At 32.1% G+C, this 57,671-nt stretch carries 53 protein-coding genes and 2 tRNA genes (2 of these 55 only partly in view); 35 read left to right on the top strand and 20 right to left on the bottom strand.

Annotation, left to right across the window (positions count from 1 at the left end; translation table 11 throughout):
- Positions 1-47, top strand: the final stretch of a protein-coding gene (rplU, locus tag WDZ41_05350) for a 50S ribosomal protein L21 (GenBank protein ID MEX0940760.1). 304 nt of this gene lie to the left of the window's left edge; the window shows 47 of its 351 coding nt (coding positions 305-351); its start codon lies off the left edge, out of view; it ends in the stop codon at positions 45-47.
- Between the two features lie 64 nt (positions 48-111).
- A complete protein-coding gene (locus tag WDZ41_05345; protein MEX0940759.1) occupies positions 112-510 on the top strand; it encodes a hypothetical protein in 399 nt (132 codons plus the stop codon).
- Between the two features lie 54 nt (positions 511-564).
- On the opposite strand, the gene WDZ41_05340 is transcribed toward WDZ41_05345, so the two are convergent.
- Positions 565-1,539: a hypothetical protein gene (locus WDZ41_05340; GenBank protein MEX0940758.1), complete on the bottom strand. Its 975-nt coding sequence runs from the start codon at positions 1,537-1,539 to the stop codon at positions 565-567.
- Between the two features lie 84 nt (positions 1,540-1,623).
- Between WDZ41_05340 and WDZ41_05335 the strand changes: the two genes are divergently transcribed.
- From WDZ41_05335 to WDZ41_05325, 3 genes are all read left to right on the top strand, one after another.
- Positions 1,624-2,871 (top strand): FAD-binding protein, encoded by a 1,248-nt coding sequence (locus WDZ41_05335; GenBank protein ID MEX0940757.1) that lies wholly within the window; start codon positions 1,624-1,626, stop codon positions 2,869-2,871.
- A gap of 135 nt (positions 2,872-3,006) precedes the next feature.
- Positions 3,007-3,321 (top strand): hypothetical protein, encoded by a 315-nt coding sequence (locus WDZ41_05330; protein ID MEX0940756.1) that lies wholly within the window; start codon positions 3,007-3,009, stop codon positions 3,319-3,321.
- 23 nt (positions 3,322-3,344) lie between these two features.
- The gene (locus WDZ41_05325) at positions 3,345-3,623 is read left to right on the top strand and encodes a hypothetical protein (protein MEX0940755.1); all 279 of its coding nucleotides are present in this window, start codon (positions 3,345-3,347) and stop codon (positions 3,621-3,623) included.
- A gap of 33 nt (positions 3,624-3,656) precedes the next feature.
- On the opposite strand, the gene WDZ41_05320 is transcribed toward WDZ41_05325, so the two are convergent.
- From WDZ41_05320 to WDZ41_05295, 6 genes are all read right to left on the bottom strand, one after another.
- The gene (locus WDZ41_05320) at positions 3,657-4,556 is read right to left on the bottom strand and encodes a M48 family metalloprotease (GenBank protein MEX0940754.1); all 900 of its coding nucleotides are present in this window, start codon (positions 4,554-4,556) and stop codon (positions 3,657-3,659) included.
- A 77-nt stretch (positions 4,557-4,633) separates the two neighbouring features.
- The gene (locus WDZ41_05315; GenBank protein ID MEX0940753.1) at positions 4,634-5,260 is read right to left on the bottom strand and encodes an ABC transporter ATP-binding protein; all 627 of its coding nucleotides are present in this window, start codon (positions 5,258-5,260) and stop codon (positions 4,634-4,636) included.
- Positions 5,247-5,888 carry a TrkA family potassium uptake protein gene (locus WDZ41_05310; protein MEX0940752.1) on the bottom strand — a complete coding sequence of 214 codons (642 nt, stop codon included), beginning with the start codon at positions 5,886-5,888 and terminating at the stop codon, positions 5,247-5,249. The genes WDZ41_05315 and WDZ41_05310 overlap by 14 nt, the downstream gene beginning before the upstream one ends.
- A 20-nt stretch (positions 5,889-5,908) precedes the next feature.
- Positions 5,909-7,246, bottom strand: a complete 1,338-nt coding sequence (locus WDZ41_05305; GenBank protein ID MEX0940751.1) for a potassium transporter TrkG — start codon at positions 7,244-7,246, stop codon at positions 5,909-5,911.
- A gap of 36 nt (positions 7,247-7,282) precedes the next feature.
- Positions 7,283-7,861 carry a YqaA family protein gene (locus WDZ41_05300; GenBank protein MEX0940750.1) on the bottom strand — a complete coding sequence of 193 codons (579 nt, stop codon included), beginning with the start codon at positions 7,859-7,861 and terminating at the stop codon, positions 7,283-7,285.
- The gene (locus WDZ41_05295) at positions 7,861-9,189 is read right to left on the bottom strand and encodes a glycine--tRNA ligase (protein MEX0940749.1); all 1,329 of its coding nucleotides are present in this window, start codon (positions 9,187-9,189) and stop codon (positions 7,861-7,863) included. Before WDZ41_05295 ends, WDZ41_05300 begins: the two co-directional genes overlap by 1 nt.
- A gap of 165 nt (positions 9,190-9,354) precedes the next feature.
- Between WDZ41_05295 and WDZ41_05290 the strand changes: the two genes are divergently transcribed.
- The 5 genes from WDZ41_05290 to WDZ41_05270 all read left to right on the top strand — a co-directional run bounded on the left by WDZ41_05290 (position 9,355) and on the right by WDZ41_05270 (position 12,701).
- Complete coding sequence (locus tag WDZ41_05290) at positions 9,355-11,028, top strand: trypsin-like peptidase domain-containing protein (protein ID MEX0940748.1); 1,674 nt, start codon at positions 9,355-9,357, stop codon at positions 11,026-11,028.
- Positions 11,029-11,035: 7 nt separating this feature from the next.
- A complete protein-coding gene (locus WDZ41_05285) occupies positions 11,036-11,773 on the top strand; it encodes a TlyA family RNA methyltransferase (protein MEX0940747.1) in 738 nt (245 codons plus the stop codon).
- An 84-nt stretch (positions 11,774-11,857) separates the two neighbouring features.
- Positions 11,858-11,934, top strand: a tRNA-Arg gene (locus WDZ41_05280).
- Positions 11,935-12,242: 308 nt separating this feature from the next.
- Positions 12,243-12,319: transfer RNA gene (locus WDZ41_05275), tRNA-Arg, on the top strand.
- A gap of 139 nt (positions 12,320-12,458) precedes the next feature.
- On the top strand, positions 12,459-12,701 hold the full coding sequence (locus WDZ41_05270) for a GIY-YIG nuclease family protein (protein MEX0940746.1): 243 nt from the start codon (positions 12,459-12,461) through the stop codon (positions 12,699-12,701).
- Between the two features lie 250 nt (positions 12,702-12,951).
- Here WDZ41_05270 and WDZ41_05265 read toward each other — a convergent pair whose 3' ends face one another.
- On the bottom strand, positions 12,952-13,788 hold the full coding sequence (locus WDZ41_05265) for an FkbM family methyltransferase (protein MEX0940745.1): 837 nt from the start codon (positions 13,786-13,788) through the stop codon (positions 12,952-12,954).
- A gap of 1,034 nt (positions 13,789-14,822) precedes the next feature.
- Here WDZ41_05265 and WDZ41_05260 point away from each other — a divergent pair.
- The 6 genes from WDZ41_05260 to WDZ41_05235 all read left to right on the top strand — a co-directional run bounded on the left by WDZ41_05260 (position 14,823) and on the right by WDZ41_05235 (position 18,728).
- The gene (locus tag WDZ41_05260) at positions 14,823-15,191 is read left to right on the top strand and encodes a hypothetical protein (protein ID MEX0940744.1); all 369 of its coding nucleotides are present in this window, start codon (positions 14,823-14,825) and stop codon (positions 15,189-15,191) included.
- A gap of 33 nt (positions 15,192-15,224) precedes the next feature.
- Complete coding sequence (locus tag WDZ41_05255; GenBank protein ID MEX0940743.1) at positions 15,225-15,494, top strand: hypothetical protein; 270 nt, start codon at positions 15,225-15,227, stop codon at positions 15,492-15,494.
- Between the two features lie 33 nt (positions 15,495-15,527).
- Positions 15,528-16,376: a ParB-like protein gene (locus tag WDZ41_05250; protein ID MEX0940742.1), complete on the top strand. Its 849-nt coding sequence runs from the start codon at positions 15,528-15,530 to the stop codon at positions 16,374-16,376.
- An 85-nt stretch (positions 16,377-16,461) separates the two neighbouring features.
- Positions 16,462-17,052 (top strand): hypothetical protein, encoded by a 591-nt coding sequence (locus tag WDZ41_05245; protein ID MEX0940741.1) that lies wholly within the window; start codon positions 16,462-16,464, stop codon positions 17,050-17,052.
- Between the two features lie 135 nt (positions 17,053-17,187).
- Entirely contained in the window at positions 17,188-18,096 is a 909-nt protein-coding gene (locus tag WDZ41_05240) for a hypothetical protein (protein MEX0940740.1), read from the top strand.
- Between the two features lie 152 nt (positions 18,097-18,248).
- On the top strand, positions 18,249-18,728 hold the full coding sequence (locus WDZ41_05235) for an isoprenylcysteine carboxylmethyltransferase family protein (GenBank protein MEX0940739.1): 480 nt from the start codon (positions 18,249-18,251) through the stop codon (positions 18,726-18,728).
- A 21-nt stretch (positions 18,729-18,749) separates the two neighbouring features.
- On the opposite strand, the gene WDZ41_05230 is transcribed toward WDZ41_05235, so the two are convergent.
- Positions 18,750-19,451, bottom strand: a complete 702-nt coding sequence (locus WDZ41_05230) for an ankyrin repeat domain-containing protein (protein MEX0940738.1) — start codon at positions 19,449-19,451, stop codon at positions 18,750-18,752.
- 85 nt (positions 19,452-19,536) lie between these two features.
- Between WDZ41_05230 and WDZ41_05225 the strand changes: the two genes are divergently transcribed.
- A complete protein-coding gene (locus WDZ41_05225) occupies positions 19,537-21,258 on the top strand; it encodes a hypothetical protein (protein ID MEX0940737.1) in 1,722 nt (573 codons plus the stop codon).
- 77 nt (positions 21,259-21,335) lie between these two features.
- Positions 21,336-21,812, top strand: coding sequence for an FKBP-type peptidyl-prolyl cis-trans isomerase (locus WDZ41_05220; protein ID MEX0940736.1), 477 nt, complete (start codon positions 21,336-21,338; stop codon positions 21,810-21,812).
- Between the two features lie 57 nt (positions 21,813-21,869).
- On the opposite strand, the gene WDZ41_05215 is transcribed toward WDZ41_05220, so the two are convergent.
- Both WDZ41_05215 and WDZ41_05210 read right to left on the bottom strand, forming a co-directional pair.
- Positions 21,870-22,772: a hypothetical protein gene (locus tag WDZ41_05215; GenBank protein ID MEX0940735.1), complete on the bottom strand. Its 903-nt coding sequence runs from the start codon at positions 22,770-22,772 to the stop codon at positions 21,870-21,872.
- Between the two features lie 183 nt (positions 22,773-22,955).
- A complete protein-coding gene (locus tag WDZ41_05210) occupies positions 22,956-23,444 on the bottom strand; it encodes a MauE/DoxX family redox-associated membrane protein (protein ID MEX0940734.1) in 489 nt (162 codons plus the stop codon).
- A gap of 76 nt (positions 23,445-23,520) precedes the next feature.
- Between WDZ41_05210 and WDZ41_05205 the strand changes: the two genes are divergently transcribed.
- Positions 23,521-24,312, top strand: a complete 792-nt coding sequence (locus tag WDZ41_05205; GenBank protein MEX0940733.1) for a hypothetical protein — start codon at positions 23,521-23,523, stop codon at positions 24,310-24,312.
- A 151-nt stretch (positions 24,313-24,463) separates the two neighbouring features.
- Positions 24,464-25,612: a hypothetical protein gene (locus WDZ41_05200; protein MEX0940732.1), complete on the top strand. Its 1,149-nt coding sequence runs from the start codon at positions 24,464-24,466 to the stop codon at positions 25,610-25,612.
- Between the two features lie 34 nt (positions 25,613-25,646).
- On the opposite strand, the gene WDZ41_05195 is transcribed toward WDZ41_05200, so the two are convergent.
- Positions 25,647-26,864, bottom strand: coding sequence for a hypothetical protein (locus WDZ41_05195; protein MEX0940731.1), 1,218 nt, complete (start codon positions 26,862-26,864; stop codon positions 25,647-25,649).
- Between the two features lie 165 nt (positions 26,865-27,029).
- On the opposite strand from WDZ41_05195, the gene WDZ41_05190 reads away from it, so the two are divergent.
- The 4 genes from WDZ41_05190 to WDZ41_05175 all read left to right on the top strand — a co-directional run bounded on the left by WDZ41_05190 (position 27,030) and on the right by WDZ41_05175 (position 31,337).
- Positions 27,030-28,058, top strand: coding sequence for a C39 family peptidase (locus tag WDZ41_05190; GenBank protein MEX0940730.1), 1,029 nt, complete (start codon positions 27,030-27,032; stop codon positions 28,056-28,058).
- A gap of 131 nt (positions 28,059-28,189) precedes the next feature.
- Entirely contained in the window at positions 28,190-29,329 is a 1,140-nt protein-coding gene (locus WDZ41_05185) for an N-acetylmuramoyl-L-alanine amidase (protein ID MEX0940729.1), read from the top strand.
- Positions 29,330-29,436: 107 nt separating this feature from the next.
- Entirely contained in the window at positions 29,437-30,819 is a 1,383-nt protein-coding gene (gene dnaA, locus WDZ41_05180) for a chromosomal replication initiator protein DnaA (protein MEX0940728.1), read from the top strand.
- 23 nt (positions 30,820-30,842) lie between these two features.
- Entirely contained in the window at positions 30,843-31,337 is a 495-nt protein-coding gene (locus WDZ41_05175) for a hypothetical protein (GenBank protein MEX0940727.1), read from the top strand.
- Between the two features lie 64 nt (positions 31,338-31,401).
- Here the strand turns inward: WDZ41_05175 and WDZ41_05170 are convergent, their stop codons facing one another.
- The 3 genes from WDZ41_05170 to WDZ41_05160 form a co-directional block, all read right to left on the bottom strand.
- A complete protein-coding gene (locus tag WDZ41_05170; GenBank protein ID MEX0940726.1) occupies positions 31,402-33,096 on the bottom strand; it encodes a hypothetical protein in 1,695 nt (564 codons plus the stop codon).
- 366 nt (positions 33,097-33,462) lie between these two features.
- Positions 33,463-34,500 carry a hypothetical protein gene (locus WDZ41_05165; GenBank protein ID MEX0940725.1) on the bottom strand — a complete coding sequence of 346 codons (1,038 nt, stop codon included), beginning with the start codon at positions 34,498-34,500 and terminating at the stop codon, positions 33,463-33,465.
- 370 nt (positions 34,501-34,870) lie between these two features.
- The gene (locus WDZ41_05160) at positions 34,871-35,035 is read right to left on the bottom strand and encodes a hypothetical protein (protein ID MEX0940724.1); all 165 of its coding nucleotides are present in this window, start codon (positions 35,033-35,035) and stop codon (positions 34,871-34,873) included.
- Positions 35,036-35,433: 398 nt separating this feature from the next.
- Between WDZ41_05160 and WDZ41_05155 the strand changes: the two genes are divergently transcribed.
- Positions 35,434-35,982, top strand: a complete 549-nt coding sequence (locus tag WDZ41_05155; protein MEX0940723.1) for a hypothetical protein — start codon at positions 35,434-35,436, stop codon at positions 35,980-35,982.
- Here the strand turns inward: WDZ41_05155 and pgk are convergent.
- From pgk to WDZ41_05140, 3 genes are all read right to left on the bottom strand, one after another.
- The gene (gene pgk, locus WDZ41_05150) at positions 35,976-37,190 is read right to left on the bottom strand and encodes a phosphoglycerate kinase (protein MEX0940722.1); all 1,215 of its coding nucleotides are present in this window, start codon (positions 37,188-37,190) and stop codon (positions 35,976-35,978) included. The genes WDZ41_05155 and pgk overlap by 7 nt on opposite strands.
- A gap of 27 nt (positions 37,191-37,217) precedes the next feature.
- On the bottom strand, positions 37,218-38,333 hold the full coding sequence (locus WDZ41_05145) for a PDDEXK nuclease domain-containing protein (protein MEX0940721.1): 1,116 nt from the start codon (positions 38,331-38,333) through the stop codon (positions 37,218-37,220).
- 99 nt (positions 38,334-38,432) lie between these two features.
- Entirely contained in the window at positions 38,433-39,659 is a 1,227-nt protein-coding gene (locus WDZ41_05140; protein MEX0940720.1) for an FtsX-like permease family protein, read from the bottom strand.
- A gap of 79 nt (positions 39,660-39,738) precedes the next feature.
- Between WDZ41_05140 and WDZ41_05135 the strand changes: the two genes are divergently transcribed.
- Together WDZ41_05135 and WDZ41_05130 are read left to right on the top strand one after the other, a co-directional pair.
- Positions 39,739-40,440 carry a hypothetical protein gene (locus WDZ41_05135; GenBank protein ID MEX0940719.1) on the top strand — a complete coding sequence of 234 codons (702 nt, stop codon included), beginning with the start codon at positions 39,739-39,741 and terminating at the stop codon, positions 40,438-40,440.
- A gap of 10 nt (positions 40,441-40,450) precedes the next feature.
- Positions 40,451-40,912 (top strand): RpiB/LacA/LacB family sugar-phosphate isomerase, encoded by a 462-nt coding sequence (locus WDZ41_05130; protein ID MEX0940718.1) that lies wholly within the window; start codon positions 40,451-40,453, stop codon positions 40,910-40,912.
- A gap of 72 nt (positions 40,913-40,984) precedes the next feature.
- Here the strand turns inward: WDZ41_05130 and WDZ41_05125 are convergent, their stop codons facing one another.
- Both WDZ41_05125 and WDZ41_05120 read right to left on the bottom strand, forming a co-directional pair.
- Entirely contained in the window at positions 40,985-43,480 is a 2,496-nt protein-coding gene (locus WDZ41_05125; GenBank protein ID MEX0940717.1) for an AAA family ATPase, read from the bottom strand.
- Positions 43,481-43,698: 218 nt separating this feature from the next.
- Complete coding sequence (locus WDZ41_05120) at positions 43,699-44,097, bottom strand: hypothetical protein (GenBank protein MEX0940716.1); 399 nt, start codon at positions 44,095-44,097, stop codon at positions 43,699-43,701.
- A gap of 205 nt (positions 44,098-44,302) precedes the next feature.
- Here WDZ41_05120 and WDZ41_05115 point away from each other — a divergent pair, with 205 nt between their 5' ends.
- From WDZ41_05115 to ligD, 8 genes are all read left to right on the top strand, one after another.
- Positions 44,303-45,775, top strand: a complete 1,473-nt coding sequence (locus tag WDZ41_05115) for an FAD-dependent oxidoreductase (GenBank protein ID MEX0940715.1) — start codon at positions 44,303-44,305, stop codon at positions 45,773-45,775.
- Between the two features lie 139 nt (positions 45,776-45,914).
- The gene (locus tag WDZ41_05110; GenBank protein ID MEX0940714.1) at positions 45,915-46,988 is read left to right on the top strand and encodes an alpha/beta hydrolase; all 1,074 of its coding nucleotides are present in this window, start codon (positions 45,915-45,917) and stop codon (positions 46,986-46,988) included.
- Positions 46,989-47,147: 159 nt separating this feature from the next.
- Positions 47,148-47,858, top strand: a complete 711-nt coding sequence (locus WDZ41_05105) for a hypothetical protein (GenBank protein ID MEX0940713.1) — start codon at positions 47,148-47,150, stop codon at positions 47,856-47,858.
- 141 nt (positions 47,859-47,999) lie between these two features.
- Entirely contained in the window at positions 48,000-53,747 is a 5,748-nt protein-coding gene (locus WDZ41_05100; GenBank protein MEX0940712.1) for a hypothetical protein, read from the top strand.
- Positions 53,748-53,838: 91 nt separating this feature from the next.
- The gene (locus WDZ41_05095; GenBank protein ID MEX0940711.1) at positions 53,839-55,353 is read left to right on the top strand and encodes a leucyl aminopeptidase; all 1,515 of its coding nucleotides are present in this window, start codon (positions 53,839-53,841) and stop codon (positions 55,351-55,353) included.
- A gap of 156 nt (positions 55,354-55,509) precedes the next feature.
- Positions 55,510-56,175: a DNA polymerase ligase N-terminal domain-containing protein gene (locus tag WDZ41_05090; GenBank protein ID MEX0940710.1), complete on the top strand. Its 666-nt coding sequence runs from the start codon at positions 55,510-55,512 to the stop codon at positions 56,173-56,175.
- Positions 56,172-56,894, top strand: coding sequence for an MBL fold metallo-hydrolase (locus WDZ41_05085; GenBank protein MEX0940709.1), 723 nt, complete (start codon positions 56,172-56,174; stop codon positions 56,892-56,894). The genes WDZ41_05090 and WDZ41_05085 overlap by 4 nt, the downstream gene beginning before the upstream one ends.
- Before the next feature lie 10 nt (positions 56,895-56,904).
- A protein-coding gene (gene ligD, locus WDZ41_05080) for a non-homologous end-joining DNA ligase (protein MEX0940708.1) crosses the window boundary here: on the top strand, positions 56,905-57,671 show its 5' portion. It continues 133 nt past the right edge of the window; only the first 767 of its 900 coding nucleotides appear in the window; its start codon is at positions 56,905-56,907; the stop codon falls past the right edge of the window.

Here is a 57,671-nt window from a genome sequence, read left to right as displayed (position 1 = left end):
AGGGACATCGTCAATCGCTGACTGTCATACGTATTGAGCAAATTTAAGCATAGATAAATGGAGGTTTGTCTCATAGATGGGGACTTATTTTTCTGTGCCAAGGAGGATGATATGTTGAAAAAACTACCAATTTTAGTTTTACCTTTTCTTTTTTGTATTCAATTTTTTAGAGCAGATGATAATAAGTCAATTTGCCCTTATGAGTTAAAAGTTGGGCAAAATTATTTTCCAACAGCAGGATCAAAATCCTGGGAAATTAAAGAAATTATAGGATTAAAAGAAAATTATCCACAAATCACTTTTTCTTGTTCTCAAACTATAATTCCATTATTTTTAAAAAAAGAGAAAAATTTTATTCTAAAGCATAACCATATTGACCAATCTTGTAATTCAGAACTTACCTCAGAATCACCTTCCATTAAACGCTTAACGTCTTTAGGGAAACTCAGCGTTTTTGGTTTAATAGCCGTTTCATTTTATGGTTTGTTCAAATGGTTTGGTAGAGCTTAAGTAATTACTTTTTTTGGTCTACTGTCTTATCCACGATTTTATTCTGTTTCAGTTTTAAAATAAGAATGAAATAACCCCGCCTGCTACAATTAATGCCGATCCAATAATTTGTGGCGCATCGATTTTTTCATTTAACGTATATGAACTTAAAAAGATCACCAATGGAATGCTGAGTTTGCTTAAAGCAGCCAGAACATCTTTATCTTTAGTTAATAAATAGGCATCTTGATAAGCATAAGCTGACGCTAAATATAAAATGCCAAGCAAGAAAATATAGTTTCCTTGTTCAGAAAGTACTTTAAAGAAATGTTCTCTATATTCCTTAATAACATAAATATAAAAGAAAAAAGTAATCATAATAAAAAATCGCGCGCCCAAATTAAAATAAAAGGGATTATGAAAAGAAAACGGAAAAACATGCTTTAAACTTTCCATAATTGTTTCATCGATAGTGGTTTTTTGTGTTAAAAAAAATGTAATGAGAGCATTGAGGGTAAGAAGTAATGATTCACAAAGTATACCAATCCATAATTTCTTTGGCACATCTAAAAAAGGTTTTATAGGATTTGGCCAGGGCATTTCATCGAGCGCGGCGAGCAATGCGCCAACTGCTACAATACTTGCGGCGAGCATTGATTTCCACGTAAAAGGATCTCCAAGTATCGCATAACCAATTAGAATGAAAAACATGCTTATTTTTGCAAAAGGTAAAACTCTTGAAATTGGATAATTAATGATGAGAATATTGAAAATCAAAAATGAACCCAGAAAACTTAAACCCATGAGAAGATATAATGGTGCATTAATAAACGTGAATTCATGAATAAGTTCTTCAACTGCAAACAAATCATGCTCTAATATAAATTTACGAAATAAATATATACAAAAAAATCCTACATAAGTAACCGTATGAATCCAAAATAACGAGACTAAGATATTTTTTCTTGAAACTCCTTTTATGAGAATTATATATGCCGAATAGCAAACTATTGAAATAAAAATATAGATAATATCAAGATAAGGAAGCATAGGTCTCCTTGCTAGTTTTGATTTAAGTTAATAATTTTCTAAAACGTATTTCAATAGTCACTTGAAGATAAAAATAGGAGAAGGATGATTATTTATATGTTATTTTTTTTTCTTTTTCCCATGTTAGCCGCGGATGAATGGACAAATTGGGCAGGTAATTTAACGTGTAATCCGCAACAAATTATAAAACCACGAAATCTTGAACATTTAAAAGAAATTATAAAGAAAGCAGCGGTTGAGAAGAAAACAATACGGGCAATTGGCACCGGGCATTCATGGACCGATATTTTGTGCACTGATGGTTATTTGCTTAATACAGACCATTTAAATCGTGTGCTTGTAATTGATAAAGAAAAAAAACAGATCCGTGTGCAAGCAGGAATAAAATTAAAAGATCTCATAAAAGTATTAGCCAATAATGGATTGGCATTGCCCAATCAACCAGCAATTACTGAACAAAGTATCGCGGGCGTTGTCTCAACGGCAACACACGGATCCGGTAATACTGGTACTATGGCCGATTTTGTAATAAAAATAGAATTACTTGCGGCAGATGGCTCTATATACGAAGTTTCAAAAACTTCTCATGCTGAATGGTTTTCCGCTTGCCGTATGACTATCGGTTCTTTAGGGATAATTTATGCCGTAACCTTGCAATGCGTGCCATTATTTTGGGTAAGCCATATTCATTATACAACTGATTGGAAAATCATAAGTCATGAGTATCCAAATTTACACAAGAATAATGATTTCTTTTCTTTTTTTCTCTATGCAGATTCTAATGAAGTTGCAGTCGATATATTTAATAAAACTGAGAAATCGCGTACAACTTGGTTTTCAAAAATATTGAATACCGATACGCAATCAAAAAATATTGAATATGGGTATAAAGTTCTTTCAGGGCAGCCATCACCATTATATTTAGAAGAAGAAATAGCAGTAAAACAAGAAATATTAGTGCCGGCAGTTGAGGCAGTACAAAAATTAATTAAGGAATATAAGAAAAAAGGAGTAAGTATTGATGGCATATTATGCCGTTTTGTTAATGCAGAAAAGGATATGTATTTGAGCCCAGCTGCAGGCCGGGATGTGGTATTTATAAGTGTAACTACTCCAGTTCAAGAAAAATTCATGCCTTTTTATAAAGAGTTCTATAAAACATTGTTACCATTTAATGGGCGGCCTCATTGGGGAAAATTAAATTATTTAACGTATGAAGATGCCTTTAAGTTATATGGAGAGAATTTAACTAAATTTATTGATGTGAGAAAAAAATTAGATCTGAATGGGATGTTTTCGAATAACTTTACCAAAAGGGTTTTTGGATGGTAGATATATTTAAGTTTTTTAAAGATTCTGAAAAAAAAACAACCGAATACTGATTATATTATGCTCTTACATATTATATTTTTTTGATATGATTGATTTTTAACTAAAAAATTTTACTTTTTTTAAAGGAAAGAAAATATGAAATTCAAAATTAATAAAAAAATAAGTAAGAACGTTTTGATTTTATTAATTCTAGGCATGACGAGCAGATTTGCGTTTACAATGGAAAATTCTGAGAATGCGCTTTGGAAACTACAAGAGCAATTAAAAGAATGCCAAATACATGAAGAAAACAACTCGCAATCAAAAGTGCAAGATGAAGCTACAGCCAAGATATGTTCTAAATGTAAAAGAGAAATGAATTTATTAAGCAAAGACAAAGATTCTAATTTAAGCGGCTTTGAAGATTATTTTCATAATATTTTATTTCATAATCATTCAGGTAATAATTAACAATTTAAAATAAAGAGATTGTAATGTATAAAATAATTAATAAAGCCTTTTTTCTTTTGTTTTTTAATATGAACTTTATTGTTACATTAGCAATGGAAAAAAAATCGAATAATATACCAAAAATTATTGGATTTGCAATAGAATCAAAAGATAACGGCGTTAAAGAACCAAAACTATCAGCAATTCAAAGAGTACAACAAATGAAGGCATCACAAGACCATAACAGTGATAATTTATATAAAAAGAAAAGATATTCTGATTTAAGACAAAGAAGAAACACAAAAAAAGATAGTGATGCCTGATTTTAATTTATAAATAAGAATTATTTAAATTGATTAATCTAATTTTTTCAATTGTTTTTCAAGTTGTGTTTTACGATTTTCATTTGTTGGATGATCATAGCTGAACCACTTTACGAATTTTATTGCAAACGCAGCTATTTTTTGACGATTTTCAGGTATAGTTGTTTTTATCTCATTTTCGAAAAATTTTATTAGCTTAGGCTCTTTTTGTATTTCAAGATCCATGAATCTAATACCACCATTTAAGAGTTCTTTATCATTTGGCACTCGATCTGCTTGATATTCTATATAACGACTATAGGCATTAAGTAATTCTCTATTTAATATTGCTAAACCTATTGCAAAAGGAATTGCAGTCAAAGGGTTAAAATAAGGTATATGATTCATCCTATTTTTTAATTTTTTAAATCCAAGCCAGGTAATAGTAGGAATTATAAAGTTAGCCATTGTCTTTGTATATTTATCTTTGTTAATAATATGGTTAGCTTCATGATGTAAAACCCAATTAATCATGGAAAAATTTTTATGATCTTCATCGGTCAATTCATTGCTTTCTCTTTTTTCAAGAAGTTCTTCCAGCATTGTTTTTTTTGTTGTTGGATTTATGCCGATATAGATGCTATTCAGATCAGCTGCATAATCTCGAATTCCTTTATCAGGCCAGATAAATACCTTAAGTTCTTGAGCATTTTTTAAAACAGGAGTTAATGACTCATGAACATAATCTTGTACATTTTCGGGAGCTTCTTTTTCCCTGCTAATATCTAGTTTTTTAAGATGATAATCTAATATTTGTTCAGCTCCAACGAGTCCTCTAAATGTTGGCCATCCGCAGGCTATTGTCCATTGAATTACATCGATAATTCCTGCATTAATGCATAAGGAAGAGAGTAGAAAATTTATACACAAAAAAATATAAACAATTTTTTTCATTTTGATTTTTCTTTAAGAATTTATATTAGTCTCTATAAGTTTAATTATAATTAATTTGAAAATTAGCACAAGTGCGACTATTGTTTCAGCTTGTCATTTTTATTTAAGTCGATGAGGTAATGGAAATTATTTGTAGCAATTTCATGGGCTGATATAAGAAAAGAACATCCCCTATTATTTTGTTCAATAATTAAGTTATTGATAATTTCTTTTGATGTTTTATCTAATCCAGAATAAGGCTCATCGAGTAAAATAAGTTCCGGATCATGGGCAATTGCTTGTGCAAAAGCAACGCGTTGTCGCATGCCTTTAGAAAAAGTTGCTATTTTTTGGTGTTTATAATTTGTTAAATTAAACTGTTCTAAAAGTGCATCAATTCGATTTTCAATATTATGCTCAATCTGAGCGAGCTTCAGGTTATAATATAAAATATCATAGGCGGTAGCATAGGGGCATAACATACAATTTTCAGGCACATAGCCAATTTTATTCGTGTGATAAATAATTTTTCCGTTGTAAATAGGAATTAAGCGCGCAATAGTTTTAAGCAAAGTTGTTTTGCCTGAGCCGTTATCACCAATAATGCCAATAATATTTGCACGATTAATTTTCAAAGAAAATGAATTGATAATGGGTTGCTTGGTATGTGGATAAGTAATACTTAATTCAATTAATTCAAGTAAAGGAGATTTACAGTTTACCAAGAGCTTCAAGATCCTTATTATTGCCTGCAAGAATAAGATTATCATCTTCTTCGATAGTATAATGTGGATCGACTGGCATGATCTCATCTTCTTTTTTTATTCCTACGCAGTTGATACGATATTGTTTATATAAATTAAGATCATCTAAATGTTTACCAACAAAACTACCAGGTGTAGTAATTTGAGCTATCGAAAAGCGTTTAGTGACTCGTGATAAAACGGAAAAAGGCAAGCTTAAATTGTCAGCTAATTTAGCACCAATTTCTTGCTCTGGCAATATAACCCGATCAGCACCAATAAGCATTAAAATTTCTTTATGAATTTCATTGACCGCACGAGTAATGACGAGGGGAATGTGAAGTTTCTTTTTAAGTAAGGCAGTGATTAATATGGATCCGGCAAAATTTTCACCCATTGCTACAATAACGGTATCCATTTCATCAACACCTATGGAACGTAACGAAACTTCATCGTTCACTTGTAGTGTGACTGCATGGGTAATATAATCACGAATAGAGGATACTATAGATTCATGTGAATCTACTCCTAAAACTTCCATGCCATTTTCTGCGAGAGTAGTTGCTACTTGATACCCAAATCGTCCAAGACCAATTACACAAAATTTCATTTAATTCCTTATTTACTTTTTTATCCTAACATTACGCGTTCTTCGGGATATTGATATTCTTGTTTTTCAGCACGTTTTTTGCGTAGGGCAAGAATGATAGTTAATGAACCAATACGGCCGATAATCATAGTAGTCATAATAAATAATTTCCCTATAACTGATAAATATGGAGTAATACCGGTTGATAAACCGAGAGTAGCAAATGCTGAAATTACTTCAAATACAATATCAAAAAACTCCCAACTACGTTCAGTAATAAGTAAGCAAAAAATAGTTAAAATAATCCATGCCAGGCTTAAAGATATAACTGCTAATGCTTTATATACTTGATCACGTGCGATGCGTCGTCCTTTAATTTGAACTGTTGTTCTGCCAGAAATTGCGGCATGAACGGTTGCCAAAAAAATAGCAAAAGTAGTTGTTTTTATACCACTTCCAGTGGAGCCGGGTGATGAACCAATAAAGGCAATAATCATAACCACAAATAAAGTAGCGACTTGAAGTTCCGTTGGATGTACTGTAATAAAGCCGGTACTTCTACTTGCAATTGCATTGAATACAGTATTACAAAAAGCAATAAATGGATTCATTGCATGGAATGCATTATTTCTTTCTAAAATCCAATAAAGAACTGAAGTACTAAAAATCAAAGAGAATGAAGTAGAAAGCACAATTTTTGTGTACAAAGAAAAAAATCTTCTTTTTTTAAATATCATTGCTTTTATATAATCCATAATTTCATGCCAAGTGATAAATCCAAGACCACCAGAAAACATTAAAATTGCCGTAATAGTAAGTAATAAAATATTTCGATTGTACGGAATAAGACCGTTTGGAAATAAAGTAAATCCTGCATCACAAAAAGAAGAAATTGCATGAAAAAAAGAATAAAAAAACCCATACTCCAATGGGAAATCGTGCCATATTGAAAAGAAAATACCAATTGCGCCTAATAATTCTAAAGCGAAGGTAAATTGAATAATAAACAGTAGTAAGCTGCGAATATTTTTCCAAGATTCTAATTCTAACATTTGACCGGCTAATAGCTGTGTAGTAAGGCCAAGTTGTACAAAAACCGATAATATAAAAATAGTCATAGTAATCAGGCCAAGACCACCAATTTGCATCAGACACATAATAACTACTTGTCCAAATGGCGTAAAACTACTTAATGGCACCGTAAGCAAACCGGTCACACAAGTAACAGAGGTGGCAGTAAAAAATATATCAATAATTGATATATTTTCCCGCCGAGAAATTGGAAGCAATAATAGAATAGTTCCAATACAGATAGCCGCCAATACTGATAAAAGGATAATGCGACCGGGAGAAAAATGTGCAATTTTTTTGGGGGGCATTTAATTCTTCCTTTGAATTTTTTTTTGCCTTTTCCATTATTTAATAAGCCAGATTCCACCAAGTATTAATATCATAAATAAAATTACAAGTATATTAAAATAGCGGTCAATATATTCTTTAATAGATACGCCCCAAGTGCGAATTATAAGTGCTAACAGAAAAAATCGTGCGCCGCGCGCAATGAGTGAATATACAATAAAAGGTAAAAGGGGCAATTTGCAAAACCCTGCTCCAATTGTTACTGCTTTATATGGCACTGGCGTGAATCCTGCAATTAATACTGCTGGTGTTTCGTATTCAGCAAACCAGTGAACTGCTTTTGCAAAAGTAACGGGTGAAATAATATAGGTTACAATAAAATTTCCTATAGTTTGCCATAATGTAAAACCAATCGCATAGCCAAAAATACCACCGATTACTGAAGCTAAAGTGGCAATTAATGCATAAAACCATGATCGATCACGATGTTCAACGCAGTAAAGAATTAGTAAAGGATCTACCGGAATAAAAAAAATAGTTGCTTCAATAAAAAAAAGCAATGCTAAAATATGCGTAGCATACGGAGTATGAACTTGTCTACCCATCCAATCATAGCTTTGCCGAATTAACTTCATTACCCATTTTCCTTTTTTTGTAGCATGGTTTTTATATAATTTTTTATTTGATCAATAGACATGCGCTCTTGCTTCATTGAATCTCGATCGCGCATTGTTACGGTATTATCTGCTTCACTTTCAAAATCATAAGTAAAACACACTGGCGTACCAATTTCATCTTGCCGCCGATAGCGTTTTCCTATTGAACCGGTTTCATCAAATGTAATATGAGGATATTCTTTTTTTATTTCCTTATAAATGGCATGCATAGGCTCAGTTTGTTTTTTAGTCAAAGGCAAAAAAGCAGCTTTTATTGGAGCCATTTGTGGTGTTAGCTTAAGCACAATGCGAATTTCATTCTCGATTTTTTCTTCATGGTAAGCGTCAAATAATAAAGTCAAAAAGAGGCGATCGACACCAACTGATGATTCAATCACGTGAGGAATATATGATTCTTTGGTTTCTTCATCATAAATCGATAATTCTTTACCTGATAAATTACTATGTTGGGTTAAATCAAATGAGCCTCTATGGGCTATGCCTTCAAGTTCTTTCCAACCAAAAGGAAATTCATATTCAATATCTGAAGTTGCCATTGAATAATGAGAAAGTTCATCTTTTTCATATGAGCGTAATCGTAATTTATCTTTACTTAATCCAATTGTGTAATGAAATTGAAGACGATGTTTACACCAAAAATCAAAATAGTATTGGGCATTTTCTTCTTTGCAAAACCATTCAAGTTCCATTTGCTCAAACTCGCGCATGCGAAACAAAAAATGTTTTGGATTAATTTCATTACGAAATGCTTTGCCAATTTGTGCCGCACCAAATGGTAGTTTTGTACGGTTTGTAGAAATAATATTTTTAAAATTTATAAAGATCGATTGGGCGGTTTCTGGTCGTAAATATGCGGTAGTTGCATGTTCTATTGAAGCACCTACTTGTGTTTTAAACATCATATTGAAACTACGTATATCAGTCCATTCTTTTTTTCCACAATGAGGACATGCTTTGCTAAGATCGATATCATCTGCGCGATAACGACGTTTACAACTAAGGCAATCAACCATTGGATCGTGAAAGTGTTCTAAATGACCGGACGCTTGCCAAACTGCTTCAGGACTAAGAAGAGAGCCTTCAAAAAGAAAAATATTATCTTGTGCAGCATAAATTGATTGGAGCCATGCGGTACGTATATTTTTTTTGAGTAATGTGCCAAGATGACCAAAATCATATAGCCCATTTAATCCACCGTAAATTTCAGCAGATTGATAAACAAACCCTCTACGTTTACAAAATGAAATTAATTTTTCAAGTGTTACGGTTGATGTTATTGAACTCATAAAGACTCCTTGTACGAGGTTTGAGATTATTAGTCTAAACCGATGCTTTCTCTTTGGCAACTAATACGATAAATACGGTACTAGTTTTAATTAAGGAGTATGCTAAACTGAGGAAAATTGGCTATTTGAGTGCATTAATTTTACTATTGTTTTGATAGGGTTAATATGAAATTATGGCATATTGTCGGTATAATAACCGTAACTTTTATGTCTTTTGGAGCGGTTTTATTTGTAGTTAAATTACAACGTGATCAACAAGAACTTCGTCAATTATTGAAATCAAGTACTATTGACGTACAGCAATCACCAAGAACAGAAATTGTTGAGCGTATTGTAAGCCCAAGTGCAACATGGAGTGATTTACAAGCAAAAGTAAAAGATACGGTTGCACAAATTTTTTCACAAGTTGCGGCAGTAGATTTATTACAACCATATAGAACACCGCATCAATACCAAACCACCGGAAGTGGTTTTTTTATTAATAAAGATGGTGAAATTATTACGAATGCGCATGTTATTGATCAAGCAAAATCGGTATGGATACAAATTCCTTCATTAGGTAAGCATCAAATTGATGTTGATGTTGTAGGTGTCAGCCCAGAACGTGATCTTGCTTTATTAAAAATACGTCCAGAAGGTTTAGATAAAATTAAATCCATTCTTGGTGATGTTCCTTATCTTAATTTGGGTGATTCTGATTTTATACATCGAGCCGATGAAATTATGACATTAGGATATCCGTTAGGCCAGCAAGGTTTAAAAAGTACGGTAGGGGTAGTGAGTGGACGAGAATCACATTTAATTCAAATTGATGCACCAATAAATCCTGGTAATTCAGGTGGTCCTTCAATTGATAGAAGAGGAAGTGTGGTCGGTATTAATACTATGTATGCACCTGATGCGCAAAATATTGGTTATGTTATTCCTATCAATGAACTTAAAGTAATATTAGATGATTTACGGACGGTACGATTATTACGTAAACCATTTTTAGGAATTTTATTCAATAATGCGAGTGAAAGTTTAACAAATTATTTAGGAAATCCTGGTCCTGGTGGGCTTTATGTAGTTAATGTTTACAAGGGAAGTCCGTTATCTCGAGCTGGCATCAAGCGTGGCGATATGATTTACGAAATTAATGGTCATAAAATTGATATTTATGGTGAACTTGCGTGGAATGAAGATAAAATTTCTATCATCGATTATGTTTCGCAATTAAAGTTAGGGCAAGAAGTTCATCTGGTAATTTATCGTAATGGTAAACGACAAGATATTTCATTATTGTTTGATCAATCAGAATTATTACCGATTCGTAAAATTTATCCCGGTTTTGAAGCAATTGATTATGAAATAGTTGCCGGCATGGTTATTCAGCCATTAACCATTAATCATTTGCCAGCGCTGATTAATATGGCACCAAGTTTAGCGAAATACACAGAAATGAAACATCAAATGGAATCAGCACTTATTATTACGCATATATTTCCTGATTCACAAGCGCATCGATCTCGTGCATTAATGCCTGGAGCAGTACTCAAAAAAGTCAATGATGAACGCGTAAAAACCATGGATGATATGCGGCAAGCATTATTCAAAGGCCTAACATCTGAAAACTTAACGATCGAAACAACCGATGGTGTGTTTGTGGTATGCCCGTTTAAAAAAGTATTACATGATGATATCCGTCTTGCTAAAGATTATTTTTTTCCATTATCGCCAACTATGCAAACACTAGTTGCCAAAGCGGGTATTACTAACGAACCGGCACATAATATGATGCTTGCCGATAATCAAGTGCCAATGGTGCCCATCAACTCAGACGTTGCAATGCCTGCGTAATGTAATTATGAAAAAAGAAAAAAAAAGATTAGATCAAGCAATACAGGAGTTACATCCTGCATTGAGCCGTACTCACATTCAAAGTTTAATCATGCAAGGCAAAGTTACTATTGATGGTAAAATGATCTCTAAGCCAGGAACGCAAATAACTGATGATGCCAAAATAAAAATAGATTTAGAAGAACCAAAATACGTTTCGCGTGCAGGCTTTAAATTAGAAAAAGCTCTTGATCATTTTAATATTGATGTGACTAATTTAACTGTTTTAGATGCAGGCCTTTCGACCGGTGGCTTTACTGATTGTTTGCTTCAGCGCGGCGCAAAAAAAATATATGGTGTTGACGTTGGTTATGGTCAAGTGCATGAAAAAATCAGTACTAATTCTCGTGTAATTGTGATGGAGCGTACGAATTTACGGCATTTAGGGCCACTTCCTGAAAAAATTGATTTAATAACGTTAGATTTATCTTTTATTTCAGTATTAAAAGTAATGGATGTCATTCATAATATACTTAAAGAAAATGGACAGCTTATTGTGCTCATTAAACCACAGTTCGAAGCTGAAAAAGGACAAGTAGGCCGTGGGGGTATCATTAAAAATCCAAAATTGCATCAAGAAATAATCGATAAGGTGGTAAAAGGTATAGAACAGCATGATTTTATTTGCCAGGGAGTGATTGAATCACCTATCGAAGGCGCGACCGGAAATAAAGAATTCTTAGCCTATTTTATTCGTACAAAATAATAAGTTTATGATATATTTACGTATATATGAGTCTTACAAATTAGCCATTTTTTATTTTTTTTGATACAACTTTAACTAGATTTTGCGCCTGTAGCTCAATAGGATAGAGCGTCAGACTTCGAATCTGAAGGTTGCAGGTTCGATTCCTGCCGGGCGCACCAGCTTTCGCCAAGGCTTCAGCTGGCACGGCCAACTTATTAATGGAATAATTATAAATAAATAAAAAACTACTTTGATATAAAAAAGCGAAGTATGCCCTTCGAAGCTCGTAGAGCGTAGTAAGGCTAGTTAAATGAATTTCTATTCGCTAACTTGTTCTTCGAAGTTCGAAGAACGTAGTAGAAAGCTTCAGCTGGCACGGCCAGTTTTTTTAAATGAGTCAATAGAAGAAAAAGCTAAACAGAAAATCAACTATTTGGCCAAACCATAAGTTCAAGCAACAACTATTTTTTATCTTTTAAAAATTTTCGTGCCCGTAGCTCAGTAGGATAGAGCGACAGATTCCTAATCTGTAGGTCACCGGTTCGATTCCGGTCGGGCACACCAGGCTTCGCCCATAAAGGGCTACGCCTAGCAGGCATTAGCTAAGGTAGAAAAAAATAATTTTTATAGAAAAGTGCGAAGCCTGTCCGGTATAGCCGTAAGGCGACGACGGATTTGCACGCCAGTTTTTAAGAGAATTTAAATGTATTATGTATACATTATTCAATCTATAAGTCATGCTGACCAAATATATATAGGTCACACACAAGATTTAAAAAAACGTCTATCTAATCATAATAATGGTACTACTACTCACACAGAGAAATATAAACCTTGGCAATTGGTTATGTACTTAGCATTTAGCAATAAAGAAAAAGCGATTGAATTTGAGAAATATTTAAAATCGCATTCTGGCCGAGCATTTAGAGATAAGAGATTGCTGTAGCTTCAGCTGGCGGGAGCAATTTTTTAAAGGTTAAATTTTAAGAAAGCAGTGAAATTTACAAAATAAAGACGAAAGCTGTCCGCCGGCGTAAGCGAAACGCGAAGAAGGCTGGACTTAATTTAAAACTTTATGCATTTTGGGCTTTCGCCAAGACTACGCCGGACAAGGCGGCTGGCACGAAAAATTGTTCTCTAGGCATTGGGGTTAATAGGGTATGCATCAAAAAAATAATTTAACTATAGGGTTACTATCAGGCAATATTTTTCAATGCTAGGTAATTTGAATATTGGAAATTTTCTAATGATTCAACCCATTCAGCAATATGAATTAAGCCATTAGAAACAATTCTAAAAAGTGTATAATTATGTGATAATAAGTAATTATACACTTCTTTCAGTGTAATATTTGCATCAGGATAAGTTCCTCCATATTCAAATTGAATGATATCAATTTTATTATTTTCAAGAAGCTTTCGAGCCCCATGAATAACATTCAGCTCAGCGCCTTCGGTGTCTATTTTCAAGAAATTAATATGTTGAATGTTATTCTCTTCAGAAAACTTATCTAAGTAAGTTACGTCTACTATAATTTTACATACTGGAACATCAGATAAGATTGGTCTTTCAAATAAAGTACTACAATCAGATCCTCGAACAAAAAAATAATTCATTGTCGTTTGTTTTTCTTCTTTGCCAAGTGCGCAACAAAAAGTAAAAACTCGATTCACCAATGGTGATTCTAGTTTTTTAAGAACATCGTATGAATCAGGTACAGGCTCAAAGGAATAAATAGAGCAACTATTGTTGGTAGCTTTTAATACAGCTTTTGACCATAAACCAATATGTGCTCCTACATCTAAAACAATATCATTTTTTCGAATAAACGTTTCAATAACCAAGTTCTCACCATTTTGTGAAGAATCACAATTTCCAAAACCCAGATTAGAAACTGTGGAAGAATTCATAAAAACTTTGATAGGATTTTTTGCATAGTGTTTTATGAGCTTTTCTACATTGTTATATGTAGTGTTGGTAAAGGTTGTACATACGACAATACTTAATAACCAGCAATTATAATTATGTTGCATTTTTTCCTTTTTTTTTAATCTATTTTTTTAAATATATATCATCTTCACTGTGTGAAAGTCAACTTTTTTAAATATATATCATCTTTACTGTGTGAAAGTCAACATATTTTTCACTAAAAACTGATATTTCGCATCCTGCTCGGCCAGATTCAATTTCCAATGAAAGGAGCTGGCCCAAAATTTAGGGAGATATTGATATGTTATGATTATGAATAAGCTTTTGTGCATAGGCTCTCTGAATAATGTAAACAGTATAAAGATTAACTTAAACGCACAGCATTGTTTGTATTTTAACGTGAATTCGATCTAAGCGCATATTAAATTTTTTGTTAATTCAGTAGAGATTGAGGGTTTTTTTTCTCATTTGATAAGCAGTGAAAGAAGTAAAAATATGAAAAAAAACCCCCAAGCGCTTCTATGTCTCGAATGCTCCGTTCTTTGAGAATATCTCTGACTGATTCAATCATACCTCGCTTGGAAAGTAATAGTTTATCTATCATATTCATAAATTGATTTTTCATATTTGATCTCACTTTTGTTATAAATTGAATTTCTTTTTGATAAAAGCTTTTTATTATATTTTCATTTAAAAGATATCCTTTATCGCCAAAAATTTTTCCCGAAATATTTCTAGTAAGCCGAACAAGCAGCTTATGATTGTTGTCAGCCAAGTGACCAGCAAAAAAATCTAACTAGAATAGCCTCTTTCCATATGATGTTTGGTATTAACGAATTAATACAACTTTAACAAAATAATTTTTGTATTTTAAATGATCAAGCTTAAGCAACCAGCATTTGTTTGACTGTAAGCAGCATGTTATTATCTGGAATTAAAGTTCTAAAATAATCCGATAGGGTGCACCATATTTCGCTAATCTATCCTTCGAAGTTCGTAGAGCGTAGTAGAAAGCTTCGTATGGCAGCATTTCTTTTAAGAAAAGATTAAATTTATTATATAGAAATTCTAGTTTAGAGAATATTTATTATCATATATACTAATGCTTGGAGATTTTAATATTTGTAGCGTTTTGAAATTGAAAAATAATTTAAATGCTAAAAAAATTGATCGTTATCTAATGATATTTTTAAATATAAAAGAAGGTTTTTTGATGATAAAGTTTGTGGAAGTTTTTTTATTGGTTTCTTTTATCAATATTATGGCCGTTGAAACCAATGAGGAAAAAGAAATTTTAGCTCAAGAAATATTAAAGAATCAAAATCTAAAAGTTGAAAGAGTTATTGTTCCATCGCAACAAAATTCAGGAGAAGATACGAATAGATTTAAGGAAGAATTAGAATCTTTTTCCCTAAAAGAAAAAATATATTCACGAAGTCGAAATTTTTGTCTAATTTTATTTTGTTTGCCATATTATTGTTGTTCAGAAAAAATATGTTGCAAATAATAACAATTATGAGTAAAAAAAGAGAGGTTATTGATGAAGAAAAATATCAAGATTTTTATGTTGTGTTTATCATTTCAAACAATGCTTTTTTCTATGCAAGAAAATAATGAAAAAGCGAGTCTAAATAAATTAAAAAAATCTAGTTTGCGGTTTGAGATATTCTTAAAGTCTAAAGAATTAATAGAATTTGAATTGAAAAAGGAAAAAGAGATTCTTGAAATTATGAAACAGGAACAGCAAAGAAGATTAGAAGAACATGCCAGATTAAAGCAAGCGCTTGAGGACATACTTAAAAATTTTTAAAATTAACTTACATAATTGATAAAGGAAAAAGATATGAATCACAAATATTTGTTGCTTTTAATCTTTTTTTCTTGCTTTGATTGGATACTTTCAGAAGAAACGATATTAAAAAAAGACATGAAAAAATATATATCAATTACCGAACTTTCTCCTGGCCAACTGAGATTTACCCGAAAAAATGTTGCTACAAAAGCAAAAAAATTAATGCAAACGAAAGGCCAGTTTGATAATGCCAAAAGTTCTTTAAGTATACAGGATGCAATACCTATAATTTTAGGGCCGAATGGGCTAAAAATATTAGTCGACAGTCATCACGAATGTTTAGCTGCTCAGCAAAATAAAGATATAACGGTTCCAGTACGTGTCATCGATGACTTAAGTAATTTGGATACTCAAGAATTTTTTAAGACAGCCCTTGAAAGAAATTATATATATCCGTTTGATCGAATGAAAAGGTTAGTACTCATGCCAATGGAAGGGTGGTATACATGGGATCAGATGCAAGATGATCCTAATCGTCTTTTTGCATCGATTACTGCTTGGAAATATAAAAATCCAGAAGAAGGGACTAAAGATCCTAATGCTTCAGAAGATCCAGAATATCCACTTTGGGTAAAGAAACTTTGGAAAAAAGTTGAACTTGCTTTCATTGAATTTAAAATAGCAAGCGTACTTTATGAAGCTGGATTAGAGTATGACTATAAATGGGGTGTTAATCCTAATAGTGAAAAGCTTCTAGAATTTACAGAGAAAGCACGAGCAGTGCTCGCAGATGCTTTAAATAAAGAACAGATTTCATCATTTGATTTAATACCTACCAAAAGAAAACGTAAAGAAATCAATCAGAATTACGGCAATATTGGTAGATATTCATATCAATAATCATATAAAAAACTTCGCCATTGTTAGATTGTTACTTATATAATAATATAATGCGAAATTAAACATGTTAAAAATAGGAGTTAAAATGAAGAAGCTTATTTTGCTATTTGCTACAATGCCACTTTTTGCAATGAAAAAAATGGTAAATCCGGATATTAATCAAAAGACTGTAGATCGCCGGGTATTAGCTGCAATCCCTAAAAAATATGAACATTTAAATGTAAAAATAGCAAATAAAGAGCTAAAAAAAGGAAATGTATGGTCTGTATTTAGCAAAGTAATTAAAAATTACGAGGAGAAGAATGCTGAAAAATCAATGAAATGGCATGCGCGTTTTCAAGAAAGAATTGCGCTGGATTATAATTTTTTGAGCTCTGTACAAAAAGAGAATTTTAATGAAATATTTTTTGATTTGTCTAAAAAAGTAATTAGTATCCAACCTGAAAATATAAGAAATGTTCCTATGTGTTATTCTAGCTTGATTTTTAAAACATATGCGGTGATATGGTTACGAAAGATAATTGAGAATGATAATTGCAGTGGATTGGAGTGGCGAGAACTTTTAGTACCATCAGATAGTCAAAATACTCTTACAGCAGAAGAATTGAAAGCAAAAAGACTTAAAATATTAGATTCCTATGGTACTTTGCAAACAATGAAAATTAATAAATTATGATAAATAGGAAAGGGAAGGAATAATATGCGCCGCAAAAATCGAAAAATGTGTTGTTTGGCTGCTGCTTGCTTACCCTGTCTATGTATTCACGCGTGTAATAAAGACTGTTGTAATGATTAGAATTGAAAAGCTTATATGAAAAAAATATTTCTTCATTTTTTGTTACTTACCTTCAATCTTTATCCAAATATACTCTTGCAACGACCGTATAAAATTTCAGATCAGGAAGTTAAGCAACTTGCAAAAGAATGGGAAACAAGTTTTTCTTGGATTTTTAAACAATTTAGTTTTACTTGTTTATATGAAAATAAAGAAGCAAGTTTTATGGTAAGTCTTCTTGGAATTCCATTGCGTTCTTATAATTTTCAATATTTAGAAAATATCAAAAAATATTTTAAAAATCGTAATGAAAGCCTTCCTGATTATTATTTTGCCGAACCCCTAAAATTGGTTGATCCCAATCCACAGCAAATTAATTTTGACCAATTATGCGATTTATTACAAAACAAAACATTTATTTTTTATACGGGTGCTGGGATTTCTGCAAGCCAAGTGCCGACTCTTTATGAATTGAATCAATTGTTTAATTTTAATAATATAAAAAAGCTTGTTACTGATATTTTATTTAATCCAAAAAAAATAACTGGTCAATTTTCTCAATTTTGTAAAAAAGCCTTGTATGGCAATCCAACCGAAGCGCACTATGCTTTAAAATTTATTGCAGAGTACAAAAATATTAATATTTTGACGGAAAATATTGATTTATTGCAGCAACGTACTGGAATTGTACCAATATTTACTCATTCAGATGAGGCAAACTCGATCACAATTAATAATTTACAAGAAATTGATATTATTGTTTGCCTTGGCTTGAGTCATGATGATTGTGGATTTTTGGCTAATTATAAAAAAAATAATCCGAATGCGATTGTTATTGCGATCGATTTAGGCATGCCGAATTATTTATCTGATAATGATTTTATTTTACAGGAAGATTTGCAAGAAATATTGCCAAAACTGGCAAATTATATTGCTATACTCTAATATTTAAATTACTGAAATTTATTTGGCTATCACTAAAAATTTATCAGCCTAAATAATTATGAAACTATCTATTTAGACTGAAGAAAGATTTGTATATATTAAAATTAATAGAAAAATACTTATTTAAAAAATAGTACTTAAAGGGAGAATGAGTGAATCGATTTGTTTCATTTCTAATTAATTTTGGAATTGCTTTTTTTGGATTAATTCTTGGTCCTTATTTTATTGTTCTACTGAATAAGAAATTACATTTAAATACCGTAAACAATATATTACTTACTGATTTAGGGATAAGTTTTATTTTATTAGGAGCAATTCTTTTTGTTTATTGTTTCGGACTTTTTTTATTGGGAGGACTAGGCAATCCTTTGATGACTGAGCCACCAAAAGATTTTATTGAAAAAAATATATATTCTTATTCACGAAATCCCATGTATTTCGGTTATATGGTCATTCTTTTAGGAGAATCATTATATGTAGGTTCTTTTCTTTTGTATTGTTATTTTTTTTTAATAGTATTGTTATTACATTACTACGTTATTTATATAGAAGAGCCATTATTAATCAGAAAATTTGGATTTCGCTATAAGCAATATATGGAGCGTGTTCCAAGGTGGGTACTAAAAATATAATATTTTATTCATAAAAAACTCTTACTTTTTAACATTACTGAAATTTTTTAAATCCTTAATTTCTGTATTCAATTTTTTTAGAGTAATTTTTCTTTTTTCTTTTTTGTGCTCTAGTTTTTTTATATATTTTTTTTCTGCTTTTTTTAAGATTTTAATCATTTTTGTATGATTATTTTTTTGGGCTATTTCAAGCGGTGTATAATAGTCTTCTTTGTCCATTGTATCCAAAAAAGGATTAGCTTGTGGATGTTTTAAAATTATTTTAACCATTTTAATAAAGTTATTTTGTATTGCATAAAGAAAGCATTCTTGGTCACAGGGATATTTTATGTATTGAGGATAATGTTCTACAATTGTTTCAATAATAGGCACATAGTCATTTATACAATCTTCTACAAAAACTACGATAGTGCTAATTTTTTTTATTCGATCGGGAGTATCTGACTTTAGAAGGAGATGGATAGCTTCGGCGTCATTTTTTTCGGCAGCAGTATGCATAGCAGAGAAGAAAACTTCCGTTAAGCAAGCTGTTTGAGAATGTAATTTCTCTATTAAAATATTTAAAATTTTTTTGACCTGCTCAATATTATTTGCCTTTGCTGCATTAATTAAATTTTCATTATTTTTTTGATATTGATTTAAAAAATTTTCTTGATCCATAGAATAAACAATGTTAGTTGATATGCTTGTGATGATTAATCCTGAAAAAATTATTTTATTCATAATGAATTCTTAAAATTTTATGTTTTCAAGGACTAAATTGATACATTATAACTAATTTTTGTATTGATAATATGAGGGTTTTTTTATGAAATTTAGAAAATGGTATTTATTTTTGGTTGTTCTTTTTTTTCCGATTTCTCTTTTTTCCATGGAGATTATCGACAATAAAACTGTTAATTCATTAGGTGATTTGTGTATTAAGTCAATTATAAATTATGGTAAGAGCCCAGAAAATTACAATAGATTATTTTCAGGTAATTTAAGTATTAATGCTGATACTGCTCAAAAAATTGATACAAATATTAATTTTAATCACGCCTATAGAAAAGCAATTGAAAGTTTTGAATATAAAACGATTACAGAATTTGAACCCAACTTGAAGTTTCCTTGGATTGTATCTATATATGGGATGTTTAAGCGCTTTGGAACAAAAACTACCGATGCTCACCTATGCAATAATGGAAAGCATGCATTTGTTGTAAAAAATGGTATTGGTTCTATGTTTGATATTAAATCTGGGAAAGCTTTATTTACTTTGCCGACGCGAGGGATATACCGGGTAGTGGTTAATGATAACTTTATTTGTGTACCCGCCGCTGGTAATGTTCTTGCAATTTGGGATATTAATACAGGCAATTTCATTAAGAATATAACTCTTTTTCCTGATAATATAGAAAATATTGATGGAAAATATTACCAATATATACTTGATAATCAAACCAATCAAGTTACCAAAGTTAATAAAGAAAACGGAAATCAAGAAAGTACAATATATTATAGAACCGATTTAGACGAGGTCTCTTTAAGTAACGATGGTAAATTATGTGTAGTTTCTTTTAGTAAAGGTAATGAAGAAATGGAAATGAGAGATTATTTTCATTATCTGAAAATTTTTAATGTAGAAGCCAATAAAATTCTTAAAATTTTTGATAAACCTTGGGGCTTAGTTACTAAAAATAGTAATTTTATCTTTGTTCATGACTACGAAGCTGGTTTGCTAGGATTTGAAAGAAACAATTTGGATGATTCCTTTTATAAAGATGAAGAACTTAAAAAATATTACCACCCTATTTTTAGTGATAATGGTAGTTTATTAGCTGCTTGTAACGCAAGAGGAGGATTGAGTTGGAATTTCAAAAACCTTGCTACGGGTGAATCTAAAAAAGAGTATTTGAGCACTATCGGACCATCTGTTATAAATTCGCAGGAAGAATTTTTTTTATATGAACAAGAAGATGCAATTTTAATTTATGATCTTAAAAACTCAGCTAATTTAGTTTCTTCGTCTAATGTATTTCGTATTAGAAAAAATGACAATAATATTAGTAAAGTAAACTTGAATACTTCTGGAAGAAAAGCGCTCAAGCTTTTTAATGGTAAAATCAAAATATATTCTTTAAATAATCTTTTGTATTTATGGAAAGATTTAAATTGGCAGCAAAAATTAGCAATAATAATATTTAGTCAGAATAAAAATTTATGTGGGTTGTTAAAAGCAACCTTTGATTTTCTTGATCCAGAAGTGAAGAAATTATTAAATGATAGCTATCATATAGAAGATGATGAATCACAAAATTTATGGCGCAAAAAATTCCCTTCTGTATCTCGATGGATAAAACAGTTTTCATTCTTACCAAAAGAATTTTTCGTTTATAGTTTTATAGGTGTTTGTCTTCCGTTCGGGATACTTGGTGCAGTCGATTTTTGCTTAAAGCTAGCGAAAAGAAAATCAAATTTTTTACGAAATTATATATTAATGCATTATTTTTGTCTTTTTTATATAAAAAGACAATGCCAGTTGTCATGAGTTAACTATTGTTGAATTACATAAGCTTTGATATCTTAGGAATACATTTAAAAATCTTATATTAAAAAGGAATAATAATGAAGAAATTAATGATTGGTTCTTTAATAGTCTTGCCAGTTTTTTTAGTAGCAGGTTTGATAGAATCAAAAAATAAAAGAAAAAACAACAAAATAGATGAACCAAAAAGGATTTCAAAAATGACACATAAAAAAACTGATTCTGGTTTGCAATACGAAGTTATTAAAGAAGGAACTGGTGCTTCGCCAAAAAAGGGGCAGCAAGTGACAGTTCATTATACTGGTTGGTTGAATGAACAAGGCGAGCCTGGCAAAAAATTTGATAGCAGTGTAGATCGCGGGCAACCGTTTACCTTTACTCTTGGTGTTTGTCAAGTAATTGAAGGATGGGATGAGGGAGTTATGCCTATGAAAGTTGGTGAAAAACGTCGCTTATTTATTCCATCAGAGCTAGCTTACGGCACGCGTGGTGCAGGGCAGGTTATTCGACCAAATGCAGATCTTATTTTTGATGTGGAATTATTAAAAGTTGGTTAATTTACAAAATTATTTTTTTTGAATTTTGAAAGCCCTGCGTTAAGTGCAGGGCTTTTTTTATTTATATTCTCTGATTTTTTCTGAATGTTTTTCAAAATATTCAACGATCATATCTCTACGGTTTAATGTTTTTTGTATAAATTGCTCAATTAAATCTTGATATTCCTGTTGGCCTTCTTTTGTCATTGTAAATGGTATTTCTGGCCAAAACGAAGTCAAATCTTTTGCAGTAAGCGCTTTTAATTTTTTAAATAATGCGGAGCTTATAATTTCTGAAAATGGGGCGGCGATGCCTTCTTGCGAAGCATAAAATTGGCGCCACAAAAGATTACGCCATATGCGGCAATATCCGTTATCTATATCTAGTTTGGTCCAAGTATCAACATCAGGAAAGGAAGCATGAATTTTTTCGGGGCCTTGTTTGACCGCAATGACTGAAAGAAAATCTGTTGGTTCTTCATGTGGGAAAATTGTTTCTTTAGCTATAAAATCACCCACACCACCTACCCAAGGACAACTTAATTCTTTATTCGAGCTATAAGCGAGTACAAATTGTTTTACATTTGCTATGGCTTCATTATCAATTAAGTAGAGTTTTTTGCTATCTTTTTCGATTATTAAATTGCCAAAGTGCCGATCATATTGGCCAAAAAGAAAGCAAATAATATTCATTTGTGCCCATTCTTGTTGTGTAATAAGCTTTTGTAAACTTTCTGCATTGCCGATAATTATTTCTTCTGGCTCTATCCATTGGGAACCACATATTATTTCTTGATTCTCGTTATTTTTTCTCTTAATTATTATTGTTTTTGGTACCATTTGAAATTGAAAAAATTGATCAATATTGTACATTGCAATTTCGCCTAATAGATAGCGTAAATTTTTGGTAAGATGTGATTGCGAATCTTCATTAATTATGACGGTTCTTTTGGTGAAATATTTAATATTATCAAGGATCATACATTTTTCGGATGAATATGTGTCTAAATTTATAGCAAGAAACAACAACATTAACATATGAGTGAAAAGATAATATAATCGGTACATAATATTCACTTTATGAGGTGATTTTAAATTAATTTGACCTCTTTTATTGTAGCAAATTGCACAAAATAAGGACAATAGATGTTTTTTTGAAGTTTTTTACCTCATTAATAACATTGCAAATGCCATACCTGCCATTAATAAATCTTCAGTGAGCGTTACCCATGTCATAGGAATTTTAAATACAGCACCTAAGCATGCGCAGACAATTTGCTCTCTTTCCAGTAATTTTTGAAATACGCCAATACTGCTTACCAGCATAACGATTAATGTAATAACGTTAGTTGCTATTGGATATAATCTATACAAGTAAGCAAGGCCGAGACCAAGTTCAATAAATGGATAAAGATAGGCATATAAAATACTTTGCTTAGCAACAATATCATAGGTTTGATATGCTTCCACAAAACCAGGCAAATTGATTACTTTGAAGCTTCCAAAAACTATAAAGAAAAAGCCCATAAAATCGTTCATTGTGCTCATCCAGCTAAAATCGCCGCGCCAACTTTGCGCAATAATTGTCAATGCAATAACTACGGAGAAAATGATAATAAGGGGTAAAAAATCTTTAAATGTATAATTATTCATACGGGTTCTCCTTTGGGAAATAATTAATTTCTGCTATTATGTAATAACAAAAAATATAATAGGAAGGAAATATTTTATGAAAAAGAAACAATTGTTCTTTTTATTGTTATGTCTTGTTTTCAAAGCCAGTGTTTGTTTTGATCTCGATACAGCCTTAGCAGATGTACAGCAATCAATGTATGATACAAAAGATCGGGTTCTGTATTATAAAACGTATCTTTTTGCAGGATTGATTGGTTCAAGCGGCTTTTTAATAAACAAAAAAGTGGGGATGAGCACTTTATGCGCGATGCCAGTTTATGGTTTGTATGAATGGTTTTCTGGTTATAAAGAAATACAAAAAATAAAAAAGCATTATCAAGTACGTACCACTGTCGAGGATTATTGGAAAGAAGCCAATGCAAAAAAAGACGAATTATTTTTGTTTTGTCGTTGGCGGCAACAAGATGACCGATTTGGTGATGGCTATTATTGGCCTACGGCATGGCTTATGAATGAAGAAAAATATTTAGTACGTACTGCGTTTATTAAAGATATATATGCACAACGGATTCGTGTGCAAATAAATGGCAAAAAAATTGATAATCCATCTCCGATTCAAGTAATGGTTGCCTTAAATAAAGAAATTGAGCAATTACAAGAAGATAAACAGCTATTAAAAAAATATACTGATGTATATCGCAATGTAGAACAACCGGAAGCATTTCATCCAGATAATTCAGGGGTGCGTATTTTTTGGCCTAATTACAATTTAGCCTCTCAAATATATATTGAGCTTGTTGTAATGCTTAAACGGCTTGAAACATTGCGCGATATTATTTCTTCTATCAGGACTGAAGTTGGTGGTAATGGGTGGCCACGCTTATAGGGGCGCCTTGAGCATTCCATCAATTTCTGCTATGATGAAAATATCATAAATTGAATAAATGGAGCCATATGGAGGTTTTATTATGAAATTGTTTTCAAAGAGAATATTTTTCGTCACACTTATTTTTTTTTCAGCACAATCTGTGCTGCCAATGAGTTATTTTCATTCACTTAAAGATTCTGCTAAACAATCAATGATTAATTGTGCTTCTGGTTTAAACCAGTGGATTAAAAATCATAAAGCTGAATTAGGTTTAACTACGCTTGCTAGTACCGGTTTATCCTGCAAATATGGTATTAATAAAACATTGTTTGGTGCGACTGTGCTTGGTGGTGTTTATTTATATAAATATGTTCAGCACAGACAATTTTTAAATAATGCTGAAAAAATGCTAGGTAATTCAATTCCAAGTAATTTTAAATCGATTGATGAGAACAATTTTTTGTTTGCAACTTGGCAAATTGATGAATGGCCATTGGCTAAAGATATCTCAGATAATAAGCAAGCAGTTATAAATAATTTAGTAAATGATTTAAAGCTTGAAGATAAAATTTTTGTTAAATATGAATCTGAAGCACGAGTTAAGCCAGAAAATATTAATGGTGCCCATTTGAAGGGTCATATAAATAGAGAAATAAAATGTTTTAAAAACTTATTGAATAAGATAAATGATTTAACTAATATTGAATCTGTATTGCATAAAGTAGCTAAAAATCAACAAAAAAACGGTCAACATATTTTGATAGATAGTAAATATTGCAAAACGCTTGATGCAAATAATTTTAATAATTTTGAAAATACAGTGCTAACAAATTGTAAATTTCATAAGAATGCATCAATATTATTGATCAAATCTAAAAACCCTTTAAATTGGGTTATTGCACCACATTATGAAAAAGCAATAAGAATTTACATGAAATTGTATAAAGCTTATATCAGGTTGTCATCTATAAAAGATATAGCTGATACATTAGATATCAAAGCAATTGAGGAAAATAAAAATAATAAAAAATTATTGAATGAATTTAATCAAATTGTGCGAGATATGAATCTTAATCAATCAAATATTGGTATTAATATCCAAGCAAAGCATGCGCAAATTCAACGACTTGGAAAACTACAAAGCAAATTAAAAAATATAAAAAAGGACCATAGGTCTGAAGCGGTAATTATTCAAGACAAATTAAAATTAATAGGTGATCTTCTTAATGAAACCAAATTGAATAATAATCTAATAATTGATTCTTTGCTTGATATTGAAACAACAATAAATAATATCTTATCCAAGAAATTAAACTAATCTAAAGAGAGCGCATGCCGCTCTCTTTTTTTTCTTATTTTTCCCATACACTGGCCAACCGTAATAACTTAAATTCATTAATCGTTTGCACTACTTTTTGGTTAATTGCTAAACGCTTGAGCGGTTTTTTTTCAAAAAAAGCTTGTTGCAGTTGTGCTAGATTGTTAATACCTTTAAATATGCTATTTACGGGTATTTCATGCAACTTGCCATAGCCATGGCTATAATGCCGTGCTTCAATAATTGTATTTTTTTTCAAATCGCCAACAACCATCACATGGCCTGGGAGCCAAACAAGATCGCCAGCAGAAAGTTTTTGGTTTGGTGATAGTGGAGTTAAATTTTTACCGAGAGTTGTGGTATTTTTATAAAAATATGGAATACCGCATAACTGCGTAGCGCGTGAAATAAGACCGGCACAATCAAAACCGGCATATGGATTAGGGATATCAGTTCGTTTAAAAAAGGTGCTTACTTCATTTTTGTATAATTTGCTTTCTTGCAAGCTAAACGAATCAGTGTTGCAAAGATTCATAAAGCTGCAACCGCCCCAAACATATGGTATAAAGCCAGTAGATTTATTAGCCCATTGCTTTAATAATTGTACAAATAAAGATTGCTTTTGTTGATTACTCAAAGAATTGGGTTCAATGCATATTTTTTGTGGAATTGTGATAGTAATTATCTTCATTATTTTGGGATTTAATGCGTAAACATCAATACTTTCTTGATTTTGTTTTGCTTTTATAAATCGTGTGCCAGCAGAGAATGATAAACCAGTTTTTTGCTCTTTATATGGATCAATAAGCGTGACAATTTTTTGTGGTTCATTTTTTTGCGTATCATACATAATTGGCATAGGAATATGCGCTAGATTAATGTCTTTTTTTTTCAGCGCCTCAAAGCTAATTAGATTTTTTTTAAGTGTCCAATAGGTATTGTATAGCGTATTATCCTTATTTGTTTGAAAAAATAAATTTGGTAATTGTATACGGACTTCATTATTTTTTTCTTCTAATATTGTAACAACTTCATTAAATAATAATTGGTGAATGCGCGGACATGCATAAGTACCTTTTTTTCCACAAATCGGTATGCTCTGATAGGCTTTCGAAATATTTTTTGCATCAAGTTGCTTCATGGGTTGTCCAAGTAAATCAGCAACTGGTGTAATAGTAACTGCTTTTTGCCCATAAACAGGTATTAATATAAAAAATGAACTTAATAAAAGGAGCAAGGTTTTTTTTAACAAGACAACTCCTAATAAGATTTACAATAAACTTTACATATATATTATTTTCAATTTGAATAAATAATATCAAGGGATAAGATAGAATCGTAGTAAATTGGTGAGAATTGCAAGTTTTATTGATTTGGTTGTATTTTTTTCAGTATGGTAATGACAGGAGAGTTAGTAATGAAGCAATATTATATGGTACTACCGATCTTATTTTTTTCAGCGATTGTACTTGCCGATTCAGTAGTACCATGGACATGGACTTACACCAAACGATTTACTTCTGAACAAGCGCTACAAAATAAAGAAAAATCCAAAATTCTTTTTTCTAAACTGAGCACTCCTCAGTTTACTCAATTAATTTTTTCTTGGAATGCATTTAGGCCTCAGAATGGATATTTTTCTTTTCATGCTCAAGTTCGTGATGTAGTGACAAAAAAGTGGTACGATTGGCATACTATGATGCATTGGGGGAAAGAAGAGCAGCGTTCATTTAAAGAAGAACGCACACAAAGCACTAATTATCATCATGTAAGGCTTGAATTGCCCAAATCAAAAAAAGCTGATGCATTACGCATTATGGTAAAAGCACAAAATAATGCTAATTTATCTAATATCCGTGGTTTGCATGTATGTGTTTCAAATTTACTCAATTTTAAAAATGAGTTATTTAATAAAAAAATAAACATGCCTTCTGCAGTTATTGAGAATGTACCTACAATTTCACAAATGGTATTGGACCATCCGAAAAAAGAAGTATTGTGCTCACCAACTTCAAGTTGCATGCTCGTAAGTAATCTTATAAAAAAGAATATAGACCCGGTACAATTTGCGCAAAAAGCATATGATAATGGTTTAAATGCCTACGGCAGTTGGCCATTTAATACGGCACATGCCTTTGAATGTGCTAATGGTTCCTTTTATTTTTGCGTGCAACGTTTATCTGCCTTTATTGATTTATATCGTATGCTTGCAAAAAAAATTCCTGTGGTAGTAAGCGTTCGTGGTGTATTGCTTGGTGCACCCAAAGAATATGATAAAGGACATTTGCTTATTGTGATTGGTTGGGATAACCAAAATAAAAAAGTTATTTGTCATGATCCTGCCTTTGAAGATATCCAAAAAACACGGGTATCTTATGATATTAACTCATTTTTGTCTGCCTGGGAGCGTTCTCGTCGTTTGGCGTATTGTGGATTTCCTGCATAAATTAAATTTAAATTTTTATCTATATCAATAATGTTTTAATTTAAGCTAAAAATAAAATTTATTGACTGATAGAAATAATCACTGCTACAATATGTTTAGAATATTGATACATAAAATGATGAGGGGGCGTGATGAGGAAGATTGTATGGTTAATATATAATTTATTTTTTCTTATAGGTGGAAACGTAGCTGCTACTTTTGATAATAACACCATACCTAATAAACTAAATAAATTATTTTATCATCAGAGTTCATTGAGCGATCGTATTGTATGTTGTTTTGAAAAAAGTCCTTTATGTAAGCAAATCGCAAAAAATGAAAAAAAAGATATGAATGAATGCGGCATAGAATTTTTTTTGCCACAAACTTATTTGGCAAGTTCTGAAGCTCGTCAAATGATGCAGACCGTTAATCAAATAAAACGCAATCACTATTCTATTCAGTTTTCAGAAGAAACAAAGCCAGCACAAGGTATAAAAGTTTCTATCAAATATAATCCTCAAAAAGTTGCTTGTGATTATGCTTTGTGTGACACCATAAGTATGCAAAAAGGATTAGTATTTAATTTTCATAATAAAGATGTACTAAATTTATTAAATCAAAATACGAGTAGTATTTTGCATCAAGCATCGAATATACAAAAATCAAAACCAAGAGTAATGCTTGATTTTGGCCATGGTGGTAGTGATGCGGGCAAAATTGGATTTTTTAATTTGAAGGAAAAAGATATTAATTGGCATGTTGGTGAAAAGCTTGCTCATTTATTGCGTGAAAAAGGATATCAGGTATTATGTACTCGAAATTCGGATATTCATGTGCCATTAGATGTACGTACTACTACTGCGAACAACTTAAATGCGGATATTTTTGTTTCTATTCATTCAAATTCAGGGCCTGAACGCGCGAGCGGTATTGAAACTTTTTGGACCGAGCGCAATGCGTTAAAACGAAATATATTAAAAGCAGAGAATACCATATCGCTTACTCATTTTTTACAACCACTTGATAATGCCAGCAAGCTTCTTGCATCGCAGATTCAAAAACATGTGGTTGAGCGGGTAGCAGGGTATAACGTAAAAGATCGGACAACAAAACAATCGTTAGCTCAAGTTCTTTTTGGTACCGACATGCCTTCAGCGTTAATTGAACTTGGATTTTTATCAAATAGACTTGAGGCAAAAAGATTAGCAAATGCTGGATATCAGCTATTGCTCGCGCAAGGAATTTGTAATGGTATCGAGGCATACTGCAAAACATCTCAACTTATTTAATTTTTCCTGATAACTTGTTGATAAACTATAAGGTATCATGATACACTTGCAACAGTAAAAAATATTAAAAACATCGTAACTACAACCTAAATTTCAATTAAATTATTGTGTTAAAAACTATTTGGGACCAATTTTTAACAATCGTTCGTGAAGAGGCTGGAAGCCGTGTAGTAGAAACATGGCTTAAAGCGGTGACACTGCATAAATGGAATGCCTTGGATAAGGTAGTATATATGCTTGCGCCCAATTCTTTTGTTAAAAATTGGATTCAGTCAAACTACTTAAATTTATTTACGGTCCATTTAAGTCGATTATTACATGTTAATGATTTAAAAATCGTTTTTATTGATGCTACAGCACAAAGACAAATAGAAGATGGTGCAATAAAAATTATTCCTGCTCAACGCATAAATGTTCCGACCAAGGTAACAGAAAAAAGTACGGCATTAACTAAGAGTAAAGATTTAAGAAGTCGACATTTTTTAAATAAAAATTATTTATTTAAAACATTTGTAACTGGACCTAATAATCACATGGCATATGCCGCTGCTGTTGCAATTACACAAAAATTAGGAAAATTATATAATCCACTTTTTATTTATGGTGGTTCTGGGCTTGGTAAAACACATTTATTGCATGCAATAGCAAATGAAATAAAAGAAAAACATGAAAAAGTTGAAATTTTATATCAACCAGCAGATCGATTTGTTAGTGAATTTATCAATGCAATACGGTTTGATAAAATTCATCGCTTTCAAGCAAAATACAAAAATATTGATGTGTTTTTAGTTGATGATATTCAAAGTATTTCCAATAAAGAGCAAACGCAAGAAGCATTTTTTCATATTTTTAATGCAATGTATGATGCGCATAAACAAATTGTTTTTTCAAGCGATTCGTATCCTACTAATATTGATGGATTAGCAGAACGATTACGCTCTCGATTAGAATGGGGGCTTGTTACTGATGTTCAAATACCTACATTCGAAACTAAAATTGCCATAGTAAAAAGAAAAGCTGATTTAAATAATTATGAAATACCTGATGATGTAGCAACTTATATTGCATCACGCTCTGCTTCTAATGTGCGGGAGCTTGAAGGTGCGCTTATTCGCGTAGTTGCTTATGCTTCAATTATAAAACAGCAAATTTCATTAGAAATTGCAAAAAAAGCACTTTATATAGAAAAAGAATCGCGTGGTGAAATTAATTTTGATTGTATTGTAAAAAAGGTTACGACCCAATATTCTTATACTATTTCAGAATTGCGTTCAAAAAATAGAAGTAAACAGTTGTCTTGGGCGCGCCAAGTTGCTATGTATTTAATGAAGAAGCATACAAGTAAATCATTAAATGAAATTGCATTGCATTTAAATAGACAAGATCATTCAACCGTTATTCATGCTTTCAAACAAGTAGAGCATCGAATTAAAGAAGAACAATTATTGAGTGATCAGATACAAAAAATAGAACAGGAGCTTCAATTATAAAATAAAAAAGGGGGCAAAGTAGTATGAAGATTCAATTTTTGTTAATTTTACTTATCTTTTTTTCAACAAAAATATATACCCATTCATTACTGGATGGCAAATTTGATCAATTTTTAGCAGAGCTCGTTCCTGCTGAGGATCAAAAACAATTTCGTCTTTTTTATAATGAGTTAAAATATCAACAACGAAAACGAGAAAATAGCGTAAATAGTAAAGTTCGTAATAAACAGCAAAAATATGTACAAAAATTACAAGAACGTGGACGCAATGGTTTAGAAGTTAAAGAACCTGATCTTACTAAAAATTTGAGACCATATTTAAATAATTTCATTTTAGATGAAAAGACTAATAAAAAAGTATCAACATTCCTTTTTAGATATGGCGCCTATGAAGAATTTTTAACCCAAAAAGCAAATAAACAAAATAGTATGTTTGTTAAAGCAAAATCCTATGTTCGTGATGCATCGAGCAAAGTGGTATCTTGGCTTGGTGGCTTCAGACGTTCTAAGACGATTTAGCAAATTGAAGAGCGCGAAACCATTGCGCTCTTCATGATTTAACTCATTTGTTGTGATTAACTTATCAAATTTTTTTACTTGGAAATTTTAAAAACATTTCTCGAAGCGCTGGCGAAATGGCCTTTTTATCTTTAGTTGTTTCTAATTTCTTTAAATAATGAAGCAACATAATTTCTGGAATTGAAAGTTTAGTTTCATCTAAATCAGGTTTATGGATATCGATAGATTGTTTCGAAACATTCATGAAATCTAAATTAGATTCATTTAAAAAAATTATACTTTCAATTGTATTGAGATTGTCGTCTTTGTTTAATTTAAAATTTTTTATTACTTGTGGATTCATTTTATCGGTTATATCTATTAAAGCTACTTTATTATTATTGTTAATAGCACATACTATAGGTAAATTGGGATGAATAAATAGTTTATCAAGAAACCTCAAATTGGTATTTATAGTACTTATTGATTGAAAATCAGTATTTAATAATTCTAAATTTCCATCACTAGCCCCCAATAATAATAGATCTTGTTTCTCATCATAAAGGATTGATTTAAGCTGACTTGAAGGAATCGGCTCTTTAAATCGGTTTAAACTGAAATATATAGAAAAAGGATTTATTTCAACTTTAAATTTAAAACATGTTTTGTGGTCTATAATTAACTTTGGGTTCTCAACAGAAGTTAAATCCCATATACTATAACCTTCATAAGAGCAATCAATTAACATGTTTGATTTAAGAATAAACAACTTCTGTCCCTGTATACCATTAATATTACCACAGTTGGCTATATTTAATAAGTTGGAAATATTATACAGTGTAATATGTCCTCCTTGTGCAACGGCTAAAATATTTTCATTGGAAGCTAGTGCTGATATATTTAGGACATCGAAGATAGCTTCCTCGATAACTTTGTTAGAAGAAAGATCAAAGAACATCAAATTTTCGCTTGTTGCTATAGCAAGACGATGATTGGATTTATTTAGAGCAATATCCGAGATCTTCTTATCTATTGAAAATAGACAAACGATTTCAAAATTAGTTAAATCAAATTGGATAAGGTGAGATGAATCGTTATTCCATCTTACACAACTTATGATCAATTGATTACTGTTTTTTTGAATGATTTTTTTGAAAACTGCATTACTAATTCCAATTTTTTTTAATAAGATAGTTGGGTTATAGTTAGTTATATGAGAATTCAATTTTTGAGTAATTTCTTCTTTAAAAAAATCTATGACATTAAACGGTTTAAAATCTTGAGGTTGTTCATCTTGAGCAAATTTATTTAAAATTTCATCAGATAACAATTTCTGAGTAATTATTTCTGGCAGCTCTTTATTTACAATATTGCAGCATTCTTCAATTTTATAATAATCAGTTAAATTTTGTAATGACTTAAATTCTTTGTTATTTAGCTTTAATAAATTTTTTATAAAAGATTCTTTTTTTTTGGAAGATTCTTTTAATTTTTGTTCCCAGTTTAGTAACTCAAATAGCCTTGAAAATTGTTTTGATGAGGTTTGTGGTAAATCAATCTGATTATTATTGTTGTTTGCGCCAAATTCTTTATTTGCGTTGATAAAATTATGTAGTGTTTTACTTTGTAATGCTAGATCTTTTTTTAATTGATATTGATGATTGTCAGAGGTAATAAGCGTAATGAGTGGATTATTTACATTTGCTTGATCGGTTGATGTTGTTTCCATGCCAAAAAGATTTGAGGAAATGATAAAAAGCAATAAGGATAATTTTTTCATTTTTTCCCTGAAATTGCAGAATCTATTATTAAGATCTGATTTTTTTATTTTTTAATCAATTACATTGCGCAATGCAAGCAAATCCCATAATAATACAAAAAAAGGATAATAAATAGTACAGGCTAACTATAGTTAATCTTGTCTAATAACTTGATGATTATGTTGTAGCTAGAAAAAACCTAAAAACTAAACCAGAATGCCATGCTTAATTAATTGATCAACTAAATCGATTTTATTAAAAACTTATCATTGTGGCTCGATTTTATTTTTTTGTTCATAAAGGTATTTGATTCAGTGAAAAAGAGAAGCGGTTAAGAGGGGAAACTCATATCAAAAATATAAAATTTTTCGAAATTATAATACAAATTAGCCCATTGGTCGATGTCTTTTAAATTGAGATGTTCGGCGTTCTTGTTTATTGCGGCCTAAGGTATCCTTAAGCATTTTTAACGATAATCGAGAATACCATTGTAGGTAATTATTGCATTCGGGTGCTTGATTATAACCAACCATAGTGGGAAAATGTTCGGTATCAATTGGCACAATTTTGTGAGTATTTTTTTCGATTGCGTAATTATTTATATGAGGATCAATATTTTGTTTGCAATAATTACTTAATTGCATAGCGATATCGCGATCATTTTTATTTTTGAGACTAAACATTCGCTCAATATCAATATGATCAGCGATTATAGCATAAGTACCCGGAATAGAAATACTTCTGGTTTTTTGCGGACCTATATTTTTACTTGTAATAGTAATCCATTGAGTATCTTTACTTAACCAGAACCATTTTCGAGGGAATTCAACATACCTATGCCAAGAAGAATTTTTAGCAACTTTTTTTTGTAATGTTTCCAAATTTTGAATACGCGTAAAACCAATTAAATGTCTATTTACACCGCCTCCCATCATAAAAAAGCAAGTAGGCTCAAATCCTTTTGCCAGTGGTGCTACAAAGCTTTCTGGTGTTTCAATAAACAATTTAAGCACAAATGGATGTTGTTTGAATTTAGCAATAATTAATCCTGTATGATCACGCCAATTAAAATCTTTTTTTTTTAGAATAATAAAATCAGTAAAATTATTTTGATTTTGTTTAATTTCTTTTAAAAAATTTTCAATTAAAATCGATAAACTTTTTCCCGTAACCGTTTTCTTATCATGCCGATATACAATTTCATTATTTGGCAACAAATGATCAAAAAAATATTTTTTATCAAAAATATGAAAATAGGGGCCTTCTTGTAAATGTGAATTACTGAGTGAATATTGTTTTGTATTTCCCTGCCATTGAGTAATGATTGTGGGCGCAAGTGGATCAGTTGGCCGGTAAGGACTCCGCGCGCAACAGGTAATACATAAAAAAAAGTAAAGTAATGAAAATACAAGAAAACCCTTCACATACTCTTTCTTTTTTTAAATACTTTGAAAATAAATCATTAATACTTTAACGAATTTTTTTATTTAACGTAAGATATGAGTAAGAATAAAAACAAGAAAAAAATAAGTATTTATGAAGCTAAGTCGGTTAGTGTTTTCAAAAGTGTTTTATAATCATTCAAAGTTTTTTCAGCATTATCAGTTTTTATACGTGCATCATCGATCAATTTAATTACCGAAGGTATTTCCTTTTTAATCGAACCAGCTACTCACTTCTTTTCCTATTGTTTTTCCTGCTTTTTTTCCAAGAGAAGCACCAGATTCAACAATAGAGAGTGCTTTTTCAATATTTTCTCCAATTTTATGTAAAAGAGTTGAAATAAAATTTAAATCATGGAGAAGCTTTTAAAAGTTTTTTGGCTTCAGATAATTTATTTTGCGCATCATCAATTTGAGTTTTGATAGAATCTAATTGCATTTGTCCTTTACTTATCAGTGGAGAAAGTTTTTCGAGTTGTTCTTCTAATGTTTGAATATTATTTTTTAAGGTATCCACTTTCTTTAATTGATCGTTTATATCATTTTTGTTTGTGTTAAAGCATCTCCGTAGAGCATTGGCATACCAATGTTTGATAAGATAAGTATTTTTATCAAATTTTTTTTCATAAAATTTTCACTATAATTACAAATGTTTCCACTTTTATATATTTACAGGGGTTCTAAATTGAATTATAACGAGTCCTGAATTCTATTTGCAATATTTACTTTGTCTTACAGGGTTTTGTTTAATAAAAAAAAGAATTCTTCATGGATTATTGAATAAAAGAGGTGGATTTTGCTAAGATTATGCTTGTTTTTTGCATATTTTATGCCAGTTGATTCTAAAAAACTCTCATAGTACGCTTACAAAAAAGGAGAAGAGGAGGTCTAAATTGTTAAAAAAAAGGATAGGCCATGAAGCATAATAATGATTTACTACATAAACAATGTGTTTTATTAACTAATCTCAATCATTTGCCAAAAAAAGTAATACTATTACATAGTCGTGAAGAATATCAACATCATGTTCCAGAGTTTATTTTACATGAATTGTGTCATGAATCATGTTTTGATTTATCCAAAGCAGCTTATTTTGTTGATAACCCAGATTTTCGTTGCTTAAAAGGTGTAGCTGGTGTTTGCAAACATGAGTCTGGTTATTGTGAAGGTTTAAAAGATATTTGGGAAGAACCAGAAAAATTTACCGAATACATGGAAAAATCTGAATTTAACAAAAAAGTGCGCACAATTGAACGTTTAAGTATGGCGCAAGATTCAGAAGAAAGTGTTCTTAATATTATTGCCGGTGAACTTGATTTTGCTAATCCTTGTTATTTTAAATGGCCTTTGAAACATGGAAATTCGGGATTGCTTGTGATTGAAAAAAATGAAGAAACGTCATCATTTATTGATGAGCATTTGCCACACGGAGTGTATTTGCTGAGTTTTTGTCCGGTTCATTGAGCATTATTTTCTTCAAAGATATTTAATCCTGGTAATTGTTCACCAGCAATATAAGAAAGGGTGGCACCACCGCCGCTTGATAAAAAGTTGATACCGTGGCCTAAATTTAATTTTTGAACGGCGGCTACGGTATCACCACCGCCTATTACCGTATAAGCATTACTTTTTTGCATAACATTTACTAATTCTTTTGAGGCTTGTAATGTTTCGGGACGATCTAAAAAACCCATAAAACCATTAAAAAAAATAGTTTGAGCACTAGCAAGATATTCTTTATATTTTTCAATGCTTTTAGGACCAATCGCAATACCAAAAGTAGATGGCATAAATTCATCTATAGTTTTAATAGATAGTGATCCATTTTTTGTTGGTTCGGCAACTTGATAATCGGTAGGAAAAATTAAAGCAGCATTATTTTGTTCTGCTAATGCAATAATATTTTTTGCTTCATCAATATATTTTTCATCTGTTAATGACTTGCCGGTTTCTTTTCCCTGGGCTTTTAGAAAAGTAAAAACGAGTGGGGGACATAATAAAATAGTATCTGCTCTTAAGAGTAATTTTTTAATCAAAGGCAATTTTGTTTTGATTTTAGCACCACCCAGCATAACTACAAATGGTCGTTGCGGGTTGTAACGAATTTTATTCAATTCTTTGAGTTCTTTTTCAATTAATAGGCCAATAGTGCGTTTAGTGGAAGCAAAAAGTTTTGGCAACAAAGTAATTGATGTTTCAGTACGATGCAGCATGCCAAATGCATCATTTACATAATAATCAGCGCAAGCGGCCAATAATCGTGCAAAACGATCATCACTTTCTTGTTCACCTTTAAAAAAACGCAAGTTTTCCAATAAAACAATATGATGAGGTTTTTCATAACTTTTTATTGCCGCTTCATCAGGATTTTCTGCAAAATCTATTTGATAATTATGCTGAGCAAACCAGGAGACTAAATGATAAGTTGAAAGATTAGCATCATAGCCATCCGGCCTACCAAGATGCGTTGCAAGAATAATTTTGCCTTTTTTTTTTAAGATAAGATCTAGTGTAGGTCTAATTTCTTGTAATCTGAAATCATTTTTAATATGACCTTTTTCCAAAGGAACATTCAAATCAGCTCGAACGAAAATTCTTTGCTTTTCTAGGTTGAATGAATTGAGATGTGAATGAAGCATGTAGGAATTATTTTGAATATTTTTATTGATCATTATTACTTTCCTTTTTTATATAAATCCTTATAGGATTGGCACTTTATATTTTTTTGTAGTTTGTTTTTCTAGTATTTCATGTTTTTCTAGTTCAGCTTCAAGTTCTGCAATGGTGGGTAAGCTACTTTTTAGTTCTTTTGGTAACTTTTTCATTATTTCTGTTTTATATTCTGCTATTCCTATCGGAGAATTGATATTACGGAGAGCATATTCTGCAGTGAAGTTCTTTTTTGTTTTACATAACAATAAACCAATAGTTGGTTTATCCTCTTGATCACGCACTAAATCGTCTATTGCCGAAAGATAAAAATTTAATTGACCAATATCGCGCGGATCGAACGCTCGCGCTTTTAATTCAATAACGACATAACATTTTAGCTTGGTATGATAAAAAAGAAGATCTATGTAGTAATTATCACCTTCTATTTCTAAATGGTATTGTCTGCCAACTAATGCAAAACCTTTACCAAGTTCAAGTAATAATTTTTGAACATTATTGATAAGCCCCTGTTCAATATCTTGTTCAACATGTTCATTGTGTAAAGTTAGAAAATCAAAAATATAAGGATCTTTAAGCGATTGTTGAGCCATATCGGAATGAGGTACTGGTAACGTTTTTTTGAAATTAGTTACAGCTTTACCTTCACGATGATATAAATCTGATTCAATCCAAATAGTAAGCATACTTCGACTCCAGCCATTATCAATTGCCTTTTGTGCGTACCAAAGCCTTCCTTCATTATCTTTAAGTTTTTCTAATAGAATTGCATTATGTCCCCAGGGTACATTGAAAACTGGAAGATCAAAAAATTGTGCCACAAGCTGTGGCACAATTTGGTATGCTAGATAGAAGGCTTTCATTCTAAATATATTACGTCGAGAAAAACCAGAAATACCAGGAAAGGCATTCTTTATATCTAGGGCTAATTTTTCTACAAAACTTGAACCCCAGCCATATTCATCTTGTTTTTCAATGATAATTTTTCCAATTGACCAATAAAGCTTAATAAGCTCTTTGTTTGCCGCTAAAACAGATTTAATCTGTGCTTCTTTGATTTGTTCTTTAATGCGAGAAAGAGTTTTTACGTATTTTTTGGTTAACAAAATTGATGTGTTTTCTTGTTTTGTTTTTTTAGTTAACAAAGTTTTTTCCTATAAGAACTATTCGATACTTGATAAATTGTTATTTTTCATAAAAAGATTATCGTATTAGTTTATATCAAAAAATATGAAAAATCTCTTTTATGCTTCGAGCCGTAATAACTTAATAAGCGTTAATTCTTTTGCGGGTCTTATTGAAAAATAGGTTGCACTCAAACTTATCAAGATTACGATAACAAACACAATAAGAAAAGATCGAAGTTCTAATGCAACCGGTAAGTGGGAAACAAAATAAGCATCAGGAAGCGGAATCAACTGATATGTTTGGATTATGTAACCAATAATATAGGCTGTTATTAATCCTAGACAGCTGCTTATTAAGCTAATACCTGTACCAATTAATAGAAAAACAAATTTAATATGCCGCAAAGACATACCCATAGCTTGTAAAATTGCCATATCACCGCGCTTAGCAGTAATGAGCATAAATAAAAGTGAAATAATGCTTATACTGGCAATGAGCATCATTAAGCTTGCAATAAAAAACATAGTATATTTTTCTAATTTTAATGCTGAAATAAGTGCTGGATAAAGTTCTTGCCATGAATAAACATCAAGACCGGTACGTGCTTGTAATTGATTAATTATAGTTTTTTGATTGGTATTAGGTTCTATTTTTATGTTAATAAATGAAACACCAATTTCTGGTATTATTTTTTCCAAAAAGGAAAGTGAACATAATATAAGTCCAGAATCATATTCTTCAATACCAGTTTTTAAAAAGCCAGAAACTTTTGCTGAAGCTTGTTCTAAATGAATATTTTTAATGTTAGTTTGATCTGATGGTATGGCTAGTGTGGCAATATCACCTAATTTTAATGATAAATTTCGTGCTAATTTATAGCCGATGATGATAGAAAAATCTGAAAAAAGGTTTTGAAAGTTTTTAGTTGATGGCAATAAAGATGAAACTATAGCGGTTGTTTGTGCTTCTTTTTTGGGATCAATAGCTTTGATTAAAACAACTGCTGGCGTATTATTATTAAAAGCAGGATATAAAAGACCTTGCTGCAGTTCTGTTGGGCTCCATGAATTAATTTGAGGAAATTCTTTTTTAAATAATTTTTCTAGAGCGATTACATCAATACCTTGATTATGTGCTTGCATGATAATATCAGCGTGAATTCCTTGTAAGCTTTTGAGTGTTGCTTGTTCAAATCCGTTCATTATACATAAAATCAAACTCAAAGCACATGTGGCAATAAAAGTACTTATGAAACACATGATAAGCATAGTGCTTATACTTTTTTGATGCGCTGCGCCTTGAATATAACGGAATGAAAGAAGCCAGTAAGTATATTTGTTCATAAGGGCTTTCAAGCTTGTAAATTGTGGGCTAATTTTTTAGGCTACTCATTGATATAAGGATATCAAAAGAGGCGTAAGTATGAAGCGAGAGTTTTTTTTTCTTCTAATAATAATAGTATGTTTGCCTGGCTGTAATAATCGATATAGTTGTTGGTTGCAAGATGTTTTTTATCAAGGTGAAAAAATTGATATGCCAACTCAAACAGTGCGTCAATATTTGCGCTCAGAACATGTTTATGAACAATTTTCACCACTTGCTCATTTTAATATTATTTGGCTTTCTAATGAAGTACGTGCTGCATATGTACAAATATATGCTCAAAAACATTGTTTGACGCAGCAAAAATATCAGAATTTATTACAAAATGAACTTACGTTAAATCAACAATGTATTTCGTTTTATATATTAGCGGCAATTACGACACGTTTTGCTGAAGAATCATTAATAAGTAAAAATCCTGAATGGTCAATAAGCCTTTTTGTTAATGATCATTATTACAAGCCGGTTGAAATTGCAAAGCTTGAAAATTTACCACCAGAATATGTAATTTTTTATGGAAAAGCATTTACACGATTTAAAACACCTTATTTAGTAAAATTTAATATGAAAGATCCTGATGGTGTTTCATTAATTAATCAGAATACAAAATCTTTAATGCTTTTATTTTCTACGTATGATCGCAAAATATGCTTAACTTGGTGCTTAGATCGGAATGGTAGTGTTATTTATCAACGTTTTCCGGATCCGGATATATTGGCTTACGATTATCATTGTTTTTAAGGGAAAATAAATGAAAAAAAATAAAAATCTTAATCTTGTTATTGCTACCGATCATCGTGGTTATGCTATGAAAGAATTTTTAAAAGCTACGGTTAACTTATCACCATATATTCTTTCTTGGATTGATGTCGGGGCTTTTGATGATGAACGGTCAGATTATCCTGAATTTGCAATACCAGCAATTGAACAAATGCGTAGTGACAAAGCAGATTATGGTATTTTATTATGTGGTACTGGTATAGGCATGGCCATTATCGCGAATCGATATCCCGGCATTTATGCTGGGCTTGCATGGAATAAACAAATAGCGCAAGAAAGTAAAGAAGACGATAATACTAATGTTTTAGCACTTCCATCAGATTATGTTACTAATGAGCAAGCACAAGAGATGGTTGAAGTATGGCTCAATACGGAATTTAAAAAAGGTCGCTATCAAAAAAGAATCGACATGATTGATGCAATCGAAATATAAAAAGATAGGTTATATAAAAAAGGTCGCTCATTTTTACGAGCGACCTTTTTTATATAACCAGTTGTTGTAAAACTATGCTGCTGGTGCTGTTACTGGTTCAATTTTTAGCTTTTCTTCATTATTTTCAAGAGACTTATTAAGAATCGCAAATAATTCAGAATAACTGAGTGTGAGTTTTTCTTGTAATGTATCAGCAATTTCTTTCAATTCAGTTTTGAACTGCAAGAGAAGCGTTTCTATTTCTTTTTCACACTTATTCATGAGGACAAATGCTTCATGATTGCGCTTATTTTTTATGTTTTTTGGCAAGCTATTTGGGTCCATGCCTTCAAAAATAATTTGTCGCGCATAAGCAAGTGCTTTTTCTTTATCTTCTTTATGATAGTTTCCAGCATTAGATCTAAGAATGTTTTCTGCAATATGCCCAGCGAGATTAATCTTAATCTGATTTATAAGTTCATCGCGGGTATAGAGCGTACGTACATTGTCTGGTTTTTCAGTGAAAACCTTACCGAGTTCTATTGGATCATTTGCTTGTGTTTTTTCTTTTGACTTACCATTTTCACTATATTTTGCATATATAGATTCTTCTTGCAGTTTTTTACTGACTGCGCGAATTGTTACTTTGGTTACTTTATTGATTTTATCTAAAAGCATGGCTGCTAATGCATGACCGGCTTGATGAGCAGCGAGCATCTTTTTATGTTCTTCAGGCAATGAAGAATCATCAAATAAAATGCGACGAATTTCTTCATCAAATGCTTCTTCTAGATGATTTTCATTCAACGCTTCTCTATGAGCTTTTGCTTTTAGTAAGGCACCCGTAAGAATTTTGTTAAGGTCTTCAAAAGTGCAACGTTCAGTTTCTTTTGCAAGTTTCTCAATATAATCGCTATCAATATTTATGATGCAACGATTTTCAAGTTCACGAGTAAGGTAAGTAATACGATCTTGCAATGAAGGGTAATCAAACCAGATTGCCTTACCAAAACGGCCGGAACGCAATAATGCATCATCTAAGTTTTCAGGTCTATTGGTGATACCAATTACAATAATATGTTTGGATGAATTAGCACTCATAATACCACTCATTTCAGTTAATAATTGACTTAATTCTTTAGAATCACGTTCACGTTGTAAACCGATCATATCAATTTCATCAAGTACTAATACGGTAATGCCATCAGGTATGAGTAATCCAAATAAAGCACCAATACCAGTTGGAGAACCAGTTAGTGCTTTTAGATATTCTAAATCTGCGGGGCATATTGCAAGGAAGTTAATGTTCTTATCTACATGATTTTTGAATTCAGTGCCCAGTGCTTCTGCAAGCATAGATTTACCGGTACCAGGAGGGCCATAAAATAAGATACCTTGTGCTGGTTTAATGCCTGCTCTACGGCATGCTTCTTCATTGATAACACTATCTTTAATGGCTACTACAGCATCTTTAGCTGCTTGTTGGCCAATAACATCATCAAATTTTTGTTTTGGGTCTTTTTTCCATGATTCTGTTTTATTTTCGACGGGCCCACCGCGTAAAACACCTCTCAGATAGGACCATTTTTTTTGTGTCCACAGTTTGATAGCTTCCCAATTGTTTTGCAAAGGTCCCCACAAGGTAGCCCAAGTTATAAGTGGCGGTAATGTTAAATCAACAAGGTTTAATCCACCTCTTCCTAAAGAATGTTCTATCCATCCTGCAGTAGTTACATTCGGTTGATTTATGACTTCGATTGATTTATGTTCACCGATTTTAGTGATCTGTAATTTAGGATTTTCACCGATACTTTCTTTTAATGAATTTAATCCCGGAACATTATTAAAACCAAATGATTCAAAAGTATCATTGTTAATACGAGATAAAACCCAATAGCCACCAAGTGCAAGTATTAAAGCTTTTCCTGTACGAGAAAATACATGATGATCTGAACAGAATTTTTCAATACGACAGTACGCTCTATTAAAAAGTGAACGGCCTACATTTTGTGATTCTCTTTCAAGTGATTCAATATTTTTTTGACAGCGTAAAACTTGCTTTTCGAGTTCTTCTGGGTCAAACTTTTCGCTTTCTATGCTTCGTTTAATAACACCTTGTAAATCAAGTTCGGGGACTGTTTTTAAGCTATTTTTCACTAAAGTACGCAGATGATTTATGTAACTTTCAATGATATCGAACAGGATTTTGATGCTGTAAGGATCAAATGCGGTTTTTGCATTTTTTTTGAGTTCGTGAATAGTTTTTCTTGTTTCTTTAATATGAGCTAATACATTTTCGCGATCAAAGTTTTTTATCTGATTGTTGTTAATCATTTGACCAAGATGTTCACAAAGAAATTCGAATGTTTCTAAAAGTTTAAATCCGGCATCACGTTTTTCTTCTAAATATTGATCTCTAAATTTTTCAAGCTCAGCTTGCAACTGTTGTTGATCTTCAGGACTCATTTCTGATAAAATTTGTTCCAACTCAGCGGGATTTTCCTGCACAGGATTCGCAGAAAATTCTGAAAAAATAAAAAAAGAAAAGATAAAAGCAGTTATTTTAATCCAATTGGAAAATTTACTCATTAATGTCCTCCACTATATATGAGGTTTTCAAAAATATTTTTATATTAACAGGATAAAGTTATGAAAATATTTGTCAATTGCAGGATTTATTTAATGAGGAAAAATTAAAAATAAATATTTTATTATATCAATTATAAAATTAAAAATGGAAATGGCGGATAACTATTGAGATTTAGAAAACAATCCCGAATAAAAATACTCGGGATTGTTATTTTCAATTATGCAACAGAAGTTTCTTCGGAAGATTTTGCAAAAAAAGTTTTAATTGCTTTAGCATGATCTTTTACGGCATCTAAAAACCATACGCCAATAAAACATTCTAGAAGTTTTTTTGTACCATTTTGTAAGCGTTCATCTTTAATTTGGTTTTTAATGAGCGGTTCCGCATAATAAAAATACATTAAAACCGCAATATAAGGGCTAAGCTTATCGGCGAGAGTTTCAAGATTACATGTATCGGTAAAAGGACATCTAATATTTTGGGTAAATGATGATTGAGGCTCCATGAGCTCAGTAGGGCTTTCATCAGTTGTATTTGCTTTTGCCATTGATGTACCAAGAGAACATAAAAGAATTAAGGTCAGAAAATTTTTTTTGAAAGGGTATGAATGGTTCATGGGTATCCTATATAATAGATATGTTTATTGAACAACTGTCTATCGAGGGAAAGTGTACGCATTTATCAGCCTTTGGTCAACTAGAATTTTTAGTAGGGGAAAAAGGCCCTGGGTTGCCAAAAATTCTCTTTGAATGTATAATGATCAATAATTATGAGTAGAAAATTTCAATATGAATTAAAAAACGATAAATAAGGGCTGATAAATGATGAATTTCAGATATATATTGGTTAAAGGATTTTTGCTTTTAGCTGTTATGGGCGGTTTGATTGGTATGAAGGCAATCGGTTTTACCAAGAAAATACAGCCTAAGTTGAAATCCATAGATGTTAATATGCATCATGCGAAATCTGCAAAAAATGTTATGCCGGTGGCTATTATTGGTTCAGGCCCGGCTGCTTTAAGTGCTGCAGTATACAGTGCTCGTGCCAGAATTGATACTCTGGTAATACAAGGAAATACTCCTGGTGGAGCGCTGATGGGTACCAGTTACATAGAAAATTGGCCAAGTCGTACTAAAATACTTGGAAAACAGGTTATAGATGAATTAACAGAGCAAGCCAAGGCATTTGGGGCTACTTTTCTTCATGATACCGTATCCCGCCTAAATTTAACCGAATGGCCATATAAAATTTATACTGAAGGTGGGCACGAAATTACCGCTTTATCAGTAGTAATTGCGACAGGATCAACACCCCTTACACTCGGTGTTCCTGGAGAACAAGAATATTGGGGTAAAGGCGTGACGACCTGTGCGATTTGTGATGCACCTTTCCATAAAGATAATGACGTTGTGGTAATTGGTGGTGGTGATTCAGCCATAGAAGAGGCGATGCAGTTGGCGCCATATGCTAAGCAAGTAACCATTCTCGTTCGTAAAGATCATATGCGTGCCGCAGCATCTATGCAGGAGCGTTTGAAAGAATACTCAAATGTTTGTGTACGTTATAATGTTGAATTAAAGAAAATTATTGGCGAAAATGATCACGTGAGCGGTATTCAAATTTTTGATAACAAAAATAATCACAATTTAGATTTACCAGTTCAAGGTGTATTTTTAGCGATTGGTCATGAGCCAAATACCGAATTGTTTAAAGAAGCGTTAAGGGCCGATGAGCTTGGTTATCTTTCTATTGTGGGTCGTACGCAACAAACATCAATGCCGGGCGTTTTTGCTGCTGGTGATGTGCAAGATAATCGTTATAAACAAGCAGGAGTTGCGGCAGGTGATGGTATTAAAGCAGCGCTTGATGCAGTAGCTTTTTTACAAGATCATGGTTATTCAACACAAATGGCAAAAATAATAACAGCGCAATTATTTGATGTTAAAGCGATTTCAAATGAAAGACTTCAAATTAGCATGCTTAAATCAAATGACGAATTTCAACAAGCAATTACTAAAAATCAAGGGCCAGTAGTTCTCGATTTTTATGCAGATTATTGTCCAAGCTGCATGCGTATGTTGCCAGACTTAGAAGTAGTGGCGCATAATTTTGCCGATCAAGTTACTTTCTATAAGGTTGATATGGATTCAGCACAAGAACTTGCTACGCAATTACATGTTAAATCAATACCAACTTTACTAGTTTTTGAGGATGGCCAATTAATAGGGCGCTACAATGAAGCAATGAACAAAAAACAGTTACACGACTTTGTAGGGCGTTTTATTAAAGTTTAGTCCTATAATTATCCTATAAAACAGCAGGAAATATCAATATTCCTGCTGTTTTTTTACCAATCTATTATTGCAAACTGAAAATTAAATCTGCTACTCTTAATAATGTATGAGAAAAAATTAAATAAGAGGGGCGGTGCTCATGATAGAACGTGGGCAGATTAAAATAAATAAGTTAGTAGTAATAACCTATTTATATCTATTTTTTTATTCATATATGATTGCTTCAGAAAATAATAATGTATTGCAAAAAAAAGAAGAACGTTCTGAGGTTGGAATTTATGAATATCTGCAAAAACAAAAAAAATATTTAAAAAATGGATTACTCGAATATATAACTTTTGAAGTACAGCAATCAGAAGATAATAAGGGAAAAAAAATCCAGCGGAGTGGTATTCTTTATTTGAATCCTAAAGCACATGCTACCGTATTAGTATGTCATGGATTTATGTGTGATAAGTTTGACGTTGGGTTTATTCGTCAAACAATGTTTACTGATTTCAATGTATTAATATTTGATTTTCGAGCACACGGTGAACATGTTAATGACGAGCATTGCTGTACATTTGGCAGAGATGAAGCATTAGATGTTATTGGTGCAGTAAATTATCTGAAATCAAGAAATGATTTAAAAAAATTACCATGTATTGCTTATGGATTTTCAATGGGTGCCGTTGCTGCAATCCAAGCGCAAGCGGCTGATCCCACATTATTTGCGGCAATGATTCTTGATTGTCCGTATGATAAAAGTAGCAATGTTATTAAACGCAGTATTGAGAATTTAAAATTTAATCTTTTTGGCTATACATTTGAAATGCCAGGTCGGTATTTGTTAGAAAAATTTGCTTTTAATCCATATGTTCAATCTTTTTTAAAAGCCCTCTTAAAAACCGTAGCCCAAATGGATGCGACGGCAACCAACACATATATTCATCCATTAAATCCGGTAGATTCAATAAAAAAAGTTTCGATACCATGTTTATTAATTCATTGTCATAGTGATGAAAAAGTGCCAGTTCAATCAGCATTTGCATTATATGAAAATATGAAAGGATATAAGCGATTGTGGATTACACAGGGTAGAAGGCATTTTGATTCCATTTTTTATAATCCAGAAAAATATATGTATAAAGTTAATACCTTTATACATTCCGTGCTTAATGGGTCAATAAACCAAAAAATACACCAAAAGGTCCATTATGATGTTGTTGTTTAAGTGAAAAATGATGTAAATAAAAAGGAGAGTACAATGAAGAAACATCAATTTTTTTCTTTTTTACTGTTTATTTTAGCGAGCGTTTCGCTAAATATGTTTGCTGAATTCTACACGCCGGAGTCTGAGAAGGATTTTTATCAGCTTCTTGATCGGCATAAAGTGGCGATAGTTCATTTTAATCCTTATCCGGAAGATGATGTAAGCATAGAAGAATTAAATCAAATGAAAGATGCCTTTTTTGCGTTGAGCCAAGAAGGTCGTTATAAGAAGGCTGATATTGCATTTATTGGCGTAAATTTACAAAAAATACCTGATTTAGCCGATGATTTAGCAAATGATTTTAAAATGACCACTATGTCCGATTTTGAAGCAACAGAAGAGGTTAAAGGGGAATTAGAAGAATCGGAGGAACCAACAATTGTTCTGTTTAAAGACGGTAAGCCATTAAAAAAAGATGGCGAAATTGTAAAGCGTATTGGATATTTATCTGAAACAGAAATTGCCGCTTTATTAGATAACGATTTTGGTTCTTATATAAATGCAACAACGCAAAGAAACCGTGACTTAAAATTTCAGCGTAGGCGAATACGCACACTAAGACCGCAGCGAGCTGTAACAAGAAGAGTATACCGTACGTCGTATTCACCTGCTAGTGAATCTTATACTTACTATCCTCGTTATCGTAGTAGTTATTATGCTCGGCCTTATTATGGAAGTTATCGTCCTTATTACGGCGGATACTATGGTGGTTATGGATATCCATATTCCGGCGGATATTATGGCCGTCGCTGGGGCAGGGGATCAGGCCTCGGATTTGGAATTGGATTTGGCGGTCGCCGTGGAGGCTTTGGAATCGGATTTGGTTGGTAACATCCAAGTTAGCTGAAATTATTTATGAGCGTATGGTAACTCCATGCGCTCATTTCTTTTTGCATGATTCTTGTCTGTAGTTTTACCAATTTGTTACACTTTCAATAATAAAATCATTGAATTGCAAAAAGAGGGCTTTTAATGAAGCGTTTTCCATCATGTTTTCTTAAGATTTTTTTATTGATTAGTATTCAATTTGTTAGTTTTTCATTTCTTGATGCGATGGAACTTATAGAGGTTGCGGCCGAAAGAGGACTTGGTAAAGCAGGGGCTGCTGGATTAGAAGAAGGAGCTCTCAGGGCGGTAGGTGAAGAATTAGCGGAAAAAATGGGTTTTGTTGAAGCTGAGAGTGGATTAAAAGCAATTAATGAGCTTCCAGAAAAAACTAAGGCGGCATTTCAGGAAGAATTGACAAAGGCATTTCAGAAATATGGAGAAAATATTTTCAAAGAAGGTAAATTTGCACCAGCCCAGTTTGATCCATTTATAAGTGAATTAAAAACAAATTTTCGTTCACAATTGAGCTCATTGGGAGAGCAAAGGGGTTTTTCATCTTTTGAAAAAGAAGCGATCAATAAATTTGAGCTGCCTGATATTGATTTAGAAAAATTTCCGATCAAAACTGAAAGAGAAGTTCAAATTTTTGAAACGAATAAATCGGCTAATTTTAGTGAAAGAGAACTTAGCCCGGTTGAGCAAGAATTGAATCCCATAGAGCGTGAGGTAACTGAAGCACAACGTAATTTAGATTATGCTCAGTCAATTGAAAATCCTGAAAAAATTACACAAGCAAAAGACAGTTTGGAATCTGCGACAAAAAATTTAACTGAAAAACGACAAAGCTTGCTAAAAGAACTATCGGGTGAAGAAGCTGAAAAACTTAATAGAAGAAGCGCTTTGCGAGAATTTAAGGATGCAGAAGAAAGACGTGTATCTTCAAAGGAAAGAATAAACAAAGCTGAAAAAGAGCTTGCCGAAGCACGAAAAACAGGAAATGAAGAAGAAATTGAAGCAAGAGAAAAAGCGCTAGAGAAAGCCCGCGAAGAAAACAGAATAGCTGGAGAAGATTATGATCAGGCAAAACGAAAAATGATTGATGCTGGACAAGCTTCATTTGGAACTCGTGCGGCAGATTATGCAAAAAAATTTGCCAAAACACTCGGTGAGCAATTATTGGTAGGTTTTATCGGTGGTTTTGCTTTTTCTTTACCAAATTTTGTTATCGGTGCCATAGAGCAAGCTATGGGGGCAAAATCTCAAAGATTGACTTTGTTAACACCGCAACGATTCGGTAATATCTGGATGCAAATACCAAAAGATTTAGTTAGTGATCCAGATGAACCTACCTCAGCTAAATTTTTATATATTGGTTTAGAAAAAGATCCTCAAAGTGATAATGTAAAACGAGATGATACCGCCGATACTGAATCGTATCTTGAAAAAGCAAATTATTTTGTTGCGCGTACCGAATATGATGATTATGCACAATCACCAATAACCGATCCGCGTTTTCCCGGTCGCATGGTTCATTTAAATACCGGTTTTCAATTTATTGATAATTTAAAAGAGGTACCGGGCCAAGCTATTGTTCAATTTTTAGGAGAACCACCAAAAGAGTTTCGCCAAAATTTACAATTTCATTTGAATGATCAATCGGGTCAAATTCGGCGCGGCGTCACCGGAGCAGAATATTTTGAATATCGCAAAGAATCGACCGGCTATAAAGGTAGCCCTGCTATTGCAGATCGTTTAGATGAAAAAACAAATATGGATATCGTAAGACAACAATATCCTGAATTAGCAAAAGAAAAACAAGGATATGGTGCTGTATTAAATTCTTCAATGCAAGTATTTAAATCAGGTCAACAATTATTTAATGCATTTAATGTTCATGCTTTTGAAGCGTTAGATGAAGAATCAATAAAAAAAATTGGTGGTAGCAATCCGCCAGAAAAAAAACCTTATGTTGCATTTGGTATTTTTGTGTACCAAACTGCTGATACACCAAATATAAAAACTGCACGTAATATTTTAACGCAAGATCCAGAGCAAGTTGCATTAGTAGAAAAAGTGATTGATTATGTACTGGTTTTAGATGAAGATGGTGCAATTATTCCATTACAAAAACCGGCAGGGAGCGGCCAGTGGAATTTTCCGAGTTATACCGTGAATCCAAAAATTCATCGTATGGTGAGCTTATTAGATGGAATCTCATATAAAGAAGGCAAAGTTGAACCATCAAATATTGATGTTGGTAAACTAATTGCAAACTATTTCCCTCAAGGAAAAGCGCAAATTGATGCAATGAAACAATTTATAGCCGATCAAATAAAATATGGCCCATTTACGGCGGGCGATATAAAACTAACAATTGATAAACAATTATCTGATGATGGAGTATTTATTTATAAAAATGCTCAAGGGCTTGAAAATGGCGGTGATGACTACGTTGTTGCAACACAAGGAATGCAAGTTATATCGCTACCAGCAGCAGCTACTAATTTTGTTAGTTTAGTTACGTCTCGAATTTATGATAATAATTTTGTTCCTTACAATAAAGAACATGCAGGTAAAAAAAATATTCCATTTACTATTTATAAAATAGCTGATGAAGCGCCACCGGTAGTAGTCGCGGGCCCAACACAAACGAAAAAATATGGTACGCCAATTTCGCAAGGATTAAATGCACCATTATTTTCTTTATTTATGGATCCTGATATTAATCCAAATCAAATTGATGAAAAATCTATTCCAAAGCCAGCAGATCAACAATGGCTTGCAAAAAAAGTTGGTGCATTAAAAAATGGTGCTATTCAATGGCCATTACCAATACCAGTACCAAATCAATGGGCATTATCTGATCGAGGGCCAGTACTTGCAGCTGCTGAAAAGCAAGAAGGACAACGTATTAGTGATTTATTAACCGAACGCGCTCCAGAATTATTAAAAACAATTAATAAAATACATGCAGAATGGAAAATATATTATGAAAAGCTTGATCCACAAGAAATAGAGCGTCAATTAGGAATATTTCCGTGGGCTACTTTTGGTTTGCGAACCATTAATATGCGAGCGACAAGTGAAGCAGATGTAAAAAATGGTAATTTTGTGTATAGTTCACCATTCTATCCGGATGAATATTTGGTTATGTCTCGTGATCAAGAAGGTTCTCAAGGTTTTGCAACACAGTATGATTTTGCTGAACCGCAGCGATATGTGATTAGTATTTCTAGCGGAAAAGTTTATGATGCACAAAAAGAAGGAGAAATGGTTTCACGTATTACAAATCTTGATGAATTACTAAAGAAAGTTACGAATATTCAAGGTAAATTTTTACCAACTTTATTAAATAAAATAAAAAATGCACAGACTATACATAAAAAAACGTTAGAACAAGAACAATATGGCCCGCGTACCGCATTCGGTGCTTTTCAGTTTTATTTATTTAAAGAAGATTTGCTTAGAGGTCAATATATTTATGCTGATGTATCAAATATTGCAGATCCGTTGTCTTTAGATGAAAAAGCCCTTATGGATAAAATACAAAACTTTTTCATAGCGATTAATTTGAAAGAAGGAATAAAGCCAGCTCCTGGATCGCCTGATGATCCATCATTAAATCCAACTAATTGGGTGTATGGGGATAGTATTAGCGAAAAAACAATACGAGTATTGAGCTTAGTGAATGGCACGCTCTATGATCGCGGAGGTACTTACCAAGGTTATTTTAAAGAATTTGCAGAAAGTGTTGATAAAAATATTGACGTACAAAAAGGATTTATCGATTTAATTCTTGGCTATCTGAAAGCAACGTGGCAACAAGAAAAGAAGCCGTTGCAACTCCGTCCCGAACTGCAACAAAAAATTGTTGCATTGACGCAAAAAGAATATAAAAAATTATTGGCAGAAAAAGCTGAAATTCAAGAAGCAATTAAAAAAGAGGAACAGCTTTTCCAGCCACTTGATAGAAATATAATAGCTAACATCGATGCGCAATCATATTTAGATAGTCTTCAATCACTTATTCCGCCGCGATATATAAAAAAATATCAAGCAAAATATTATAGTGTATCGCCAGATCCACGGGTATATATTGATTTTAATGTTGGTGAAGCTGGCAAAGATAATCGTATGGGCATGAGTTATGATAGCACTGGGAATGCATTGGTTCTATTAACTGGATGGGTTCTTGATAATGCTCGTGCTTATGCTGGTATTGAAGTAACTGCTGATGGAAAACAAGAGCTTAATGTTGCGGTAGATCATCCGCAAATACCTATTGAGAATATGGTTAAACTTGACCCAGCATCATTACAAAAAGGGTTGCAAACAGCAAGAGAAGCATTTAGACAAGCGGTACAAACGGCAAATAAAAATCCACAAAATAAACAAGTGCGGCAACAATTAGTAGAAGCAGCGGCGCAATATGGCTATGCAAAACAAGCATATGACAGTGCGCAGTACGCTGCTAAAGTTGAACAACCAAAAGGATATAAAATAGCGTTTTACTTCAATAAAGATATTGCGGCATATTTTGTGGCGATAGAATCTAATAATAAGGTTTCAAAATATATCGATCTTATTGCCGGCTATCAATATAATGCCGATGGGACCCCAAGACTCTTTGAAAAACCGTTACTTGTAAATGTTGACGCCACTAAAAATGATAAATTATTCTTGGGTGAGGATGCGCAAGATCTTTTAACTGCTCAGTATAAAGGCACTCGAGATGAATATTATACATGGGTTCTTGCGGAAGAAACAGAAGATGCGGTACGTGGTAAAAATTATATGAAATATAGTATGATTAATAGTTTGGGTGATGAACTCTTTATCTATCATGATAAACCAAAAAATGAATATAAGATTTTTACACAATCTATCGATCAAGATGAACCAGAACAAACAGGTATGTATAAACCGGATTCGACATTGAAATATTCATTGTTACGTTATTTTAGAACTATTGCTAAAGGTGCTAAGGCAGGTATCTTCGTTCAAGATGATTATGATGAATTAAATCCGAGCTTTATCGTTTGGAATGGTGAATCTGATTTAAAATTAGAGAATCTTTATTACAAAAGTGCTTATATTACCCTTAAAAGTGCTGGTGCTGATAGTTATAGTGGTGAGTACGAAGACTCTATTGGAAAACATACTATTACTGTTGAAAAGAAAACGATAAAACATGGTCAAACAGTAACGGGTCATTATTTAACTATTACTGATGGCAATAAGACATTTGAGTTTGTATATGATTATAGCCTACTTGATCCTGAATTGCCGGTAACTTGTATAGCAGAAGATGAATTAGAACGGCTAAATCATTGGAAACAATGTATTTGGCAGATAAATGTTTCGGTTGATTCCGCTGGTATTTCACGATTAGTTTCAAGCTTGCCTACTCGTATGCCACATCCATCAGGAGAAGATGTTGCGCGTGTGCTTGAGCAAGCAGGTGATCGTAAAAATATTGTAAGCAATAATATTAAATTATTATGGCATGATACACAAAACAACCGTTATCTTTATAAATTTACCGAACGTGATGCAGGTTGGGCTTATTATAATCCTAAGTGGCAAAATTGGTATGTCGATTTAAGAACAGGTATTATTTATAATAGCAGTGCCGCAGGTCCTGGCGCATATCCGATTGGTGCGTTGCACGCAAGCCAATTATATATTTTACTTGATCGATTAGAAGTTTCGGTTGGTAATGTGCCTGCTTCTGATGGGCAATTAATATTTGATGCATCCGGCAATCCAATTACGTCACCTGATGGAACACCATATCGGGTAAAACCGGGTCTTGTTTACCGTGGTAGTTCAGTAATAAATCAAGAAATTAAACAACATGCAGCTCGTATTAATCAATTACAGCAAAAATAATCCTAGGTTTATGGTAGAAACTTATATGGAGCTCAATTATACTTAATAATCTGAGCCCCATATTAAGCAATTTTTTACTGGCAAGGATTATATGATCACTATTACATTAACTGATAAACCAATTCATCAAACGAGTGCGAAAAGTATTGCGTTATTTGTTGAGCAAGATACGCAATTGAAAGAAATAAAAGGTATTGCCAAAGAATTTTTTCCTGCTTTAGAAAGTTATTTAAAAGAACAAAAATTTTCAGGTCAGGAAGGAAAAGTAATTTCAATGCCTTTGCAGGGTGAAGAAGGTATTTTTACTTTATTTATTATAGGATTAGGAAAAATTGTTGATAAAAAAGGACTTTCAATTGAAAGTTTTAGGCGATCATTTGGTTCATTTATTAAGCTTATGCAGCAAAAAGATATCGCTTCTTGTGCTTTGCATATTCCAGCAGCAACGAGGTTTAAGACAACGACACATTATTTAGCTAAGCAAGTTGCTATTATTGCGCAAATGGCAGTATATCGATTTGATGAATATATAACTGATGTAGATCGCAAGGTTCGCAAAGATATTGCACTTGAATTAACCATCAAAGCTGTTGATAAAAAAGAAATCCAAGAAGGCCTTGATGAAGGCTTTATAATTGCGCATTCGGTTAATAAAGCACGACATTGGATTGATTTACCGCCAAGTGCATTAACGCCGACCGAATTAGCTAATAAAGCAAAAGCCATTGCAACAGAACATCAACTGCTAATTACCATTTTTGATGAAGCAACTATAAAAAAAATGGGCATGGGTGGCTTGGCAGCCGTTTCAGCTGGTTCTGAGCAAGATTGTCGATTTGTTGTACTTGAATATAAAGCTGCACAAAAAAATGTGCCAACTATCGCTTTAGTTGGTAAAGGAATCACGTTTGATTCTGGTGGGTTAAGTATTAAACCAGCACAACATATGGAAACAATGAAAGAAGATATGTCTGGCGCTGCTGCCGTAATTGGCGCAATGGAAGCAATTGCGCAGTTAAAGCCAAAAGTAAATGTTATCGGTATAACACCACTTTCAGAAAATTTACCAAGTGATAAAGCAACAAAGCCAGGTGATATTGTAACTTTTTATAATGGAAAAACCGCTGAAGTAAAAAATACTGATGCTGAAGGTAGATTAATTTTAGCTGATGCGTTGAGCTATGCAGTAAAACATTATAAGCCTGATGCAATGATAGATATTGCAACGTTAACCGGTGCTTGTGCCTATGCATTAGGGCCATTCTTTACCGGTATGATGGGTAAAGATAATGAACTACTTACTCGTATCAAAAAAGCTGCTGATATTTCAGGCGATCGCGTATGGGAATTGCCGTTTGATGATGATTACAAAAAATCTATTGTTTCATCAGTAGCCGATATTTGCAATATTGGTAAGCCAGCTTATCAAGCAGGTGCTATTACGGCAGGATTCTTTTTATCTAATTTTGTTGGTGATACGCCTTGGGTACATTTAGATATTGCTGGTACTGCTTTTAATGTGCCTGATATTAGTTATTATGAACGCGAAGGCGCAACGGGTGTTGGCGTACGTTTATTTGTAGAACTATTATTAAATTGGCAATAATTTAATTTATTAATCCACATTATCTTAATTTTTTTTGATAATGTGGATTTTTTATGTCCGATAACACAAAAAGTTTATGTAAAAAATAAAATATTCCTATTTCTTGTCAAAGCCAAATAAAAGATATTAGATTTAAAAAAAATTAAGCAGAAAAATATGAAACGAATAATAATTTTTTTTATTCTTTGCGATGTTTTAATTGGAGAAATAGGGATGAGTGTGCAAAAAAATACATTAAAAAAATACAAGTCAAAACGAGATTTTCGCGCAACTCCAGAGCCGAAAGGCAATGCAAAAAATTCTTCAAAAAAACCAATTTTTGTTATTCAAAAACATGATGCTACCAATCTTCATTATGATTTTCGCTTAGAAATAGATGGCGTATTAGTTTCATGGGCGGTGCCAAAAGGGCCTTCTACTGACCCAAGTGAAAAACGATTAGCAATTCAAACTGAGGATCATCCATTAGAATATGCAAAATTTGAAGGCGTTATTCCTGAAGGAAATTATGGTGCAGGTACCGTGATGGTGTGGGATAGGGGAACTTTTAAAAATATCAAAACAAAAGAAGATAAAAAAATTTCTTTATCCGATTCTTTAGAAAATGGGCAAGTGGAAGTATGGCTTGAAGGAAAAAAATTACGCGGTGGATACGTATTAATCCAAATAAATAAAGAAAAAAAACAGTGGTTGTTAAAAAAAATTGATGACCAAGAGGCAGATGCGCGGAGAAATCCAGTAAGCACAGAACCGAAATCAGTATTGACCGGCCGAACTTTAAAAGAAATTGCACAAGAAAAAAAAGCGAAAAAAAATAAATGAGGATAAAGTTTCTTGGTACACGCGGTAATATTGAAGTACGTACTAAAAAGCACTATCGCCATTCAACCGTATTAATTTCTTATTATCATACAACTATTATGATTGATTGTGGCAAAGATTGGCTCAATAAAATTTCTCAAATGAATCCGGATGCAATTTTTATAACGCATGCACATCCTGATCATGCGCAGGGTTTGAAAAAGGGTTCACCAGCACCTGTTTATGCTACATTAGCAAGTTGGGAAGAAATAAAAAATTATAAGATTCATGATCGACGTATTATTATGCCAGAGGATCCAATATCGATAGGCAACATAACGATTATGGCATTTGAAGTGGAACATTCTATACATGCGCCGGCAGTTGGTTATCGTATTATTGCCGGGAAAAAATCAATTTTTTATGTACCCGATTTAGTACGTATTAAAAAGCAAAAAGAAGCGCTCAAGAATGTTGCGGTTTACATTGGCGATGGAGCCATTGTAAGTCGGTCACTATTAGTTAGAGAAAAAAAAGGTACATACGTAGGCCATTCGCCAATTACTGAGCAGTTAAAATCGTGCAAAAAAGAAAAAATAAAAAAAATGATTGTTACTCATTGCGGTACTGAAATTGTAACGAGTGATGAAGATGAAATTAAAAAGCGATTGCAAAAATTAAGTAAAGAATATGATGTAGAGGTGCAATTAGCTTACGACGGTCTTGAAATAATTATTTGAAAGGGATTTGATGGGAAGCATTAAAATGGGTCCCTACACTATTGAAACCTCGAATGAAGATAAAATATTTTTTCCAAAGTCTAAAATTACTAAAGGTGATCTCGTTGAATATTATAAAAAAATTTCAAAAATAATGGTGAATTATACTAAGAAACGACCATTGACGATGGTTCGTTATCCTAATGGTATTCATGCTGAAGGATTTTATCAAAAAGATACACCTGATTACTTTCCTGATTGGATTGATAGAAAAAAAGTAGCAAAAAAAGAAGAAGGTTCTACTAATTATGTTATAGCTAATAATCGAGCAACATTAGTTTATTTAGCAAATCAAGGCGTTATTACGCCTCATTTATGGCTTAGTAAGGTAGATAAACTTGAATATCCAGATATGATGATATTTGATTTAGATCCCCCACCGCCCGGAAAAAAGTTTGCGTCAGTTAGAAAAACTGCCTTAAAATTAAAACAATTATTAGAATCGATAGATTTAAAACCTTTTGTGAAAACTACTGGTTCAAAAGGATTACATGTTGTTGTGCCATTAAAACCTACTGAAAAATTTGATAAAGTACGCAATTTAGCACGAAAAATTGCGGAATTATTAGTTCATGATAATCCAAAAGAATTAACCCTTGAAGTGCGTAAAAATAAAAGAGGCGAAAAGGTCTTTATTGATACATTACGTAATGCTTTTGCTCAAACTGCCGTGGCACCCTATGGTGTAAGACCAAAAGAAAAAGCTCCAGTAGCTACACCGATTTCATGGGATGAAGT

This window comes from Candidatus Babeliales bacterium (genome assembly GCA_040879965.1).
GTDB lineage: Bacteria > Babelota > Babeliae > Babelales > JACPOV01 > JBBDJI01.
This window is presented reverse-complemented; position numbering and strand designations above follow the sequence as displayed.

Coding starts and splice junctions, on each gene's coding strand:
- WDZ41_05345 (MEX0940759.1), top strand. CDS start 112: ATGTTGAAAAAACTACCAATTTTAGTTTTACCTTTTCTTTTTTGTATT.
- WDZ41_05340 (MEX0940758.1), bottom strand. CDS start 1,539: ATGCTTCCTTATCTTGATATTATCTATATTTTTATTTCAATAGTTTGC.
- WDZ41_05335 (MEX0940757.1), top strand. CDS start 1,624: ATGATTATTTATATGTTATTTTTTTTTCTTTTTCCCATGTTAGCCGCG.
- WDZ41_05330 (MEX0940756.1), top strand. CDS start 3,007: ATGAAATTCAAAATTAATAAAAAAATAAGTAAGAACGTTTTGATTTTA.
- WDZ41_05325 (MEX0940755.1), top strand. CDS start 3,345: ATGTATAAAATAATTAATAAAGCCTTTTTTCTTTTGTTTTTTAATATG.
- WDZ41_05320 (MEX0940754.1), bottom strand. CDS start 4,556: ATGAAAAAAATTGTTTATATTTTTTTGTGTATAAATTTTCTACTCTCT.
- WDZ41_05310 (MEX0940752.1), bottom strand. CDS start 5,888: ATGAAATTTTGTGTAATTGGTCTTGGACGATTTGGGTATCAAGTAGCA.
- WDZ41_05305 (MEX0940751.1), bottom strand. CDS start 7,246: ATGCCCCCCAAAAAAATTGCACATTTTTCTCCCGGTCGCATTATCCTT.
- WDZ41_05300 (MEX0940750.1), bottom strand. CDS start 7,861: ATGAAGTTAATTCGGCAAAGCTATGATTGGATGGGTAGACAAGTTCAT.
- WDZ41_05295 (MEX0940749.1), bottom strand. CDS start 9,189: ATGAGTTCAATAACATCAACCGTAACACTTGAAAAATTAATTTCATTT.
- WDZ41_05290 (MEX0940748.1), top strand. CDS start 9,355: ATGAAATTATGGCATATTGTCGGTATAATAACCGTAACTTTTATGTCT.
- WDZ41_05285 (MEX0940747.1), top strand. CDS start 11,036: ATGAAAAAAGAAAAAAAAAGATTAGATCAAGCAATACAGGAGTTACAT.
- WDZ41_05270 (MEX0940746.1), top strand. CDS start 12,459: ATGTATTATGTATACATTATTCAATCTATAAGTCATGCTGACCAAATA.
- WDZ41_05265 (MEX0940745.1), bottom strand. CDS start 13,788: ATGCAACATAATTATAATTGCTGGTTATTAAGTATTGTCGTATGTACA.
- WDZ41_05255 (MEX0940743.1), top strand. CDS start 15,225: ATGAAGAAAAATATCAAGATTTTTATGTTGTGTTTATCATTTCAAACA.
- WDZ41_05250 (MEX0940742.1), top strand. CDS start 15,528: ATGAATCACAAATATTTGTTGCTTTTAATCTTTTTTTCTTGCTTTGAT.
- WDZ41_05245 (MEX0940741.1), top strand. CDS start 16,462: ATGAAGAAGCTTATTTTGCTATTTGCTACAATGCCACTTTTTGCAATG.
- WDZ41_05240 (MEX0940740.1), top strand. CDS start 17,188: ATGAAAAAAATATTTCTTCATTTTTTGTTACTTACCTTCAATCTTTAT.
- WDZ41_05230 (MEX0940738.1), bottom strand. CDS start 19,451: ATGAATAAAATAATTTTTTCAGGATTAATCATCACAAGCATATCAACT.
- WDZ41_05225 (MEX0940737.1), top strand. CDS start 19,537: ATGAAATTTAGAAAATGGTATTTATTTTTGGTTGTTCTTTTTTTTCCG.
- WDZ41_05220 (MEX0940736.1), top strand. CDS start 21,336: ATGAAGAAATTAATGATTGGTTCTTTAATAGTCTTGCCAGTTTTTTTA.
- WDZ41_05215 (MEX0940735.1), bottom strand. CDS start 22,772: ATGATCCTTGATAATATTAAATATTTCACCAAAAGAACCGTCATAATT.
- WDZ41_05210 (MEX0940734.1), bottom strand. CDS start 23,444: ATGAATAATTATACATTTAAAGATTTTTTACCCCTTATTATCATTTTC.
- WDZ41_05205 (MEX0940733.1), top strand. CDS start 23,521: ATGAAAAAGAAACAATTGTTCTTTTTATTGTTATGTCTTGTTTTCAAA.
- WDZ41_05200 (MEX0940732.1), top strand. CDS start 24,464: ATGAGTTATTTTCATTCACTTAAAGATTCTGCTAAACAATCAATGATT.
- WDZ41_05190 (MEX0940730.1), top strand. CDS start 27,030: ATGAAGCAATATTATATGGTACTACCGATCTTATTTTTTTCAGCGATT.
- WDZ41_05185 (MEX0940729.1), top strand. CDS start 28,190: ATGAGGAAGATTGTATGGTTAATATATAATTTATTTTTTCTTATAGGT.
- WDZ41_05175 (MEX0940727.1), top strand. CDS start 30,843: ATGAAGATTCAATTTTTGTTAATTTTACTTATCTTTTTTTCAACAAAA.
- WDZ41_05170 (MEX0940726.1), bottom strand. CDS start 33,096: ATGAAAAAATTATCCTTATTGCTTTTTATCATTTCCTCAAATCTTTTT.
- WDZ41_05155 (MEX0940723.1), top strand. CDS start 35,434: ATGAAGCATAATAATGATTTACTACATAAACAATGTGTTTTATTAACT.
- pgk (MEX0940722.1), bottom strand. CDS start 37,190: ATGATCAATAAAAATATTCAAAATAATTCCTACATGCTTCATTCACAT.
- WDZ41_05140 (MEX0940720.1), bottom strand. CDS start 39,659: ATGAACAAATATACTTACTGGCTTCTTTCATTCCGTTATATTCAAGGC.
- WDZ41_05135 (MEX0940719.1), top strand. CDS start 39,739: ATGAAGCGAGAGTTTTTTTTTCTTCTAATAATAATAGTATGTTTGCCT.
- WDZ41_05130 (MEX0940718.1), top strand. CDS start 40,451: ATGAAAAAAAATAAAAATCTTAATCTTGTTATTGCTACCGATCATCGT.
- WDZ41_05125 (MEX0940717.1), bottom strand. CDS start 43,480: ATGAGTAAATTTTCCAATTGGATTAAAATAACTGCTTTTATCTTTTCT.
- WDZ41_05120 (MEX0940716.1), bottom strand. CDS start 44,097: ATGAACCATTCATACCCTTTCAAAAAAAATTTTCTGACCTTAATTCTT.
- WDZ41_05115 (MEX0940715.1), top strand. CDS start 44,303: ATGATGAATTTCAGATATATATTGGTTAAAGGATTTTTGCTTTTAGCT.
- WDZ41_05110 (MEX0940714.1), top strand. CDS start 45,915: ATGATAGAACGTGGGCAGATTAAAATAAATAAGTTAGTAGTAATAACC.
- WDZ41_05100 (MEX0940712.1), top strand. CDS start 48,000: ATGAAGCGTTTTCCATCATGTTTTCTTAAGATTTTTTTATTGATTAGT.
- WDZ41_05095 (MEX0940711.1), top strand. CDS start 53,839: ATGATCACTATTACATTAACTGATAAACCAATTCATCAAACGAGTGCG.
- WDZ41_05090 (MEX0940710.1), top strand. CDS start 55,510: ATGAAACGAATAATAATTTTTTTTATTCTTTGCGATGTTTTAATTGGA.
- WDZ41_05085 (MEX0940709.1), top strand. CDS start 56,172: ATGAGGATAAAGTTTCTTGGTACACGCGGTAATATTGAAGTACGTACT.